Origin of the sequence: Kitasatospora sp. NPDC048545 (assembly GCF_040651155.1) — a bacterium.
Classification (GTDB): Bacteria; Actinomycetota; Actinomycetes; order Streptomycetales; family Streptomycetaceae; genus Kitasatospora.
The window spans coordinates 228,811-284,887 of sequence record NZ_JBEZIQ010000003.1 but is presented as its reverse complement, the minus strand read 5'-3'; the positions used below and the strand labels follow the sequence as shown (position 1 = coordinate 284,887).

50 protein-coding genes and 1 pseudogene (2 of these 51 running past the window's edge) are annotated in these 56,077 nt (G+C 73.7%); 27 read left to right on the top strand and 24 right to left on the bottom strand.

Annotated features, from left to right (window positions below):
* Window positions 1-390, top strand: partial view of a hypothetical protein gene (locus AB0D10_RS04960; protein ID WP_360251361.1) — the 3' portion only. 114 nt of this gene lie to the left of the window's left edge; 390 of the gene's 504 nt are visible here — the last part of the coding sequence; its start codon lies off the left edge, out of view; its stop codon occupies window positions 388-390.
* Between the two features lie 187 nt (window positions 391-577).
* On the opposite strand, the gene AB0D10_RS04955 is transcribed toward AB0D10_RS04960, so the two are convergent.
* From AB0D10_RS04955 to AB0D10_RS04935, 5 genes and pseudogenes are all read right to left on the bottom strand, one after another.
* The gene (locus AB0D10_RS04955; RefSeq protein ID WP_360251358.1) at window positions 578-814 is read right to left on the bottom strand and encodes a helix-turn-helix transcriptional regulator; all 237 of its coding nucleotides are present in this window, start codon (window positions 812-814) and stop codon (window positions 578-580) included.
* 578 nt (window positions 815-1,392) lie between these two features.
* Window positions 1,393-1,698 (bottom strand): annotated as a pseudogene (locus AB0D10_RS04950) (cytosine permease); the annotation flags it as partial.
* A gap of 39 nt (window positions 1,699-1,737) precedes the next feature.
* Window positions 1,738-2,751, bottom strand: coding sequence for a TIGR03842 family LLM class F420-dependent oxidoreductase (locus AB0D10_RS04945; RefSeq protein ID WP_360251355.1), 1,014 nt, complete (start codon window positions 2,749-2,751; stop codon window positions 1,738-1,740).
* A gap of 85 nt (window positions 2,752-2,836) precedes the next feature.
* Complete coding sequence (gene hydA / locus AB0D10_RS04940) at window positions 2,837-4,267, bottom strand: dihydropyrimidinase (RefSeq protein WP_360251352.1); 1,431 nt, start codon at window positions 4,265-4,267, stop codon at window positions 2,837-2,839.
* Window positions 4,268-4,278: 11 nt separating this feature from the next.
* The gene (locus AB0D10_RS04935) at window positions 4,279-5,121 is read right to left on the bottom strand and encodes a nitrilase-related carbon-nitrogen hydrolase (RefSeq protein ID WP_360251349.1); all 843 of its coding nucleotides are present in this window, start codon (window positions 5,119-5,121) and stop codon (window positions 4,279-4,281) included.
* A 426-nt stretch (window positions 5,122-5,547) separates the two neighbouring features.
* On the opposite strand from AB0D10_RS04935, the gene AB0D10_RS04930 reads away from it, so the two are divergent.
* The 10 genes from AB0D10_RS04930 (at window position 5,548) to AB0D10_RS04885 (ending at window position 17,086) form a co-directional block, all read left to right on the top strand.
* Window positions 5,548-8,733 (top strand): hypothetical protein, encoded by a 3,186-nt coding sequence (locus AB0D10_RS04930; RefSeq protein WP_360251346.1) that lies wholly within the window; start codon window positions 5,548-5,550, stop codon window positions 8,731-8,733.
* A gap of 121 nt (window positions 8,734-8,854) precedes the next feature.
* Window positions 8,855-8,932, top strand: coding sequence for a putative leader peptide (locus tag AB0D10_RS04925; RefSeq protein WP_101948289.1), 78 nt, complete (start codon window positions 8,855-8,857; stop codon window positions 8,930-8,932).
* A 190-nt stretch (window positions 8,933-9,122) separates the two neighbouring features.
* The gene (locus AB0D10_RS04920) at window positions 9,123-9,650 is read left to right on the top strand and encodes a cysteine dioxygenase family protein (RefSeq protein WP_360251343.1); all 528 of its coding nucleotides are present in this window, start codon (window positions 9,123-9,125) and stop codon (window positions 9,648-9,650) included.
* A complete protein-coding gene (locus tag AB0D10_RS04915) occupies window positions 9,644-10,030 on the top strand; it encodes a rhodanese-like domain-containing protein (RefSeq protein ID WP_360251340.1) in 387 nt (128 codons plus the stop codon). Before AB0D10_RS04920 ends, AB0D10_RS04915 begins: the two co-directional genes overlap by 7 nt.
* 335 nt (window positions 10,031-10,365) lie before the next feature.
* Window positions 10,366-11,598, top strand: coding sequence for an ATP-binding cassette domain-containing protein (locus AB0D10_RS04910; protein ID WP_360251337.1), 1,233 nt, complete (start codon window positions 10,366-10,368; stop codon window positions 11,596-11,598).
* Entirely contained in the window at window positions 11,588-12,256 is a 669-nt protein-coding gene (locus tag AB0D10_RS04905) for an ABC transporter permease subunit (protein ID WP_360251334.1), read from the top strand. The genes AB0D10_RS04910 and AB0D10_RS04905 overlap by 11 nt, the downstream gene beginning before the upstream one ends.
* Window positions 12,253-12,930 (top strand): ABC transporter permease subunit, encoded by a 678-nt coding sequence (locus AB0D10_RS04900; RefSeq protein WP_360251331.1) that lies wholly within the window; start codon window positions 12,253-12,255, stop codon window positions 12,928-12,930. The genes AB0D10_RS04905 and AB0D10_RS04900 overlap by 4 nt, the downstream gene beginning before the upstream one ends.
* Window positions 12,931-12,969: 39 nt before the next feature.
* Window positions 12,970-13,926 (top strand): ABC transporter substrate-binding protein, encoded by a 957-nt coding sequence (locus AB0D10_RS04895; protein WP_360251328.1) that lies wholly within the window; start codon window positions 12,970-12,972, stop codon window positions 13,924-13,926.
* A 218-nt stretch (window positions 13,927-14,144) separates the two neighbouring features.
* Window positions 14,145-14,723 carry a hypothetical protein gene (locus AB0D10_RS04890; RefSeq protein WP_360251325.1) on the top strand — a complete coding sequence of 193 codons (579 nt, stop codon included), beginning with the start codon at window positions 14,145-14,147 and terminating at the stop codon, window positions 14,721-14,723.
* A gap of 620 nt (window positions 14,724-15,343) precedes the next feature.
* Window positions 15,344-17,086: a glycosyl hydrolase family 18 protein gene (locus AB0D10_RS04885; RefSeq protein ID WP_360251322.1), complete on the top strand. Its 1,743-nt coding sequence runs from the start codon at window positions 15,344-15,346 to the stop codon at window positions 17,084-17,086.
* 125 nt (window positions 17,087-17,211) lie between these two features.
* Here the strand turns inward: AB0D10_RS04885 and AB0D10_RS04880 are convergent, their stop codons facing one another.
* From AB0D10_RS04880 to AB0D10_RS04845, 8 genes are all read right to left on the bottom strand, one after another.
* A complete protein-coding gene (locus AB0D10_RS04880; protein ID WP_360251319.1) occupies window positions 17,212-18,492 on the bottom strand; it encodes a multidrug effflux MFS transporter in 1,281 nt (426 codons plus the stop codon).
* Between the two features lie 274 nt (window positions 18,493-18,766).
* Window positions 18,767-19,249, bottom strand: a complete 483-nt coding sequence (locus AB0D10_RS04875; RefSeq protein WP_360251316.1) for a hypothetical protein — start codon at window positions 19,247-19,249, stop codon at window positions 18,767-18,769.
* A gap of 498 nt (window positions 19,250-19,747) precedes the next feature.
* Window positions 19,748-20,626 carry an alkaline phosphatase family protein gene (locus AB0D10_RS04870; protein WP_360251313.1) on the bottom strand — a complete coding sequence of 293 codons (879 nt, stop codon included), beginning with the start codon at window positions 20,624-20,626 and terminating at the stop codon, window positions 19,748-19,750.
* Window positions 20,627-20,925: 299 nt separating this feature from the next.
* Window positions 20,926-21,696: an ATP-grasp domain-containing protein gene (locus tag AB0D10_RS04865; protein ID WP_360251761.1), complete on the bottom strand. Its 771-nt coding sequence runs from the start codon at window positions 21,694-21,696 to the stop codon at window positions 20,926-20,928.
* Between the two features lie 50 nt (window positions 21,697-21,746).
* On the bottom strand, window positions 21,747-22,121 hold the full coding sequence (locus tag AB0D10_RS04860; protein WP_360251310.1) for an ADP-ribosylation/crystallin J1: 375 nt from the start codon (window positions 22,119-22,121) through the stop codon (window positions 21,747-21,749).
* Window positions 22,122-22,194: 73 nt separating this feature from the next.
* Window positions 22,195-23,382 (bottom strand): acyl-CoA dehydrogenase family protein, encoded by a 1,188-nt coding sequence (locus tag AB0D10_RS04855; protein WP_360251307.1) that lies wholly within the window; start codon window positions 23,380-23,382, stop codon window positions 22,195-22,197.
* 400 nt (window positions 23,383-23,782) lie between these two features.
* On the bottom strand, window positions 23,783-24,094 hold the full coding sequence (locus AB0D10_RS04850) for an AzlD domain-containing protein (RefSeq protein WP_360251304.1): 312 nt from the start codon (window positions 24,092-24,094) through the stop codon (window positions 23,783-23,785).
* Complete coding sequence (locus AB0D10_RS04845) at window positions 24,091-24,849, bottom strand: AzlC family ABC transporter permease (RefSeq protein WP_360251301.1); 759 nt, start codon at window positions 24,847-24,849, stop codon at window positions 24,091-24,093. The genes AB0D10_RS04850 and AB0D10_RS04845 overlap by 4 nt, the downstream gene beginning before the upstream one ends.
* A 210-nt stretch (window positions 24,850-25,059) precedes the next feature.
* Between AB0D10_RS04845 and AB0D10_RS04840 the strand changes: the two genes are divergently transcribed.
* Complete coding sequence (locus tag AB0D10_RS04840; RefSeq protein WP_360251298.1) at window positions 25,060-25,659, top strand: XRE family transcriptional regulator; 600 nt, start codon at window positions 25,060-25,062, stop codon at window positions 25,657-25,659.
* 44 nt (window positions 25,660-25,703) lie between these two features.
* Here the strand turns inward: AB0D10_RS04840 and AB0D10_RS04835 are convergent, their stop codons facing one another.
* On the bottom strand, window positions 25,704-27,725 hold the full coding sequence (locus AB0D10_RS04835; RefSeq protein WP_360251295.1) for a cholesterol oxidase substrate-binding domain-containing protein: 2,022 nt from the start codon (window positions 27,723-27,725) through the stop codon (window positions 25,704-25,706).
* 395 nt (window positions 27,726-28,120) lie between these two features.
* Here AB0D10_RS04835 and AB0D10_RS04830 point away from each other — a divergent pair, with 395 nt between their 5' ends.
* Window positions 28,121-28,897, top strand: coding sequence for a carbon-nitrogen hydrolase family protein (locus AB0D10_RS04830; protein WP_360251292.1), 777 nt, complete (start codon window positions 28,121-28,123; stop codon window positions 28,895-28,897).
* 147 nt (window positions 28,898-29,044) lie between these two features.
* Window positions 29,045-30,451 carry a class II fumarate hydratase gene (locus AB0D10_RS04825; protein WP_360251289.1) on the top strand — a complete coding sequence of 469 codons (1,407 nt, stop codon included), beginning with the start codon at window positions 29,045-29,047 and terminating at the stop codon, window positions 30,449-30,451.
* 153 nt (window positions 30,452-30,604) lie between these two features.
* Here the strand turns inward: AB0D10_RS04825 and AB0D10_RS04820 are convergent, their stop codons facing one another.
* Complete coding sequence (locus AB0D10_RS04820; RefSeq protein ID WP_360251286.1) at window positions 30,605-31,051, bottom strand: SPW repeat protein; 447 nt, start codon at window positions 31,049-31,051, stop codon at window positions 30,605-30,607.
* A gap of 226 nt (window positions 31,052-31,277) precedes the next feature.
* Here AB0D10_RS04820 and AB0D10_RS04815 point away from each other — a divergent pair, with 226 nt between their 5' ends.
* Both AB0D10_RS04815 and AB0D10_RS04810 read left to right on the top strand, forming a co-directional pair.
* The gene (locus tag AB0D10_RS04815) at window positions 31,278-31,832 is read left to right on the top strand and encodes a PadR family transcriptional regulator (protein ID WP_360251283.1); all 555 of its coding nucleotides are present in this window, start codon (window positions 31,278-31,280) and stop codon (window positions 31,830-31,832) included.
* Window positions 31,833-31,874: 42 nt separating this feature from the next.
* A complete protein-coding gene (locus AB0D10_RS04810) occupies window positions 31,875-33,590 on the top strand; it encodes an acyl-CoA dehydrogenase family protein (protein ID WP_360251280.1) in 1,716 nt (571 codons plus the stop codon).
* A 175-nt stretch (window positions 33,591-33,765) separates the two neighbouring features.
* On the opposite strand, the gene AB0D10_RS04805 is transcribed toward AB0D10_RS04810, so the two are convergent.
* Window positions 33,766-34,458 carry a response regulator transcription factor gene (locus AB0D10_RS04805; RefSeq protein WP_360251277.1) on the bottom strand — a complete coding sequence of 231 codons (693 nt, stop codon included), beginning with the start codon at window positions 34,456-34,458 and terminating at the stop codon, window positions 33,766-33,768.
* Window positions 34,459-34,737: 279 nt separating this feature from the next.
* On the opposite strand from AB0D10_RS04805, the gene AB0D10_RS04800 reads away from it, so the two are divergent.
* Window positions 34,738-36,834 carry an ATP-binding protein gene (locus AB0D10_RS04800; protein ID WP_360251274.1) on the top strand — a complete coding sequence of 699 codons (2,097 nt, stop codon included), beginning with the start codon at window positions 34,738-34,740 and terminating at the stop codon, window positions 36,832-36,834.
* Between the two features lie 141 nt (window positions 36,835-36,975).
* Here the strand turns inward: AB0D10_RS04800 and AB0D10_RS04795 are convergent, their stop codons facing one another.
* From AB0D10_RS04795 to AB0D10_RS04780, 4 genes are all read right to left on the bottom strand, one after another.
* Window positions 36,976-37,203: a hypothetical protein gene (locus tag AB0D10_RS04795; protein WP_360251271.1), complete on the bottom strand. Its 228-nt coding sequence runs from the start codon at window positions 37,201-37,203 to the stop codon at window positions 36,976-36,978.
* 53 nt (window positions 37,204-37,256) lie between these two features.
* Window positions 37,257-37,922 (bottom strand): cupin domain-containing protein, encoded by a 666-nt coding sequence (locus AB0D10_RS04790; protein WP_360251268.1) that lies wholly within the window; start codon window positions 37,920-37,922, stop codon window positions 37,257-37,259.
* 82 nt (window positions 37,923-38,004) lie between these two features.
* Window positions 38,005-38,415: a hypothetical protein gene (locus tag AB0D10_RS04785; protein WP_360251265.1), complete on the bottom strand. Its 411-nt coding sequence runs from the start codon at window positions 38,413-38,415 to the stop codon at window positions 38,005-38,007.
* Window positions 38,412-38,810, bottom strand: a complete 399-nt coding sequence (locus AB0D10_RS04780) for a hypothetical protein (protein WP_360251262.1) — start codon at window positions 38,808-38,810, stop codon at window positions 38,412-38,414. The genes AB0D10_RS04785 and AB0D10_RS04780 overlap by 4 nt, the downstream gene beginning before the upstream one ends.
* A 357-nt stretch (window positions 38,811-39,167) precedes the next feature.
* Here AB0D10_RS04780 and AB0D10_RS04775 point away from each other — a divergent pair, with 357 nt between their 5' ends.
* From AB0D10_RS04775 to AB0D10_RS04745, 7 genes are all read left to right on the top strand, one after another.
* Window positions 39,168-40,607 carry a phosphoribosyltransferase family protein gene (locus AB0D10_RS04775; RefSeq protein WP_360251259.1) on the top strand — a complete coding sequence of 480 codons (1,440 nt, stop codon included), beginning with the start codon at window positions 39,168-39,170 and terminating at the stop codon, window positions 40,605-40,607.
* 241 nt (window positions 40,608-40,848) lie between these two features.
* Window positions 40,849-42,063, top strand: coding sequence for a 4-hydroxyphenylpyruvate dioxygenase (gene hppD / locus AB0D10_RS04770; protein WP_360251256.1), 1,215 nt, complete (start codon window positions 40,849-40,851; stop codon window positions 42,061-42,063).
* 42 nt (window positions 42,064-42,105) lie between these two features.
* The gene (locus AB0D10_RS04765; protein ID WP_360251253.1) at window positions 42,106-43,308 is read left to right on the top strand and encodes a cupin domain-containing protein; all 1,203 of its coding nucleotides are present in this window, start codon (window positions 42,106-42,108) and stop codon (window positions 43,306-43,308) included.
* Window positions 43,305-44,249 carry a hypothetical protein gene (locus tag AB0D10_RS04760; RefSeq protein ID WP_360251250.1) on the top strand — a complete coding sequence of 315 codons (945 nt, stop codon included), beginning with the start codon at window positions 43,305-43,307 and terminating at the stop codon, window positions 44,247-44,249. Before AB0D10_RS04765 ends, AB0D10_RS04760 begins: the two co-directional genes overlap by 4 nt.
* Window positions 44,246-45,466, top strand: a complete 1,221-nt coding sequence (fahA, locus tag AB0D10_RS04755) for a fumarylacetoacetase (protein WP_360251247.1) — start codon at window positions 44,246-44,248, stop codon at window positions 45,464-45,466. The genes AB0D10_RS04760 and fahA overlap by 4 nt, the downstream gene beginning before the upstream one ends.
* Before the next feature lie 316 nt (window positions 45,467-45,782).
* Window positions 45,783-46,865 carry an enoyl-CoA hydratase/isomerase family protein gene (locus AB0D10_RS04750; protein WP_360251244.1) on the top strand — a complete coding sequence of 361 codons (1,083 nt, stop codon included), beginning with the start codon at window positions 45,783-45,785 and terminating at the stop codon, window positions 46,863-46,865.
* 186 nt (window positions 46,866-47,051) lie between these two features.
* Complete coding sequence (locus AB0D10_RS04745; protein WP_360251241.1) at window positions 47,052-47,837, top strand: enoyl-CoA hydratase; 786 nt, start codon at window positions 47,052-47,054, stop codon at window positions 47,835-47,837.
* A gap of 124 nt (window positions 47,838-47,961) precedes the next feature.
* Here the strand turns inward: AB0D10_RS04745 and AB0D10_RS04740 are convergent, their stop codons facing one another.
* Window positions 47,962-49,890, bottom strand: a complete 1,929-nt coding sequence (locus AB0D10_RS04740) for an NAD-binding protein (RefSeq protein ID WP_360251238.1) — start codon at window positions 49,888-49,890, stop codon at window positions 47,962-47,964.
* Window positions 49,891-50,042: 152 nt separating this feature from the next.
* On the opposite strand from AB0D10_RS04740, the gene AB0D10_RS04735 reads away from it, so the two are divergent.
* A complete protein-coding gene (locus tag AB0D10_RS04735; protein WP_360251235.1) occupies window positions 50,043-50,642 on the top strand; it encodes an HdeD family acid-resistance protein in 600 nt (199 codons plus the stop codon).
* A gap of 131 nt (window positions 50,643-50,773) precedes the next feature.
* Here the strand turns inward: AB0D10_RS04735 and AB0D10_RS04730 are convergent, their stop codons facing one another.
* Entirely contained in the window at window positions 50,774-51,412 is a 639-nt protein-coding gene (locus tag AB0D10_RS04730; protein WP_360251232.1) for a DUF6461 domain-containing protein, read from the bottom strand.
* 142 nt (window positions 51,413-51,554) lie between these two features.
* Window positions 51,555-53,093 carry a CoA transferase gene (locus tag AB0D10_RS04725; RefSeq protein ID WP_360251229.1) on the bottom strand — a complete coding sequence of 513 codons (1,539 nt, stop codon included), beginning with the start codon at window positions 53,091-53,093 and terminating at the stop codon, window positions 51,555-51,557.
* Window positions 53,094-53,375: 282 nt separating this feature from the next.
* On the opposite strand from AB0D10_RS04725, the gene AB0D10_RS04720 reads away from it, so the two are divergent.
* Window positions 53,376-54,059 (top strand): N-acyl homoserine lactonase family protein, encoded by a 684-nt coding sequence (locus AB0D10_RS04720; protein WP_360251758.1) that lies wholly within the window; start codon window positions 53,376-53,378, stop codon window positions 54,057-54,059.
* 69 nt (window positions 54,060-54,128) lie between these two features.
* On the opposite strand, the gene AB0D10_RS04715 is transcribed toward AB0D10_RS04720, so the two are convergent.
* Window positions 54,129-55,496: a cytochrome P450 gene (locus AB0D10_RS04715; RefSeq protein ID WP_360251226.1), complete on the bottom strand. Its 1,368-nt coding sequence runs from the start codon at window positions 55,494-55,496 to the stop codon at window positions 54,129-54,131.
* Window positions 55,497-55,771: 275 nt separating this feature from the next.
* Here AB0D10_RS04715 and AB0D10_RS04710 point away from each other — a divergent pair, with 275 nt between their 5' ends.
* On the top strand, window positions 55,772-56,077 hold the start of the coding sequence (locus AB0D10_RS04710; protein ID WP_360251223.1) for a hypothetical protein. Its footprint extends 603 nt past the window's final position; the window shows 306 of its 909 coding nt (coding positions 1-306); it begins with the start codon at window positions 55,772-55,774; its stop codon lies off the right edge, out of view.

The following is a 56,077-nucleotide window of genomic DNA, read 5'->3' as shown; positions in this document are numbered from 1 at the left end:
AGCGAGTACGAGCTGCGAGCCATGGGGTGGCTGCTGAACAGCGGGGACACGGCGGACCTGGAGCGCATGATGAACGGGTCGGGGGCCGTCGACTGGCCGCTCGGCCTGCCGGACGGCGACCAGGTCATCGTCCGGGTCTGGCACGGCGACGGCCTGACCCCAGCGCAGAGGACCGGCGCCCGGTACACCGTCGAGCAGCTGCCGGCCGATGATCGGGGTAGGCGGCCGTGGGTGGTCCGGGACGCCGAGACCGGTGGCCTGGTCACCGCCGGCACCAGCGGGGTGCGCCCTCTTGAGTTCGCGATCGAGGAGTGCGCCGATGCTTGGGTCCGCGGTCAGGTCAACTTGGCCGGGTACCGCGTCCTGCCGGGCGGGTCGGTGACCAGGTGAGTGCCGTCGGCGGGACGCCGGTGGAGGCCACGATGACCACCGGTACCTGCGTGGGCTGTGGCGCCCGGGTCTACGGGCGCCTGGTGGCCACGGTGGACGAGCGCCAGGAACTGGTTGACAGTCACGAGGGATGTCCGGGGCGCACGCGGGAGCCGCGTCCGCGCCGGCACTCCCGCTGAAGCACCTGTCAGACGCCGTGGAACAGCTCCGCCAGGGAGAGATCGAGCTCGCGGGCGATCAGCGCGTAGACATCGATGCTGCTGCCGTAGCTGGCCTGCTCGACCCGGTTGATCGTTTTGCGGTCTAAGCCGATCAGGTGGGCGAGCTGTTCCTGGGTGAGTTTGCGCTCGATGCGTAGCTCGCGGACGCGTTGGCCGACGGCGCGGCGCTGGGCTATGGCCCAGGCGGGCAGTTCTGTCGGCACCCTGACATGGCACACCGGGCAAGATCAAAAGTCTGTACCAGGATTGGTACAAACGCCCACTCCTGGACATACTCACCACGCCGATTCGAACACCGGATAACCACTCGGCAACACAGCTAGATGATCAATCTGCATACATGCCAGGTTGGGTACCACGGCCTGATATGGCCGCCAACATTCGAACACCCACGCCAGAACCACAGGAACCACGTGAGCCCGCGAGCCGCCACCCTCTTACCTCCCGGACAGTCGGCCCCCCTCTCCTAGGTCGCCACACCCCGACGCGCGACCCAGCCACCCCACCCTCGCAGGAGAACCGTGAGTACCGCAGTTCCGCCGTCCGACCCAGGCAACCCATCCGCGGCCGTCCAGATGCGGCTCCGACTCGCGAGAGCACAACTGGAGGAAGTCCGGCGTACCGATCTCTCACGGGAGTCGCCGGCCGCCATGATGCTCATGGTCGACCGGCTCGCTGCCACCATCGACGGCCTCGTGGAGTTCCTGGAGGAAGGGCACCCTCACGCTGGTAGGCCGGCCTCGTAGCCGCCTGATGCCACGTTTTGCACTTTGGAAATGCTGCCGGTGAGCAGCATCGGGACGAGCACGATCAGGTTGGCGAGTGCGATGGTCAGCACCGCCTGCTTCCAGTCCATGCCGATCGCGACCAGGCCGGAGGCCAGCGTCCAGGAGGGGATGTTGTGGGCCATGCCGACCCAGAGTGCGAGGAAGTTGTAGGTGGTCCAGGTGCGCCGTGCCACCGGGACCGGTATCAGGTCGTCGCTGGTGAAGCCGTTGGCGGGCAACTCCCCGACGGACGGGTCGAGTTCGACCCGTCCGTCGGGGTGCTGCCACTGTCCGCCGCCGCCGGTCGCGGTGTCGGCCATGGGCAACTCCCGTCTGCTGCAGCTGGGATCGCACGGGGATCACAAGTGCGGGATGACGTCCGTCCCGTAGGCGTCGATGGTGGACTCGATCGCGTCGTGCATCGCGTAGACGGCGAACTGGTGGACGCCGAGCGAGCGGAGTTCCGCCAGCCGGGCGCGCTGCACCTCGGCCGGGCCGATCAGGCAGAAGCGGTCCACGATCTCGTCCGGGACGAAGGCCGTGTCCGGGTTCCCGGCGCGGCCGTGGTGGCTGTAGTCGTAGCCCTGCCGGCCCTTGATGTAGTCGGTGAGCGCCTCCGGCACCAGGTCGGAGTGCTCGCCGTAGTGGGTGACCAGGTCGGCGACGTGGTTGCCGACCATCCCGCCGAACCAGCGGCACTGCTCCCGGGCGTGGGCGAGCGCGGCGGGCGAGTCGTCGGCGGTGACGTAGGCGGGTGCGGCGACGCAGATGGTGACCGAGTCGGGGTCCCGGCCCGCCTCGACGGCGGCGGCCCGCACCGCCTTGACCATGAATTCGGTGAGGTAGGGGTCGGCCAGTTGCAGGATGAACCCGTCCGCCTGCCGGCCGGTCAGGGCCAGCGCCTTCGGGCCGTACGCGCCCATCCAGATCGGCAGCGACGCACCGGGGCCGACCCACGGCAGGTGCATCTCGGTGCCGTCCACCTCGACGGTGCGCCCCTCCGCCAACTCCTTGACGGCGTGCATGGCTTCGGAGAGCCGGGCGAGGGTGGCCGGGCGGCGTCCTGCGACCCGCATGGCGGAGTCGCCGCGGCCGATCCCGCAGACCGTGCGGTTGCCGTACATGTCGTTGAGCGTGGCGAACAGGGAGGCGGTGACCTCCCAGGTGCGGGTCGAGGGGTTGGTGACCATCGGGCCGACCGTCAGCCGCTCGGTCTCGGCGAGGATGCGGCTGTAGATGACGAAGGGCTCCTGCCACAGGACGCAGGAGTCGAAGGTCCAGCCGTGGCTGAACCCGGCGCGTTCGGCACGGATCATCCGGTCGATGAGGGTGCGGGCGGGCGGGTCGGTCTGCAGGACGAGGCCGATGTCCATGGGTGGCTCCAGGAAAGGGGGGACCGCCGCCCGGCCCGCCGGTCGGGCCCGGGCGGCGGCTGGTCGACGAAGGGGACGTGCGGGTTCAGACCAGGTACTGACAGGTGTCGCGGCGCAGGAAGGTGCCGTGTCCGGCCCGGCCGAGCCAGGTGCCGTCGTCCAGCACGACGGTTCCGCGCGAGAGCACGGTGCGCGCCCGGCCGGTGAGCCGGCGGCCCTCGTACGCGGAGTAGTCCACGTTCATGTGGTGGGTCGCGGCGGAGACGGTCTGCACCGCGGTGGGGTCGTAGACGACGAGGTCGGCGTCGGCGCCCGGCGCGATGGTGCCCTTGCGCGGGTGCAGCCCGAACATCCGGGCGGGCGTGGTGCAGGCGATCTCGACCCAGCGGCGCCGGCTGATGTGCCCGTCCACCACGGCCTGGTGGAGCAGGTCCATCCGGTTCTCGACCCCCGGGAGGCCGTTGGGGATCTTCGAGAAGTCGCCGCGCCCGAGCTCCTTCTGCCCGACGAAGCAGAACGGGCAGTGGTCGGTGGAGACCACCTGGAGGTCGTTGGTGCGCAGCCCGCGCCAGAGCGCCTCCTGGTGCTCGCGCGGCCGCAGCGGCGTGCTGCACACGTACTTGGCGCCCTCGAAGCCGTCGGCGCCCTCCTCGGCGAGGTTGTCGGTGGAGAGGAAGAGGTACTGCGGGCAGGTCTCGCCGAAGACGTTGAGGCCGGCGTCGCGTGCCCGGGTGAGCTCGGCGAGGGCGGAGGCGGCGGAGACGTGCACCACGTAGAGCGGGCTGCCGGCGACCTGGGCGAGCTTGATCGCCCGATGGGTGGCCTCGGCCTCCAGCAGTTCGCGGCGGACCTCGCCGTGGTACCGCGGGTCGGTCTTCCCGGCGGCGAGCGCCTGCTCGACCAGGACGTCGATGGCGATGCCGTTCTCGGCGTGCATCATGATCAGCCCGCCGTTGGCGGCGCCGCGCTGCATGGCCCGCAGGATGCGTCCGTCGTCGCTGTAGAAGACGCCGGGGTAGGCCATGAAGAGCTTGAAGGAGGTGGACTCGCCGGAGTCGACGAGGGCGTCCATCTCCTTCAGCACGCCGTCGTTGACGTCGGAGACGATGGTGTGGAAGGCGTAGTCGACGGCGCAGTTGCCGTCGGCCTTGGCGTGCCAGGTGTCCAGGCCCTCGCGCAGCGAGCCGCCGACCGGCTGGACGGCGAAGTCCACGATGGTGGTGGTGCCGCCCCAGGCGGCGGCCCGGGTGCCGGTCTCGAAGGTGTCGGAGGCCGCGGTGCCGCCGAACGGCAGTTCCATGTGGGTGTGGGCGTCGACGCCGCCCGGGACGACGTAGTGGCCGGTGGCGTCGATGACGGTGTCGGCGGTCCAGGCCCCGGCGGCGGAGCTGCCGGTGGTGGCGAGGGCGGCGACGCGCTCGCCCTCGATCAGGACGTCGGCACGGAGTTCGTCGGTGGCCGTGATGACGAGGCCGCCGCGGACGATCGTGCGCTGGTGCGGGTCGCGGGTGGTCATCGCGCTGCTCCTCAGGCCTCGGCCAGCGGTCCGTAGGCGTCGGGGCGGCGGTCGCGGTAGAACGCCCACTGCTGGCGGACCTGTTCGATCAGGCCGAGGTCGAGGTCGCGGACGACCAGTTCCTCCTCCTTGTCGGAGGCGACGTCGCCGACGAACTGGCCGCGCGGGTCCACGAAGTACGAGGTGCCGTAGAAGTCGTTGTCGCCGTACTCCTCGGTGCCGACCCGGTTGATGGCGGCGACGAAGTACTCGTTGGCGACGGCGGCGGCGGGCTGTTCGAGCTGCCACAGGTAGGCGGACAGGCCGCGGCTGGTGGCGGAGGGGTTGTAGACGATCTGCGCGCCGGCCAGGCCCAGGGCGCGCCAGCCCTCGGGGAAGTGGCGGTCGTAGCAGATGTAGACCCCGACCTTGCCGACGGCGGTGTCGAACACCGGCCAGCCGAGGTTGCCGGGCTTGAAGTAGTACTTCTCCCAGAAGCCCTTGACCTGCGGGATGTGGTGCTTGCGGTACTTGCCGAGGTAGCTGCCGTCGGCGTCGATCACGGCGGCGGTGTTGTAGTAGACGCCGGCCTGTTCCTCCTCGTAGACCGGGACGACGACGACCAGCCCGAGTTCGCGGGCGAGGTCCTGCATCCGGCGCACGGTCGGGCCGTCCGGGACGGCCTCGGCCCAGCGGTAGTGCTCGGGCTCCTGGACCTGGCAGAAGTAGGGCGAGTTGAAGACCTCCTGGAATCCGATGATCTTCGCGCCCTGGGCGGCGGCCTCCCGGGCGTACCGCTCGTGGAGCGCGATCATGCTCTCCTGGTCGCCGGTCCAACGGGTCTGGACGAGCGCGGCACGGACGATCTGCGACATGGGTACCTCCGCAACTCCGCGGCCCGGCCGTGCGGTCGGGGCCCGCGGTCCGATGGTTGACGGGGCGGGTCTGACCCGCGGGTCCGCTCGGGGATCCGCGGGGGTCTACGTGCGTAGAAAGCGATCTGTAGACGGTAGGCCGGGCCTTGGTGGCCTGACAATACGTTGGCGGAAACGCGTCTGGGGCGATCCTGTTGCGCGGACACGCGGACGGTCCTGGGTGGGATGAAAGGCTCATCTACCCCGTACGTAGCCTCCTTACTCATTCGAGTGAAACCGGGCACCCGGGGTGCGGATCCGGCCAGCACGGGGTAGGAGCCGCGTCGAGGCCGTCGTGGATCACTGCGGACCGTCAGTCCTCGGTGGTTTCATACGAGTTCGGCGGCCCGGCCACGGGGGATCGGAGCGGCCGCACGGGGGTGACGGATGACAGTGGAGTCGAACTCCGCGGCGGACACGACGCGTGAGGCGCCGGGCACGACGCGCGAGGCAGCCGGGGGCGGCCCGGCGGGGCGGCCGCCCGCCCTGCCCGCCTGGGCCGGTCTGCTGCTGGCCCTCGGCACGCTGCTGCCGGTGGTCCTCGGTGCGGCGCTGTTCCGCCGCCTGGCTCCGAGCGTGCGGGACGTCGCCCTCCAACTGGCCGGGTCCCGTGCGGCCGCCGAGGCCGTGGTCGGCGGCCGCACCGGCGACTACCTGGCCGCGCTGCACGCCGACGGCTGGCTGATCGGCGGGTACGGGATGACCCTGGTGGCCGCCGCGCTGCTCGGCGGGTACGTGCTCGGGGGCGGGTTACGCCGGCCGCCGGCGCTCGCGGTCGGCGGCGCCGGCCTGCTCGCCGCCTGCTGCGACCTCGGCGAGGACGCACTCCTGCGCGACGGGCTCAACGGCCTCTCCACCACGGCGTCCGACGCCCCCTTCGCGGTCGCCACCGCGCTCGCCACCGTCAAGTGGGTGCTGCTCCTGCCCGCCGGGGCGGTCGCGGTGGGCATCGTGGCGGTGACCGCCGCCCGGGCGGTGCGCGGGCTGCTGCCGGCCCGGACCGGCGGCGCCGCGGCCGCCGACGGGGTCCCGGCCGCCGACGGGGGCGCGAGCGAGGGCACCGCCGACCGCCCGGCGCTGATCCCGCCCTGGCCGGTGGCCACCCGGCACGGCGGGCCGGCGCCGCGCCCGCACCTGCCGCCCTCGAAGGCCACACCGGCCCCACCGGCCCCGGCACTCACAGCGGCCCCACCAGCCCCACCGGCCGGACCCGACCGGCACGCCCACTGGCGCGACGCCGCCCGGGTGCCGCCCGGCCGGGAGCCCGCCGAACTCGGCTTCTGTGTCTCGGGCGGCGGGATCCGCTCGGCCTGCGTCACGCTCGGCGCGCTCCAGTCGCTGCGGCCCTGGCTGAAGCGGGCCCGGTACCTCGTCTCCGTCTCGGGCGGCGGCTACACCGTCGGCGCTCTGCAGCTCGCGCTCAGCGACTCCGCGCCCGACAGCCCGGTGCACGCCGTCTCCGGCCTGACGGCCGACACCGTGATGGAGCCCGGTTCCCCGGAGGAGGACCACCTCCGCCGGCACGGCAAGTACCTCGCCGACGGCGCCGGGCAGTGGCTGGTCGCCCTCGGGACGCTGCTGCGCGGCGTGCTGTCCGCGCTCACCCTGCTGCTGGCGGCCGTCCTGACGCTCGGCCTCGCGCTGAGCCGCTTCTACCACTCCGTCCCGCTCACCGACCTGGGCCGGCTGGCGGCGGCCGGCCTGCGCCACCCGGGCGCCGCGCCGGGTGCGTTGGAGTTCCGAGCGCCCGCCCTCGCCGCCGTCGGCGCGCTGCCGGCGGCGGCCGCCGGGTGCTGGCTGCTGTGGCTGCTGGCCTTCCCGTCGCTCGGCTGGCAGGCGGTGCTGCCGCGCGCCCTGCGCCGGCTCAACCTCGCCGCGCTCGGGCTGGCCGGCCTGCTGGCCGTCGGCGTGCTGGCGGTCCCCGGGCTGGCCTGGGGGGCGGTGCGGCTCCAGCAGTCCCTGGCGGCCGGCCCGCAGCGGACCGGTGCCGGTCTCAGCCTGACCGTGGTGCTCAGCTACCTGGCACTGCTGCTCGGCATCCTCTGGCGCGACCGCCGGACGGTCGGCCGGGGCGCCTCCGCCCTCGGCGGGGCGCTGCGCGACACCGGCCGGGCCGGTGGCGGCCTGACCTCCACCCTCACCCAGTACCTGGTGGTGTGGGCGGCCGCGCTGGCACTGACGACGGGCGCGCTGCTGGCCCTCGGCTGGGCGGTCGCCACCGGGTACGCCTGGCCGGCGGCCTTCCAGGTGCTGCTGCCGCTGGTGCTCGGCGCGGTCGGGCTCAACCTCGACCAGACCTGGATGAGCCTGCACCCGTTCTACCGGCTGCGGCTGGCCTCGGCGTTCGCAGTCCGCCGGGCCACCGAGGGCGGCCGGTCCCTGGCCCGCCCGTACGACTTCTTCCGCGAGCGGACCCGGCTCAGCCACTACGGGGCCCGGCACCCGGACTTCCCCCAGGTGATCTTCTCGGCGGCGGCCAACCTGTCCGGCAACTCCCGTACGCCGCCGGGCCGTCGGGCGGTGTCCTTCTCGCTCTCGTTCGACTACGTGGGCGGTCCGGACGTCGGATACGCGCGCACCGACCTGCTGGAGCGGCGCACCCGGCGGCACATCGCCCGGGACCTCACCGTCCAGTCGGCGATGGCCGTCTCCGGGGCCGCGTTCTCCTCCGCGATGGGACGTGAATCCCGGGTCTACCAGGGGCTGTTCGCGGTGACCAACGCGCGCCTCGGCACCTGGCTGCCCAATCCCTCGGTGCTCGGCCCGGACTGGTCCGGCAGCCGGGACTGGCGCCGCCCCGCGCAACCCGCCGTCCGCAGGCTCCCGTACCAACTGCGGGAGCTGACCGGGCGGTTCCCGGCCGACGACCGGTTCCTGCTCACCACCGACGGCGGTCACTACGAGAACCTCGGCCTGGTCGAGCTGCTGCGGCACCGGGTGCGCACGGCGGTCTGCGTCGACTCCAGCGGCGACGCGGGCCACGCCTCCGCCCTCGCCGCCGCGATCACCCTGGCCCGCGAGGAACTGGGCGTGGAGATCACCCTGCACGAGCCGGACCTGCTGATCCCGGGCAGCGCCGCCGAGGAGCAGCCCTCCGGACCGGACGGCCCCGACGACGGGCGGCCGCCGTTGCGGGGGCTCGCCGCGCAGTTGTCCGCCCGACTGTCGGCCCGGGCGGTCATCACCGGCGACATCCGCTACCCGGACCTGGACGGCGACACGCCCGAGGCCGATCGCCGCGGCACCCTGATCGTCCTCAAGGCCGCGCTCACCCCCGACCTGCCCTACGAGCTGCACGCGTACGCGACGGAGAACCGGGCCTTCCCGAACGACGCCACCAGCGACCAGTGGTTCGACCACCGGCAGTTCGACGCCTACCAGACCCTCGGCCGCTACCTCGGCGACCGGGCCGCACCGGTGATCGAGCAGGCCCTGAACACCGGGGCAGCCGTCCCGGCCGCCGTAGCCGGGTCCGCCGCTCCGGTGCCCGGGCAGCCACCCGGCGGTGCCGGGTCTTCGCCGTCCGCCGCCGGCACGGCCCCACCGGCGCCGCGCCGCCCCGCCGAGGGGTAGCCGGCCCGGCCGTCCGCGGTGTCGCGGCGCCACCGGGCGGCGGCGCGGCACCGTGAACGGACACCGGCGGGCCTGCGGACCGGCTTGACTTCCTCCGGTTTGCTCGGGAAGGATCCGGCGCATGGACTCCGGCACCACTCTGGTCTGCCGCCTGCACGTCGATCTGCGACGCCAGGCGAGTTCCATCTGTGCCTGTTGACCTTGATTTCCCCCGCCGGTCCCGCCCTGTGACGTCTGCCAGGGCCCGCGCCGCGCACCCGCACCCGCAGTTCTGACCCCGCCCCGGCGCACCCCGTGCGGCGTGCCGGGCCGCTCCGCCGGCCCGCACCCGCCACCATCCGCCGGACCGGACACCCCTGCCGACGTTCCGCGCACCCGAGGACGCCTTGATGAGTCCGCACACCCGTACGGTCCCCGCCTCCGAGAGCCCGACGCCCGCTCCCCCCGGGGCCGGAGCCCGGGCCCCGCTCACCCCCGGAACCCTCCGGACCATCGTCCGTGACCTGGCCGAGCAGCCCGACCGGTGGATCCACCACGTCCGGCTCGCCACCGAGGAGCGCTGGTACCGGCGCCTGGTGGCCGAGGACGACCACGAGGTGTGGCTGATCAGCTGGCTGCCGGGCCAGTCCACCGGTTTCCACGACCACGGCGGCTCGCGCGGCGCCTTCACGGTCGCCCTCGGCGAGTTGGAGGAGCTGTCCCTCGGCGGCCCGGACCAGGGCCTGCTGATCCGCCGGGTCCCGGCGGGCACCGCCCGGGCCTTCGGCCCCGAGTACGTGCACGACGTGCGCAACACCGCGTCCGGGCCCGCCGTCAGCCTGCACGCCTACTCGCCCCCGCTGAGCTCGATGGCGCACTACGACCTGCGGGCCGGAGGGCTCGTCCGCACCTCGGAGGAAGGACCGGAGCAATGGTGACCACAATCGACGACCTGGTGGAGCGGGCCCGCGAGGGGGTCCACCGCCCGCGCGCCCGGGAGGCCTACCAGGCCCAGCTGGACGGCGCGCTGCTGGTGGACATCCGTCCGGCGGCGCAGCGGGCGGCCGAGGGCGAAATCCCGGGCTCGCTGATCATCGAGCGCAACGTCCTGGAGTGGCGGCTCGACCCGACGGGCAGTCACCGCATCCCCGAGGCCTCGGGCTACGACGTCGAGGTGATCGTGGTCTGCTCGGAGGGCTACGCCTCCAGCCTGGCCGCCGCCTCGCTCCGCGAGCTGGGGTTGCACCGGGCGACCGACCTGGACGGCGGGTTCGTCGGCTGGGCGGCATCCGGCCTGCCGACCCGTCAGGGCGGCTGAACCGAAGCCTTCGACGGGGCCGGGAGGAGAGGCGTCACCGCCGACGGGAGGTGACGCCGACTCGGCCGGGAGGCTCCCATCAGCTCGGCCGCGACCGGTCCGGCGGCACGCGCCCGGCGGTAAATCAGAGACAGGAGATGACGCAGGTCATAGTCTGATCGGAGTTTCCGCCGGTCCGAACCTGGGCAGCCACGCGGGCGGAAGAACGCCCGGGCGGTTGGTACGACAAGCGCCACCACCACCGATCCGCACCACCGTTTGTCGACAAACCACCAACAATCGAACGACCGACACAGGCGCCGCCTCCCCGGGGCGCCCTGACGAGGAAACACCCCGTGATCAGATTCGAGGGCGCCGGAAAGCGCCACCCCGACGGCACAGTCGCCGTCGAGGGCCTGGACCTTGAGGTCCCGACCGGTCGGATAACCGTCCTGGTCGGACCGTCCGGCTGCGGCAAGACCACCCTGCTGCGCATGGTCAACCGGATGGTCGAGCCCACCTCGGGCCGGGTCCTGCTGGACGGCACCGACGTCGCGGAGCGGGAACCAGCCAAGCTGCGCCGCGGCATCGGGTACGTGATCCAGCAGGCCGGGCTGTTCCCGCACCGCAAGGTGATCGACAACATCGCCACCGTCCCCCACCTGCTCGGCTGGGACCGCAAGAAGGCCCGCGCGCGGGCCGCCGAACTGCTCGAACTGGTCGGGCTCGCGCCCGAGACCGCCAAGCGGTACCCGTTCCAGCTGTCCGGCGGCCAGCAGCAACGGGTCGGCGTCGCGCGCGCCCTGGCCGCCGACCCGCCGGTGCTGCTGATGGACGAGCCGTTCAGCGCCGTCGACCCCGTGGTGCGCGCCGGGCTCCAGGAGGAGCTGCTGCGGCTGCAGTCCGAGCTGCGCAAGACGGTGCTGTTCGTCACCCACGACATCGAGGAGGCCGTCCGGCTCGGCGACCAGGTGGTGGTGCTGCGCGAACAGGGCCGGATCGCCCAGCTCGCCGACCCGCACACCCTGCTCACCACCCCCGCCGACGACGGCGTGGCCGCCTTCCTCGGCCGCGACCGCGGCCTGCGCGGCCTCGGACTGCGCCCCGCGAGCACCGTCACGCTGCGCCCGGTCGGCGACGCGCCCAAGGCCGGGCGCGACGCCGGGCTCAAGGCCGTCGCCGAGGCCGGGCTGACGAACGCGATCGACAACGGGGCCCCGGACGGACTCAGGTACGGCGGCTGGGAGTTGGCCCTGGACGACGAGCGCCGCCCGATCGGGTGGATCGACCGCGACGCCGTCACCGCCGAGCTGCACCCGGCCGCCGCCTTCCGGCCGGACACCGACACCCTGCGCACCGCGCTGGACGCCGCCGTCCTCTCCCCCGCCGGAGTCGCGGTCGCCCTGGACGCCGAGGGCCGGGCCACCGGCACCGCGAGCCGCGAGGCCGTCCTCGCCGCGCTCCGGCCCGGAGCAGCCGCGCCCGTCCGGACCGCCGGACCCACCGACGGCGGACCCACCGACGGCGGGCCCACCATGGACGGGCCCTCCGACGGCGCCACCCCGGACGGAGTCCCCGGTGGACGATGAACCGATCGTCCGCTGGTACTGGATCGGGGACCACCTCGGCTACCTCGGCCACCTGCTCGCCGACCACGCCGTGATAGCCCTCGTCCCCGTGCTCGTCGGCCTGCTGCTGGCCGTGCCGCTAGGCCTGGCCTGCGCGCGCTTCCCCCGGCTCTACCAGCCGTTGTCCGCCGTCTTCAACATCGTCTACGCGCTGCCCTCGCTGGCCGTGTTCGTGGTGCTGATCCCGTACACCGGGCTCGCCACCCAGGCGACCGTGATGATCCCGCTCACCTTCTACGCCCTGGCCGTCCTGCTGCCGACCACCGTGGACGGGCTGCGGGCCGTCCCGGACGCCGTCCGGCAGGCCGCCACCGCGATGGGCTACGGGCCGTGGCACCGGCTGACGTCGGTCGAACTGCCCGCGGCCGTCCCGTACCTGATCGCCGGGCTGAGGGTGGCAGCGGTGTCCAGCATCTCGCTGGCGAGCGTCGGCGCGCTGGTCGGGCGCGGCGGGCTCGGGTACCTCTTCATCGACGGCTTCCAGCGCACCTTCCCGACCCCGATCGTGGCCGGCATCGCGCTGATCGCGGCCCTCGCACTGGCCGTGGACCTGCTGCTGGTGGGCGCCCGGCGGGTGCTCGCGCCCTGGGCCGTCCGGGAGAAGGGGGCGGGCTCGTGAACTGGCTGACCTGGCTCGGTGACTTCTTCACCGCCGCGGACCACCGCAGCGGCCCGGACTCGATAGCGCACCGGGTCTCCGAGCACCTGGTGCTCTCCGGCGAGGCCCTGCTGTTCGCCGCGCTGCTCGCCGTCCCGCTCGGGCTGCTGATCGGCTACACCGGGCGCGGCGTCACCGTGGTGACCGCGATGGCCGGCGCCGCCCGCGCCCTGCCAACCCTCGGCCTGGTGACGCTGGCGGTGTTGTTCGCCGGGGTCGGCGACACCGCGGTCCTGATCCCGCTGGTCGCGCTGGCCGCGCCGCCGCTGCTGGTGGCCTCCGTCGAGGGGGTGCGCGGCACCGACCCGGACGTCCGGGACGCCGCGCGCGGCATCGGCCTGACCCACTCCCAGGTGCTGCGGCAGGTCTGCCTGCCCGCGGCCGCGCCGACCCTGCTGGCGGGCTTCCGCACCGCGACCGTCCAGGTGATCGCGACCGCCACGGTGGCCGCCTACGTCGGACTGGGCGGGCTCGGCCGCTACGTCATCGACGGACTGGCGACCCGCAAGTACGCCGTGACCGTCGGCGGGGCGCTGCTGGTGGTGCTGCTCGCGGTCGCCGCCCAGCTGTTCTTCGCCCTGCTCGCCCGGTTCGCGCTCCCGCCCGGGGTGCGCGCCCAGCACCGGGCCCGCTGAACTCCTCTCCCCATCCTCTCCGGAAGGACATCTGTCACCATGTCGACAATGAAGCGAGGCCGGCGTGCGGTCGTCCTCGGCACGCTCGCCGCACTCGCGCTCGGCGCCACCGCCTGCGGCTCCTCCGGCGGCGACCCGCTCAGCGGGGGTTCGAGCGCCCCGACCGCGTCGGGCGGCCCGGGAGGCCCCGCCGCGGGCGGCGGATCCGGGTCGACCGTGGTCGTCGGCTCGGCGAACTTCCCGGAGAACGTCCTGCTCGGCTCGATCTACTCACAGGCCCTCAAGGCCAAGGGCGTCAAGGTCGAGGAGAAGTTCAACATCGGCAGCCGCGAGGTCCTCTACGGGCAGCTGCAGAGCGGCAACCTCACCGTCCTGCCCGAGTACAACGGCGCCCTGCTGGCCTACCTGGACGCCAAGTCCACCGCCGTCAGCACCCAGGACGTCAACGCGGCGCTCGCCACGACGCTGCCCTCCGCGCTGGGGATCCTCGATTCCTCTCCTGCCGAGGACAAGGACTCGCTCAGCGTCTCCCAGGAGACCGCCGACAAGTACAACCTCAAGACCATCTCCGACCTGGCCGCCAAGGCCGGCGAGCTCACCATCGGCGGGCCGCCTGAGTTCAAGTCCCGCCGCGAGCAGCAGTTCAAGGACGTCTACGGGCTGACCTTCAAGGAGTGGAAGCCCACCGCCGACACCACCGCGAACGCGCTCAAGGACGGCGGCGTCCAGGTCGGCAACGTGTTCACCACCGACCCGAAGATCGTCCAGTACAAGCTCGTCGCGCTGGCCGACCCGAAGAACGTCTTCGGTGCGCAGAACATCACCCCGCTGGTCAACAAGTCGGGCGTGGACGCCACGGCGACGGCGGCGCTCAACGCGGTGTCGGCCAAGCTCGACACCGCGGGGCTGACGGCGCTGATGAAGCGCGTCGCGGTGGACAAGGAGGACCCGTCGGCGGTGGCCAAGGACTGGCTGAAGTCCAACGGCCTCGGCTGACGGCTCGTACGGCGGCACGCCGACACGGACGGCGGACGGCGGCCCGGTAGGACTCCTCCCGGGCCGCCGTCCGCCGTTCCGGCTCCCGCTCCGCCGCACCCGGGCCCCCGCTCCCCGGGGCCGCACCCCGACCCCCACGCCGAAGGCCCGCACCGCGCCCTCCGGACGCCCTTCGAGGGACCTTCCCTTCCGCGCCGCGAACATGACAGTCTGGGCGGATGCGCACTCGACTCCTCGCCGCCACCCTCACGGCACTCGCCGCGGTGAGCCTCGCTGCCTGCTCCAGCTCCGGATCGAGCTCGGGCAAGGCCACCACCGCGGCCGGCTCCCCCACCGCCACCGCGGCCCCGACCGCCGCACCGTCCGATGCGGCCCCCTCCGACGCCGCCGCGACACCGTCGGCCCCCGCGCCCGGCACGGCCGCCCCCACGGCCGGCGGCACGACGGGCACGCCCGCTCCCGACGCCGGTACCCCGGGCGCCCCCGCTCCGGCCAAGCCCGCCCCGCCCGCCGACGCCGGCCTGCCCGCCAAGCCGGGCACCGACCTGACCGGCAAGCTGGTCGCGGCGCTGAACGCGATCGACCCGGCGATCGTCGGCGGCAAGCCGGACCAGGCCGTGGACCGGGCCCGCAACCAGTGCCAGTCGATGTTCCAGTTCCCCAAGGACACGGGGAAACTGGTCGAACTGGCCAACCAGCGCTTCACCTCGCCCGACCACCCGCAGGGCTTCGGGCCGGACACCGCCGCCAAGATCAACGACGCGCTGCGCGCCACGCTCTGCCCGGCGCCGCGCTGATCCCGTCCGCGGCCTCCGCGCCGCGACGCCCGAACCGCCCGGTGTCCTGAGCACCGGGCAGCCGTGGCCGCGCCCCGTCCGACGGTGCGCGGCCACGGTTTTCTCTGTGCGCCCGCGACTCCCGTGCCCCCGGCTGCTCCCACGCCCCGGCGGCTCCCGACCCGGCAACTCCCTGCCCCGACAACTCCTCTGTCCCGGCGCACGATCCGCGTTCCGGCGAGTGATCCGCACCCTTCGGCCGCCCGGGCCGTACGCCGGCGAACTGTTGGGTCTCTTGACAGACCAGTGGTCTAGTCCAAACATAAGCATGTCGATCCGACCGGGATGCACTGTGGGGGTGTGACCACCGGCGGCTGAGGCACTGCCCTGCCCTGCTCCGCTCCACCCCCGCCCCGTACGGCCGCGCGCACTCGCACCGCCGCCCGCGTCCACGCGAACCGGTGGGCTGCCGCACGCCCGCACGCCGCCGTCGCCACCGCGATCCGCCCGCTCCCGCGCTCCGCCCGGTCCCGATCGGACCCCGAGCCGGTGCCACCTGGCCGCACCCCACACGGCCGGCTCGGCGCCGGCCCACTCGCAACTCCCCAACGTCCTGCCCCACCAAGTCTGTTGGAGAATCCGTGCGTCTTCGCCGAACAATCCAGGCCGCACTGACGGCCTGCGCCACGCTGGCCGCCTCGGCCGGCCTGGTCGCCACCGGAACGAGTACCGCCCAGGCCGCCACCCCGCTCCCCAGCCGGGTCTTCGCCCCCTACTTCGAGGCCTGGACCGGGCAGAGCCCGGCCCAACTGGCCGCGCAGTCCGGCGCCAAGCACCTGACCATGGCGTTCCTGCAGGCCGCCACCAAGGGCTCGTGCACGCCGTACTGGAACGGCGACTCCTCGATGCCGGTCTCCTCCTCGACCTTCGGCGCCGACATCGCCACCATCCGCGCCAACGGCGGGGACGTGATCCCGTCCTTCGGCGGCTACACCGCCGACAACACCGGCACCGAACTGGCCGACAGCTGCACCGATGTCAACCAGATCGCGGCCGCTTTCGAGAACGTCATCACGACGTACGACATCAGCCGGATCGACCTCGACATCGAGGACAACTCGCTGACCAACACCGCCGGGATCGACCGCCGCAACAAGGCGATCAAGCTCGTGCAGGACTGGGCCACCACCAAGGGGCGCAGCATCCAGTTCTCCTACACCCTGCCGACCACCACCAGCGGGCTCACCGACAGCGGCCTCGCGGTGCTCCGGAACGCGGTCGGCAACAACGCGCGGATCGACGTCGTCAACATGATGACCTTCGACTACTACGACAACGCCACCCACGACATGGCGGCCGACACCCAGACGTCCGCGCAGGGCCTCTACAACCAGCTCGCCAGGCTCTACCCGTCCAAGACCCCCGCCCAGCTGTGGGGTTCGATCGGGATCACCGAGATGATCGGTGTCGACGACTTCGGGCCGGCCGAGACCTTCACCCTGGCCAACGCCACCACCGTCTACAACTGGGCCGTCTCCAAGGGCATCAACACGCTGTCCTTCTGGGCGCTCCAGCGTGACAACGGCGGGTGCCCGGGCACCAAAGGCAACGACAACTGCTCCGGGATCGCCCAGAACACCTGGGACTTCACCCACATCTTCGCGCCGTTCACCAGCGGCTCCACGGTGAGCAACGACTTCTCCGTCTCCGCCAGCCCGAACTCCGCCACGGTCACGGCCGGTTCATCCACCTCGACGACCATCGCGACCGCCGTGACGGCGGGCTCGGCACAGAGCGTCAACCTGTCGGTCAGCGGCGCCCCGGCCGGCGTCACCGCCACCGTCACCCCCGGCAGCGTCATCGCCGGCAACAGCGCCACCCTCAGCATCACCACCACCTCGGCCGCGGCGGCGGGCACCTACCCGCTGACCGTCACCGCCAACGCGCCGTCCGGCACCCACACCGCGACCTACTCGCTGACCGTCACCGGGACCACTTCGACGACCGGCCTGGTCAACGGTGACCTGGAGACCGGCAGCCTGGCCCCGTGGACCTGCCAGAGCGGCGGCGCCGTGGTCTCCACCCCGGCCCACTCCGGCACCCACGCGCTGCAGGCCGCGGCCACCGCGAGCCAGACCGGCGAGTGCTCGCAGACCGTCACGCTGAAGCCCGACACCGGCTACACGCTGAGCGGCTGGGTGCAGGGCAACTACGCCTACGTCGGCGTCAGCGGCGGCGCGACCGCCAGCTCCTGGGCCGACTCCGCCGGCTGGACGAAGCTGTCCATCCCCTTCACCACCGGCGCCTCCGGCACCGTCACCGTGTACCTGCACGGCTGGTACGGCCAGGGCAACGTGTTCGGGGACGACTTCTCGATCGCGTAGCGGGTGACGAGCGACTCGTCACGAGCGGCTCGTGACGAGTGACGGCTGACAGATTTCATCATCTGTCAGCCGTCATCCGTCGTCTGTTCCCCCGTCGGCTGCCGCCGGCCCCTCAGCTCCCGCCCTCAGCCGCCCGCCACCGCCACGGCCGGCCGCGCCGGCCGGCACAGTGCCAGGTACGCCACCGTCGCCAGAACCCCGCAGACCAGGACCACCAGCGCCAGCAGCGCCGCGGAAGGCCGCCCGCCGAGGCTGCTCAGCGGGGCCACCACCGCCCCGACCAGGAAGTTGCCCGTCCCCAGCAGCGCCGACGCCGTGCCCGCGACCTGGGGCTCGACCAGTCCCAGCGCCTGCGCGGCGGTGTTCGGCAGGAGCACCCCGAGGCTGCCCATCATCACGAACAGCGGCGCGCAGAACCCGACCAGCCCGAGGTCCCACACCGCCGTCAGCAGCACCAGCGCCACCCCGGCGGCCACCGCCACCGCCAGGCTGCCCAGCATCAGCGCCCGCGGCGTGAAGCGCGGCGCCAGCACCCGCCCGTTCAGCTGCGTCATCACCACGATCGCGACCGAGTTCAGCCCGAACAGCAGGCTGTAGGTTTGCGGCGAGACCTGGTACGCGTGCTGGAGCACCGTCGACGACCCGCTGATGTACCCGAACAGCGCCCCGAAGGCGAGGGAGCTGGTCAGCGCCAGCCCAAGGAACGGCAGGTCGCGCAGCAGCCGCCCCATCGTCCGCAGGGTCGCGCCCACCCCGCCGCCGTCCCGGGCCTCCGCCGGCAGCGTCTCGCGCAGCGCGCCGAACGCGACCAGGGTGAGCAGCAGGCCGAGCGCGGTGAGCGCGCCGAAGGTGCCGCGCCAGGAGGTGAACCGCAGCAGCTGCGCGCCGACGATCGGGGCGAGGATCGGCGCCAGTCCCGATATCAGGGCGATCGAGGCGAGGAACCGCAGCAGCGCGACGCCCTGGAAGCGGTCCCTGGAGATGGCGCGCGCGATCACCAGTCCGGCGGAGCCCGCCGCGCCCTGGACGAAGCGGGCGGCGATCAGCACCGACAGGTTCGGTGCGAGCGCGCACACCACGCTGGACAGGGTGTAGGCGACGAGTCCCACGAGCAGCGGCGGGCGCCGCCCGAAGCGGTCGCTGAGCGGTCCGAAGAGCAGCTGTCCGACCGCGACCCCGAACATCGAGAAGGTGAGGGTGAGCTGGACGGCGGCCGGCTCGGCGGCCAGGTCGTCGGCGATCGCGGGCAGGCCCGGGAGGTAGAGGTCGGTGGTGAGGGGTCCGAGCGCGGTGAGGCCGCCCAGGACGGCGATCGTGACCCAACCGGTGCCGGCCCGGCCGGTGGCGGGTGTGGTGACGGCAGCGGTCGACGTGTCATCGGCGGGGCCGACGGTCGGGCCGGGCATGGCTCTCCTCACGGACGGGGCGACGAGGGATTCGTTCGCACTCCGTCCTACCGCAGGCCGGGCCGGTTCCGACAGCAGGGGGTGCGTCAGGGTGCGACCGCCACCCGCACGCGCCGACGAACCGTACACGCACGACGGCGGCGCACACCCGCGCGACGGCGGCGCCTACCCGCACGGCAGCGGCCCCCGAGCATGCGGCAGCGGCCCGCCCGCACCTCCCGGTGCCCGACGGGCCGCTCGGCCGTCCGGGGAGCCTGATCCCCGGTCAGCACGCTCAGTGCTTGGCGACGTGCTCGGCGCGCAGCGCCGCCTGTACGGCCGCGCCGTCCTGCCAGGCGTAGAGCTGGTTGCCGTTCAGCGTCACGTTGTAGTGCCCGCAGGTGCCGCTGGCCTTGGCCGCGACGTTCCCGGGGAACCAGCCGGCCTTGAGCGACATCGGCACCGGGTGCGCGGCCTTGCCCGGCTGCCCGGCCGTGCAGCCGACGGGCAGCCGCCCCTCCGGGAGGGTGGCGCGCAGCAGGCGGTCGTCGCCCGTGGTGGACATCAGGTACTGCACGCCGGAGGCGTTGTCGGGCAGCCAGGCCGGGATCGAGTGGCGCTCGGCCTTGGCCTGGGTGCCGGTCGCGTACGAGGCCTGCTCCTGATGGCGCTCGTCGTACCAGTCGGACAGCCGCGGGCCGATTGCCACCACCGCCACGGCCGCGGCCATGCCGGTGCCCGCGACTCCCAGCGCGACCTTGCTCACGATGCCCTTCATGCCCGACTGTCCTCTCCGTGTCGTTGCCGCGTGTCCGCTGCCGGCCGCCCCGCTGTCCGCTGCCGAGCGGCCGTCCCGTTTCCGGTCCGGGCGACGCGCTCCGCCGTCCGGTGCAACCATCGTGGCCCGTGCCGCCCCGGCGGAGCGTCACCACCAAGTCGCGATCTTGGCTCCATCCCACGGGGTACCGTCTCCACCTTCAGGCGTATGCCCTTCGGCAGAGGCTCCGGTTCCCGCGGGCCCGGGGACGCGGCGGCCCGGGACACGGTTCCCGACGGCCCGGGTGCGTGCCGGCCCGGCGCTCAGGTTGGCACGCACGGATCGAGCGGCGCCCGAGCCCCGATCGAGCCTCGCTCAAGCGCGGCCCCAGCGCAGCCGGGCCTGCTGCACCCGGGGCATCGTGGGTCGGCACCGGCGTCAGCCCCCGGGGTCGACTCGATGGCGGCCCGGTTCGCCCCGGCCGCCGTGGCCGGCGTGGTCAGCCGGGTCCCGCGCGGCTCAGACCGTCACGGGCACCGGGCGGGCGACCGGGAAGGGGCGGCCGTCGAGGGTCCAGTGCGGGTCGATCGGGCGCAGCAGGGAGGCGTACACCTGGGCGGCGACGTCCGGGTGGCGGATCTCGCCGGCGGGCGGCCCGGCCGGGATGTCGTGCCCGGCGCAGGCGACCCAGGCGGTCCGCTCCTCGACCGTGCGGCCGCCGTGGCCGCCGGCGTCGACGTGGCCGTGGTCGGTGACGACGATGACCGTCCACTGCTCCTCCGCGTACGAGGCCCGGCCGCGGACGGCGTCCAGGAGCCGGCCCAGACGCTCGTCGGCGGCGCGCATGGAGGCCCGGTACTCGTCGCCGCAGCCGAGGAAGTGCGCGGTCTCGTCGACGGCGCCGAGGTAGACGAAGGAGGCTTCGGGGTCGGCGGTGCCGAGGACGTGGACGGCCTCCCGGGTGACCTCCTCGTCCACGGCCTCCCAGGCCTCGGGGGTGTCCTCGGCCGGGGCGACGTAGGAGAGCCGGCCGGGGGCGCGGAAGAGCGGGCCGCCGGACTCGTTGATCATCAGCGGGTCCCAGCCCGCCGCGACGAAGGTGCGGCGGCGGTCGCCCCGGTTGAGGCGGGTGGCGAAGTCGGGGAAGACGTCGAGCCGGTTGCCTGCCAGGTGGTTGCCCCACACGCCGTGCTTGGCGGGCTCGACACCGGTCACGATGGTGGCCCAGCACGGCCCGGACATGGTCGGCGTGGTGTCCGCCACGGTGACCGGCACCAGGAACCCGGCCTCGCCGACCTCCTGGAGGCGCGGCATCGGCACCTCCGTCAGGTAGTCGTACCGGACGCCGTCGATCCCGACGACGAGCACCCGGGGGCGGGGCCACTGGACTGCGGACATGGCGGGGGTTCCTTTCGGTCGTGCGCACGGTCGGCCGCGCCCGCCGGGGGCACCGCCGACCGCGCCATGCTCCACCGGCCGCCGTACCGGACGGCGTCGCACCGGCGAACGACGGGTGTCCTGCGGGTGTCGGACCGACGTCCGCGTGCCGGTCGGACGGCCCGCGGCCCCCGGGCCGGTCAGGGCGGGGTCCGATCGGGTCAGGGCCGGTCCGTGCCGGTCCGAGTGGCATCGGGTTCGAGCCCGCCGAGGGTCCGGGGCCGCCGAGGGCCCGGGGCCGCCGGGCCGCCGAGCGGGCGTCAGGCCGCCGTCCGGACGAACCGGCGGTCGGCTTCCGCCAGCTCGGCGGCCGGTCCGGCGGCACGCAGCACGACGTCCAGGACCCGCTCCGGGTCGGCGGCGTAGCAGTGCGCGAACCACGGCAGGTTGGCCTCCACCACGGCCCAGTGCTCGGCCGGGTCGTAGGGGTCGGCGATCGGTCCGACGTCCAGCGCGACCGCGCCCGGCAGGGTGTCGCCGACGGCGGCGAGCAGCCGGCGGCCGAAGGCGACGGCCTCGGCGGTCAGCGGTGCCGGGTCGAGCCGGCCGAAGCGGGCGTAGCGGCTGCCGGTGAGCACGTCGCCGTCGCGGACGAACAGCCGGTACTCGGCGGCGAACGTCACCGGTTCACTGACCAGCACGGGTGTGTCCGGGCCGATCCGCTCGCCGGTGCGCGGCAGCCGGGATCCGTCCGGGTAGACGGCGGGCGGCAGCGACTTGTCGGCGGGCGGCTTGACGAACGCCGGGTGGCGCAGCGTCCAGGCCTCGGCGAGGGTGGTCAGTTCGATCCGGCGGCGGGTGAACTCCTCGGGGAGGCGGGCGAGCCAGTCGTCCTCGGGTTCGAGCAGGGCCAGGCCGAGCGGCGCGGCGATCCGGGCGGCGGTGAGCGGCCCGCCGTACCAGTGGACGGGTCGCCCGGCGAGCCGCTCGACCGTGTCCGGGCCGTCGAGGACGGCGGTGGTGAGGCCGCGTCGGGCGGCGGCCTCGGCGAGCAGGACGGTGGTGCTGGTCCGCTGCGCCGAGGTGAGCAGGACGCGGCCGGCCGTCGCCGGCCCGGACGCCCCCGCGGGGACCGGCCCGATCACGGCTGCGGCCGGAACGCGTGGACCACCTCGATGCGGCCGACGAGGTGCCGGTTGAACTCGGCCAGTTCCTCGGCGGGCACCCAGAGCTCCAGGATCGTCCGGCCACCGGCCTGCCGCACGGGGTAGCGGGCGAGGAACCCGGTCTCGACCTCGAAGCGGGTGACGTAGCCGACACCGGATGCCGGCACATTCCAGTCCCGGGCGATCCGGATCGCGTAGTCCTCGTTGAGGACGGGGTAGAAGATCGGCTGGTCGGGCAGGCGGGGCGGCCAGGCACGCCAGTCGGCAGCCTCGACCAGCGCCAGTTCCCGGGGGCCGGTGGGGCGCCAGAGAGTGGTGGCCGGGGGCGGCTGGACGGGCTGGCTGGTCATGGCAGGGGACGGTAGCCAGGCCCCGACGGGTCCGGCCACCGGATTTCTCCTGCTCACCGGGGTGGACGGCCCGTCAGCGGTAGGCGGCCTCGCCGGTGATGGCCTCGCCGAGGACCAGGGTGTGGATCTCGCTGGTTCCCTCGTAGGTGAGCACCGACTCCAGGTTGTTGGCGTGCCGCAGCACCGGGTACTCGGTGGTGATTCCGTTGGCCCCGAGGACGGTCCGGGCGCTGCGGGCGATCTCCAGTGCGGCGCGGACGTTGTTGAGCTTGCCGAAGCTGACGTGCGGCGCGCGTGCCGCGCCCTCCTCCTTGAGCCGGCCGATCCGCAGCGCCACCAGGTAGGCCTTCTCGACTTCCAGCATCATCTCGACCAGCTTCTGCTGGGTCAGCTGGAAGCCGGCGATCGGCCGGTCGAACTGGATCCGGCTCTTGGCGTAGTCCAGGGCGGCGGTGTAGCAGTCGCGGGCGGCGCCGACGGTGCCCCAGAGGATGCCGTAACGGGCCTCGTTGAGGGAGGAGAGCGGTCCGCGCAGGCCGACCACCCCGGGGAGCACGGCGTCGGCGGGGAGGACCACCTCGTCGAAGGCCAGCTCGCTGGTGACGGAGGCGCGCAGGGAGAGCTTGCCGTGCACGTCGGTGGCGGTCAGGCCGCGGGCGCCGCGCTCGACCAGGAAGCCGCGCACGCCCTCCTCGGTCTGCGCCCACACCACGGCGACGTCGGCGATGCTGCCGTTGGTGATCCACATCTTGCTGCCGGAGAGCACCCAGTCCCCGCCCTCGCCACCCTTCCGGACCGCCCGGGTGCGCATGTTGGCCGGGTCCGATCCGAAGTCCGGCTCGGTGAGGCCGAAGCAGCCGATCAGCTCGCCGGCGGCCATGCCGGGCAGCCAGCGCTGCTTCTGCTCCTCGGAGCCGAAGGCGTGGATCGAGCGCATGGCGAGCGAGCCCTGGACCGAGACGAAGCTGCGCAGCCCGGAGTCCGCCGCCTCCAGCTCCATGCAGGCCACGCCGTACGCCACCGCACCGGCGCCCGCGCAGCCGTAGCCGTCGAGGTGCATGCCGAGCACACCGAGGGCGCCGAGCTCGGGGGCGAGTTCGCGGGCCGGGAAGACGCCGCGCTCGAACCAGTCGCCGATGTGCGGGCGGATCCGCTCCTCGGTGAACCGGCGGACGGTGTCGCGGATCAGCCGCTCCTCGTCGGAGAGGAGGTCACCGACGGCGAGCAGGTCGGCCGGGTCGATCCGGGTCGGCTTCGTCATTGAAGCTCCTTGTGGTCTCGGCGGAGTACCGGCGAGTATTCCGCACCCGGCCGGGCGGTGGTGGGCGCGAGCGAGTGAGGAAAGCGACATGGGCGGCTTCGGGGCCGGGGACGGGTACGCCATCGGCCTGCTGACAGCGCAGGAGCTTCCCGGCGCGGCGGGGGAACTCGCCGCCCTGCCGGTGGAGACACCGCGCACGACGGCAGCTCGCTGTGCTTCCTCGCGCCGCCGGACCACGGCGAGGCCACCGCGTGGTGGCGGGCCCTGGGCCCGGACGTCGCGGACGGCCGGCTGCTGCTCCGGACGGTCCGGGCAGGGGCAGACGGGCGGCCGGGACGGTGCAGTTGCGCCCGGCGAGGACGGCGATCGTCCGTCGGCGGCCCCGCTCAGCCCACCCCGCTCAGCCCACCCCGCACAGCCGGAGCACCGCCGTCGTCGCCGCGCCCGCCACGACCACCAGTGGGAACGGCGCCCGGCGCAGGGCCAGCACCCCCGCGACCAGCACGCCCACCGGGCGGGCCCAGCCCGCGAAGCCGTGACCCTGGGTCAACGCCCCGGTCGCGACCAGGGCGACCAGCAGCAGCGCCGCCGCGACCGCCAGCAGGTGCCGCAGCCGCTCCGAGAGGGCGAGTCGGCCACCGAGCAGCGGCCCGGCGAGGCGGAACGCGTACGTCCCGACGGCCAGCAACAGGACGGCGTACAGCGGCATCATCGGACCGCCTCCTTCTCCACCGGCGCCATCCGCTCCGGCGCCTCCACCGACTCCGACCCCACCCCCGGCCCCGACCCCGCCGCCGCCGGCCCTGGCCGCCCGGCGAACAGCAGGCCGACGAGGGCGAGCAGCACCGGCAGCCCGGCCGGAACGAACGGCGTGGCCGCGACCGCCACCGCCGCGCCCACCACCGCCGCCGTACGGGTGCGCCGGTTCGTGAGCGAGGGCAGGACGAGCGCGAGCAGCACCGCGGGGAACGCGGCGTCCAGGCCCAGCGCGTCCGTGTCGCCGATCAGCCCGCCCGCGCCGGCGCCGAGCAGCACCGAGAGGTTCCACACCACGTAGAGGGCGATCCCGCAGAGCCAGAACGCGGCCCTGCGGCGGCGCGGCTCGCCCTGTTGCAGGGCGAACGCCGCGGTCTCGTCGGTGATCAGCTGCGCGCCGAGCACCCGCCGCCACACCGGGCCGTCGAGGACGTCGGCCACGGTGAAGCCGAAGGGCAGCAGCCGGGCATTGAGGACGAGTCCGGTGGCGACCGCCGCGAGCGCGCCGCCGCCGGACAGTACGACGCCGACCGCCGCGAACTGGGAACCGCCGGCGAACACGAGGACGGAGAGCGCGATCGGCACCCAGAGGGGCAGACCGCCGGAGACGCTGATCGCGCCGAAGGAGGCGCCGACAAGGGCGTCGGCCAGGCAGACCAGAGCGATGTCACGAAGGGTGGCACGCTCCAGTGTTCGGAGTAGCGAACGCATGTCCATTAGAGTGAACCCTCTGCGACGGGTTCGTCAAGGCGAACGATAGGACCGCCAGACCGAACGCCCGCTCCGGGGCTCCCCTCAGGTCCGGACGGCCGTGACAGCATGAACGGCACCGGCGCCACCGGAAGCGGCGGAACCGGCCGCAACCCGGCGTCGGCAACCGGTGGGCAGCGCAGGAGCCAGAGGAAAGCGTGAGTGGCGAGCATGAGTGACCAGACCACCCCGGCCACCCCGGCCACCGCCGCCGGCGGCTCCGGAACCGAGCTGATCGGCCAGATCGCCGCGTCCATCCGGCGTGAGCGCGAGCGCAGCGGGCTCTCGATGGCCGAGCTGGCCCGGCGCGCGGGCATCGCCAAGTCGACGCTCTCGCAGCTGGAGTCGGGCGCGGGCAACCCCAGCGTGGAGACGCTCTGGGCACTCGGGGTCGCGCTGAACGTGCCGTTCAGCCGACTGGTCGACCCGCCGCGGCCCGCGGTCAAGGTGATCCGGGCCGGCGAGGGCCCGGTGACCCACTCCGAGCGCGCCGACTACGCCGCGACCGTGCTCTCCTCCTGCCCGCCCAACGCCCGGCGCGACATCTACCGGATCGAGGCGCAGCCGGGCGAGACCAGGGCGTCCGACCCGCACATGCCCGGCACCGTCGAGCACGTGATGATCGGTGCCGGCCGCGCCCTGGTCGGGCCGACCGAGGCACCGGTCGAACTGGGCGCGGGCGACTACGTCAGCTACCCGGGCGACGCCCCGCACGTGTTCCGTGCCCTCGACCCCGACACCCTGGCGGTGATCGTGATGGAACACATCTGACGCCGCTTCTGACGCCCGTCACATCGGCTGATCCCTCGGCGCCGTCACTTCAACAGCCCGTCCAGGAAGGGGTTTCCGAACACCCGGTGCGGGTCGTGCCGGTCCAGGACGGCGACCGCCTCGTCCCAGCCGGGTCCGCCGCCGGCCCGCAGGCTGTCGGGGATGGCCCGGTCGATCAGGTCCCGGTCCGACCAGGCCGCGTCGGCGGTGTAGGCCCAGCCCTTCGACCACTCGACCCGCAGACCCGCCCGGGTACCGTCGAAGGTGCGCAGCAGCCACTGTTCCAGGTCCCGGGCGAAGCGTTCCAGCCCGGGGGTGCCGGGGAAGGCGAGGACGTCGAGCCAGACCGCCGTGTCCCACTCCGGGCGGTCGGCGCGCGGGCGCAGCGCGGACAGCAGTGGGGGCCGGGCACCGGGGACGCCGGAGGACGCGGGGTCGTCCAGGCCGGTGACCCTGATCTCCACCGCGCCGTTCACCGGGTACTCGCCCCGGGCCTGGTGGTCGGCGAGCGACTTCCGGTAGTACGCGGCGAATTCGCTGACCACCCACTGCAGGTCGGCGCGCCGGGTGAGGACCGCGTAGCCGTTGGCGGTGACCCGCAGGGTGCTGGGGCGGACGTACTGCAGCAGGGTGCGCGAGGGCCCCCAGAGGTCCGAGCGCAGGCCGCCCGCGAGCAGGTGGGTCAGCACGTCGCCGGTGAGCAGGCCGCGCAGCAGGTCTCCGGACAGGAGGACGTCCGTGAGGTCACCGGTGAGAGCCACCTTGGCGACCAGGTACTGGAGTTGACCGAACAGCGGGGCCGATCCCCAGGCGCCGGCGACGATTTGACCGGCGAGCCGGGCCACCGGCTCCGGAACGACGTCCGAGAAAGGGTAGTTGTACGGCTGGTCGACGGTGAGGGAACCGAGCGGCTTGGCCGGGGCGACGCTCCAGGTCTTGAGCCAGGGGTAGTCGGTGTAGGCGAACCAGATCGCCTCGGCCCGTCCGTCGCGCTCCACGAACTCGGCGAAGGTCCGCGGGCCACCACCACCACCGAGAACGCCGCCACCGCCGCCGAGGACACCGCCGAGGACGCCGCCCAGCACTCCCCCGAGCAGCCCGCCGCCGTCGTCACCGCCGGAGGCACCCGGGCGGGCGAAGAGTTCGCTCGCCGGGATGTCCAGCCGGCTGACGCAGCGCAGCGGCCGGTCGGCACCGGCGCGCAGGACAACCTCGGTGAGGAAGGCCCGGCCCAGGTGCACCAGGAAGGCTGCACTGTCGGCCTCGGACCGGTCGAAGCTGCGCAGGGTGTAGCGGCCGGTGTCGGGGTCGAGGACGACGGCGGTGAGCCGGACGACCTGGTTGCTCACCGAGCCGTAGCCGTGTCCGTCCGGCCGCACCTCCCCCGCGGCGGGGACGGCGGTGCCGTGGCCGCCGATCGCGAGCACGCCGCCGAGGGTGAGCTCGCCGGGGGCCGGACACGCGGTCAGGCCGAGGCCCCGGCCGGCCAGGTGCGCGAGCAGGGCCTCCATGGTGGCGCCGGTCTGCGCCCGGACGGTGGTGGGGGAGTCGGCGGTGACGGCGGTGAGGTGCCGGCTGGTGTCCACCAGCAGGACGCGGGCGCTCTCCGGGGTTCGGTCGGCGACGGTGAGCGGCGCCCAGGTGTGCCGGTAGCCGCTGGCGCGCAGGCGCCAGCCGTTGGCGTGCGCCCAGTCGGCGAGGGCCGGAACCTCCTCGGGGGTGCGGGGAGCGCACGTCCACAGCTGGTCGGTGCGGATCTCGCCGGACCAGTTCTGGAAGACCCGCTGGTAGAGCTCGGTGCCGGCGGGGAGTCCGGGCGGCGCGGGCGTGGTGGCCCGAGCGCTGTCCGGCCCGACGGCGCCGCGCAGGATCCAGGCCGCGCCGCCGAGCGCGGCCGACGCGCCGAGCAGTTGCCGCCGGGTGAGGCCGCTCCCGGCACCGCTCCCCCGGCGCGGCGCGGCGCCGCCCTCCGTCCCGCCGCCGCCTTCGCCCGCCGCACCGACCGCTCCGCCGTCGGCTCCGCCCCTCGCGTCCGCGCCGTCTGTCGCGTCGTGTCGCCTGGTCATCCGTCCGCCCCCTGTACTGGTCCCCCCGGGGCCTGGTTGCGGCTTCCGGGCCGGGCCGGCGGTCCCCCGGCCCCGGGGAGGAGCGTACGAAGGGCCGCACGGCGGTTTGAGGCGGACCGCCCGGTGTCTCACTCGTTCGAGTGAGTGCGGGCCGGTCGGCCCGTGGGAGTCCCGGGCGTGGGTCAGGCGGCGCTTCCGTCCTCCGGGGCCGGCCGTTGCGAGGCTTCGCGGCGGGCGCATAGGTTGATCTTGACCACCCGAGACCACCCGAGACCCCCCCCCGGAACCCCGCCGGAACCGACCCGGAACCGCTCCGGCCTCGTCCGGCCCCGTCCGGCCTCGTCCGGCCCCGTCCGGCACGCACCCGCTCGAACCCGATCGCCAGGAGTTCCGCCATGCCCTCGTCCGCGCCGCTGACCGTCGCCGTCGCCCAGCCCGTCTGCGTCGCCCCCGGAGAGCCGGAGACCGTGTCCGACAACGTCGAGTTGCACGCCCGGGCCGTCCGGCAGGCCGGGACCCGGCTGGTGGTCTTCCCCGAACTGTCGCTGACCGGCTACGACCTGACCGCGCCTGCCGTCGACCCTGCGGACTCCCGCCTCGCGCCGCTGGTCGCGGCCTGCGCCGAGGCCGGGGCCGTAGCCCTGGTCGGCGCACCGGTCCGGGACGTCGACGGACGCGAGTCCATCGCCACCCTGGCGGTCACCGGCGAGGGCGTCACCGTCGTCTACCGGAAGTCGCGCCTGCACGGAGCCGAGGTCGAACGCTTCACCGCCGGTGAGCAGCCGGTCGTCCTGGAACTGGACGGCCTGCGGCTCGGCCTCGCCGTCTGCGCGGACGCCGCCGATCCGGCCCACGCCGAGGAGGCCGCCGCGCTCGGCATCGACGCGTACGTCGCCTCCACCCTGTACGGGCCCGGTCCCGCACAGGCCGCGCGCCGGGACGGGCACGGCCGGGAGCGCGCGACCGCCCACGGGGTGTGGTGCGTGCTCGCCACCTCCGCCGGGGCCACCGGCGAGTTCCCGGACAGCTCGGGCGGCTCCGGCTTCTGGGCCCCCGGCGGCGCGCTGGTCGCCCAGGCCGGCACCGCGCCCGGCGAGCTGGTCCGCGCCGAGTTGGACCGCGTCGCCCCGGACCGCGCCGCCCCGGACCGCGCCGAGCGGCCCCGACCGTAGGGCCGACACCCGGCCGACCCGGGGACCGGCCGTGGGAACCGTCGGAACCCCACACCCCCGCCGGAAATACCCGGGCCCCGCTCGCGGCTGTCGTGATCGGATGTCCGTTCCGGGCCGGACCGGCCCGTACAGGAGGTGCAGCGCGCGATGGGTGACGAGCAGGCGAAGCCGCAGGAGTACCGGGTCGAGCACGACTCGATGGGTGAGGTCCGGGTGCCGGCCGCCGCGAAGTGGCAGGCGCAGACGCAGCGGGCGGTGGAGAACTTCCCGGTGTCCGGGCAGCGGCTGGAGCGCGCGCACATCGCGGCGCTGGCCCGGATCAAGGCCGCCGCGGCGCGGGTGAACGCCCGCCTCGGCGTCCTGGACGAGGCGACGGCGGAGGCGATCGCGTCGGCGGCCGAGGAGGTCGCGGACGGGCGCTGGGACGCCGAGTTCCCGGTGGACGTGTTCCAGACCGGCTCGGGCACCTCGTCCAACATGAACACCAACGAGGTGATCGCGACCCTGGCCGGGGAGCGGCTGGGCCGCCCGGTCCACCCGAACGACCACGTCAACGCGAGTCAGTCGTCCAACGACGTCTTCCCGTCGTCGATCCACATCGCCGCCACCGCCGCCGTGACGCACGACCTGATCCCGGCCCTGGAGCACCTGGCGGAGGCGCTGGAGCGCAAGGCCGCCGAGTTCGCCCGGGTGGTCAAGTCGGGCCGTACGCACCTGATGGACGCGACCCCGGTCACGCTGGGCCAGGAGTTCGGCGGCTACGCGGCGCAGGTGCGGCACGGGCGGGAGCGCCTGCTGGCGACCCTGCCCCGGGTGGCCGAACTCCCGCTCGGCGGAACGGCCGTGGGCACCGGGATCAACACCCCGCCCGGTTTCCCGGCGGCGGTCATCGCGGAGGTCGCCCGCGTCACCGATCTGCCGCTGACCGAGGCCCGGGACCACTTCGAGGCGCAGGGCGCACGGGACGCCCTGGTCGAGCTGAGCGGTCAACTGCGCACGGTGGCGGTCGGGTTCACGAAGATCGCGAACGACCTGCGGTGGATGGGGTCCGGCCCCCGCACCGGGCTCGGCGAGATCAACCTGCCGGACCTGCAGCCCGGTTCGTCGATCATGCCGGGCAAGGTGAACCCGGTGCTGCCCGAGGTGCTGCTGATGGTCGCCGCGCAGGTGGTCGGCAACGACGCGACCGTGACGCTGGCCGGCGCGAGCGGCAACTTCGAGCTGAACGTGATGCTTCCGGTGATCGCCCGCAACGTGCTGGAGTCGGTACGGCTGCTCGCCAACAGTGCGCGGCTGCTCGCGGACCGGACGGTGGACGGCATCACCGCCAACGTCGAGCGGGCCCGGGAGTACGCGGAGTCCTCGCCGTCGGTGGTGACGCCGCTGAACCGGTACATCGGGTACGAGGAGGCGGCGAAGGTCGCCAAGCAGTCGCTGGCCGAGCGCAAGACGATCCGTCAGGTGGTGCTGGAGCGCGGCTACGTCGAGCAGGGCAAGCTCACCGAGGAGCAGCTGGACGAGGCGCTGGACGTGCTGCGGATGACCCGTCCGTAGCGGCCCGAACACCCCCGGCGCCTCCGGCGCTCCGACGGCTCGGGGACGCCCCGGCAGTTCGGGAAGGCCCGGGACGCCCCGGCCTCCGGACGTGCGCCCGGGGCGCGGTGGGCGGTCGCGCCCTCCGCGCCCCGGGCAGGGCTGCGGGGAAGGTCAGCCCCGGGCTCGGCCGGCCCGGCCGCGCCGCATTGCCGCTCCGTTCGACGTCATGGTGGCCATCGAGATCGCCGCGAGTCCGAGCAGGAACATCACGGCACCGACGATGATGCAGGTGACGATGTTCTTGCCGTGCGCGGCGGAACCGGAGACCGCCCACGGGGAGATGATCGTCCAGGCACCGAGCGCGGTGGCCGCCCAGGCCCTCGCGTGGGTGCGTTCGTAGGCCGAGCCGTAGCCGGCCATCAGCGCCGTGTAGGCCAGACCCACGATCAGGCAGGTCACGGTCAGGGTGCTGAACGCGGTGAAGCCGACGATCCATGGCGATGCTGCCAGGAAGAGGCCGGCCAGGATGGCCAGGGCTTCGATGCCCTGGGCGCGGGGGGTCGAGGTGACCCGCTCGTAGTGTTCGCGCAGTTCGACGATGTCCGGATGGTGCTCCATGCCCGTCGGGATATGGGTTGCCACCGATACCACCTCCTGTGGTCCGGAACGTGGAAGGCCTTCGCCCGTAAAGGCGCGTGCCTCGTACCCATTCTGTCCCTTCTCTAACGTTTTGCACCCAATTGCCGGTAATGATCGATAACCATCCGATCACGCCGGTGACCTGCGTCTCAACGTCGCGGGGTGCCATTGCCTATGCAACTCGTTGCATAGCAGGATGCGGGTCATGGCACTGGAGCACGCGATCCTCGTCTCGCTGCTGGAACAGCCCGGCTCCGGCTACGAGCTGGCCCGGCGCTTCGACCGCTCCATCGGACGCTTCTGGACCGCCACCCACCAGCAGATCTACCGGGTGCTGCGGCGCATGGAAGCGGACGGCTGGGTGGCCGCGCAGGAGGTCACCCAGGACGGGCGCCCGGACAAGAAGGTCTACTCGGCGGCCGACGCCGGACGGGCCGCGCTGTCCGACTGGCTGCGGCAGCCGGTCGAGCCGGAGACCGTCCGGCACGAGCTCGCGGTCAAGATCCGGGCCGCCGCCTTCGACGACCCGGCCGCGCTGATCCCCGAGGTCGAACGCCACCGCGAGGGCCACGCCGCCCTGCTCGCCCGCTACCTGCACGGCGAGCAGCGGGACTTCCCCGACCTCGACGCGCTCGGCACCCGCCAGGAACTGCAGCACGTGGTGCTGCGCGGCGGCATCGAGTTCGAGCGGATGACCCTCGCCTGGCTCGACGACGTGCTCGCCACCCTGCGCCGCCTCGCCGGCGACCGGCCGTCCTGACGGCCCACACCCTCGCCCCTCTCGACACCCAGGAGCCCCGTGATGCTCTTCAACCCGCGCACCTACGACCCCGCACAGTTCGACGAGCCGACCCGCCGGCTGCTGCGCGCGACCGTGGACTGGTTCGAGTCCCGCGGCAAGAAGGCGCTGATCGACACCTACATCGACCGCACCTGGTACGCCGACTTCCTCGAATTCGCCGCGAAGGAAGGCCTGTTCGCGGAGTTCCTGACCCCGTCCGCGGCCGACCCCGACAAGCGCTGGGACACCGCGCGGATCGCCGAGCTGAACGAGATCCTCGGCTTCTACGGCCTCGGCTACTGGTACACCTGGCAGGTCACCATCCTGGGTCTCGGCCCGGTCTGGCAGAGCGAGAACGAGGCCGTCCGGGCCCGCGCCGCCAAGCTCCTGGCGGAGGGCCACGTCATGGCGTTCGGCCTCTCCGAGCGCTCCCACGGCGCCGACATCTACTCCACCGACATGATCCTCACCCCGGACGGCGAGGGCGGCTTCACCGCGACCGGCCCCAAGTACTACATCGGCAACGGCAACGTGGCCGGCCTGGTCTCGGTGTTCGGCCGCCGCTCGGACGTCGAGGGCCCCGAGGGCTACGTCTTCTTCGCCGCCGACAGCCGCCACGAGGCGTACCACCTGGTCAAGAACGTGGTGAACGCCCAGATGTACGTCAGCGAGTTCCGCCTGGAGGACTACCCGGTGCGCGCCGAGGACGTGCTGCACACCGGCCAGGCCGCCTTCGACGCCGCCCTGAACACCGTCAACGTCGGCAAGTTCAACCTCTGCACCGCCTCCGTCGGCATCTGCGAGCACGCGATGTACGAGGCCGTCACGCACGCCCGCAACCGGGTGCTGTACGGCAGGAACGTCACCGACTTCCCGCACGTCAAGCGGGAGTTGACCGACGCGTACGTCCGCCTGGTCGCGATGAAGCTGTTCAGCGCGCGGGCCGTGGACTACTTCCGCACCGCCTCCGCCGAGGACCGCCGGTACCTGCTGTTCAACCCGATGACCAAGATGAAGGTCACCACCGAGGGCGAGAAGGTCATCGACCTCATGTGGGACGTCATCGCGGCCAAGGGCTTCGAGGCGGACACCTACTTCGACAAGGCGGCGAAGGACATTCGCGGCCTGCCGAAGCTGGAGGGAACCGTCCACGTCAACCTGGCGCTGATCCTCAAGTTCATGGGCAACTACCTGTTCGCCCCGGCCGACTACGCCCCGGTGCCGACCCGCCTGGACGCCGCCGACGACGCCTTCCTGTTCCGTCAGGGCCCGGCCCGCGGCCTCGGCGCGATCCGCTTCCACGACTGGCGCGCCGCCTACGACCGCCACGCGCAGCTGCCCAACGTCGCCCGGTTCCGCGAACAGGCCGACAGCTTCTGCGAGTTGCTTCTCAGCCACGCGCCCAGCAAGGAGCAGCAGGCCGACCTGGACTTCCTGCTGGAGATCGGCCAGCTGTTCGCGCTGATCGTCTACGGCCAGCTGGTGCTGGAGCAGGCCGAGTTGACCGGCCTCACGGCGTCCGACGCGGGCGGCGACGTGCTGGACCAGCTCTTCGACGCTCTGGTCCGCGACTTCTCCGCGCACGCCACCGAGCTGCACGGCAAGGCCTCCACCACCGAGGAGCAGGCCGCCTGGGCGCTGGCCAACGTGCGCCGCCCGGTGTCGGACGCGGCACGGGCCGCCCGGGTGTGGGAGCAGGTCGAGGCGCTCTCCGGCGCGTACGAGATGCAGCCGTAACGGGATCGCAGGCCTGAAGGGCCCCGGGGGTGCCGGTCGGCGGACCGGCACCCCCGGTTTCACGTCCGCCGCGACGGCTACGCGCCCCGGGGGCTTCGGGCCCTCAGGCCCCGAGCCGTTACGTCGGTCGTCGGCGAGGCCCCGAGCCGGTGCGTCAGCGCGTCGGCGCGGCGCCTCAGCCGTCCCCGAGGCCCATGTCCCGGGCCCGGGCCACCGCCTCGGCGCGGGTGGCGACGTGCAGCTTCTCGAAGATGTGCGTGATGTGGTTGCGGACGGTCTTCTCCGCGACCACCAGCTCCCGGGCGATCCGCCGGTTGTCCAGCCCGCGCGCGACCAGGTCCAGCACCTCCGCCTCGCGGGCGGTGAGGTCCGGGAACAGCTGCCCCGCCTCGCGCATCCGGGCCCCGGCCAGCAGGGCGGTGATCCGCCCGGCCACCTCGCCGCCGAACACCGCGCCGCCCGCGGCGACCGTCCGGACCGCGTGCAGCACCTCCTCCCGGCCCGCGCCCTTGACCAGGTAGCCGCGCGCGCCCGCCTGGAGCGCGGCGAGCAGGTTGCCGTCGTCGTCCGACATGGTCAGCATCAGCACCGGCGGCGGCGCCTCCCGGGTGGCGAGCCGGCGCACGGCCTCCAGCCCGGAGCCGTCGGGCAGCGAGAGATCCATGATCACCACGTCGGGGCGGTGCCGGTCGACCGCCTCCGGCACATCGGCGACCCGCTCGGCCTCGGCCACCACGAGGACGCCGGCGGCACTCTCCAGCGCCGCCTTGAGACCCTCCCGGAAGAGGGGGTGATCGTCGACGATCAGTACACGGACGGGCGCTGCTGCGACCGGGCCCGAGGGTGCCCCCGACTGTTCTTCATCCACACGGCCGACACTACCAGCGGCGAACCGGCTACTTTCCGTGACATGCTCGGAAGTCGTCCGCGTGGCGGGCGGTGCGGGAACCGATCCGGCACCGGAACCGGGAACCGGGGACAGGATCCGAGACCGCTGCCTCAGGCGCCCGGGACACCGGGCCCTCGAAACTGGAATCCGGTTTGGTCCACGCCGCCGGCCGGCCCGCCGACCGGGAGTCCGCACCGCCGGGGGTCCGTACCCACCGGGGTCCGTCCCGCCGGCCCGGCCTGACTGCGAGGTGGTGCCATGAGCACGCCGACCCCCGCCCGGCGTCGCACGCCGGCCCAACGACAGCTCACCGCCGCGGCAGTCGTCACCGCGGTCTGCCTCGTCGCCGCGACGCTGTGGATCTGCTACGTGCTGGTGCACCTGGGCGATCCGAACGTCCACCAACCGCGTGACGAACTCGCCATCCTGGTCTACGCCCTGCCGACCGCCGGGGCGGGCATGCTGCTGCACGCCCACCGCCCGGGCAGCCCCCTCGGCTGGGTCATGCTGGTCTACGCGCTGACCGACATCGTGGAGTTCACGGCGGCCGCGCCGGTCTGGGTCGAAGTCACCGACCCGGGCATCGTCGGCGCCGTCGCCGTCCTCGACGCGCTCTGCAGATCGGTCAACGTGACGATCTTCTACGTGCTCCCGCTCTGGCTGCCGGACGGCCGGCTGACGACGCGGCGCTGGTGGTGGTACATCGCGGCCGTGGCCGTGTTCGTGGTCCCGGAGATGTCCCAGCGGCTCGCCCTGCCGAAGGCCTTCGGGCGGCCCAACCCGTTCGCCGGCAACGCCCCGGCGCACTACTTCGGCGTCGCCACCGACGCGCTCGGCGGCCACGACCTGCTGGTCAGCGAATGCCTGATCGCGATCGTCACCGTCGTCCTGCTGACCCGCCTGCTGCGTCCGCGCCGCCACAAGGGTGACCCGGAGGAGCTGCGCCGACACCGGCTGCGGGTCGCGGCGATGCTCGGCGCATACCTGCTCTGGGCCGGGATGCAGGACATGTACTCGCGGACCTGGACCGCGCACTACTGGCGCAGCTACTCGCTGTTCGCCGTCGCCGGGCTGGTGTGGGCGCTCGCGGTGGCGTTCCTGGTCGTCCGCGACCACGGCTGGCGGCTCGACCGGGCGGCCCGCAGCGTGCTGATCGGGCTGATGCTGGGCACCGGCGTCACCGCGCTGTTCGTGGTCGCCGCCGCCGTGCTCTCCACCTGGCTGCTGCCCGGGCACGGCGGGGCGGCCCTGCTGCTGATCGCCCTGATGTACGCGCTCGGCGCGGTCCTGCCCCGGGCGGCGCGACGGGTCGTCGCCCTGGTCGACCGGCTGTACTACGGCGAGCGTGCGCAGCCCTACCAGGTGGTGCGCACGCTCGCCGGGCGGTTGCGGCAGGTCGTCGACCCCGCGCGACTGCCGGAGGCGCTGTGCGCGACGGTCGCCGAGGAACTGCGGCTGCCCGGGGTCACCCTCGCCGTCACCACCAGGGCCGGGCGGCGCACCCTGGCCATCGCCGGACGGCTGGACGGGCGCAGCCAGGACTTCGCACTGGTCCACAACGGGCTGCCGATCGGCGACCTGACCGTCGGCCTGCGCGCGGGCGAGGAGCGGCTGGAGGCCAGCGACATCGACATCCTGCGCTCGCTCGCCGACCAGGCCTCGCCGGCCGTGGCCTCGCTGCGGCTCCAGGAGGACCTTCAGGCCAGCCGGGAGCAGATCGTCGCCGCGCGGGAGGAGGAACGGCGGTGGCTGCGGCGGGACATCCACGACGGACTGGGACCGGCGCTGGCCGGACTGCGGCTGCGGGTGGACAACGCCGCCACGTCGGCCGACGACGGGCTCTCGGACACGCTGCGCGGGGTCTCGGACGGCCTGGGGATGACGATCAAGGAGGTCCGCCGGATCACCGACCGGCTCGGGCCTGCGCCGCTCGGCGAGTTCGGACTGGCCCGGGCGGTCCGGCAGTTGGCGGACACCTTCAGCGGGACGGGGCTGACCGTGACGGCGGAGCTGTCGCCCGAGCCGCTGCCGGAGCTGCCGGCGGCGGTGGAGGTCGCGGCGTACCGCATCACGGCGGAGGCGCTCAACAACGTGCTGCGGCACGCCCGGGCCCGGACGGCGCTGGTGACGCTGCGGGTGGACGACGAGGCGCTGACGCTGACGGTGCGGGACGACGGGGTGGGGTACCGGCCGGACGGGGACTCCCCGGTGGACGGCGGCAGCGGGGTGGGGCTGAGGTCGATGGCGGACCGGGCGGCGGAGATCGGCGGGCACTGCTCGGTCCGGTCGCTGCCGTCGGACCGGGGCACACAGGTGCTGGCGGTACTGCCACGCTCGGCGACGACGGACCGGTGACGGGCCCGACGGCGGACCGGGCAGCAGTCGGCAGATGACGGACGACGGACGGCAGGCAGCGAACGGCGAACAGCTGACGGATTTCGGAATCCGTCAGCTGTTCGCCGTTATTCGTCGGCCGGGATCAGCCGTTCGGGTCGGTCAGGCACCGGGGGTCGGCGGCTTCGTGCACGTACCGGTCTGACAGCCGATGCCACCGCCATCCGGAGTCGGGGTCGGGGTCGGGGCCGGTCCTCGCGACAGCGCGTTGCTGCCGCCGGAGGCCGGGGCCGGGGACGAGCAGGCATGGCGCACGGCCGTGGCCGCCGCGATCACGCCCGCGACCACGCCGGCCGCACAGATCGCCGTGGTGAGCGGGTTCGTTGCCATGAGGTGGTACTCCTTGATCTTCCAAGAGACCGATCGAGGTCGATCGCCCGGTCTCAACTCTGCGGACGGACGCGCCCCGAGCGCATGGGCTTGGTGTCCCATTCCGGTCCCGACTCGGCGCCGGGGGCGCCGATCCGGCCCAGCACGACGGTCACCGGTTCGCGCGATCCGGCCCGGAGGCCGTACCGCTCCTTCGCCCTGACGTAGACCAGGTCGCCGGCGCGCACGGGCACCTCGCCGAGTTCGCCGAGGAAGGCCCCGGCCCCGGACAGGACCAGCAGGAAGGCGTCGGCCGCGCGGTCCTCGTACGGCCCGCAGAGGCCGCCGGGGTCGAGGTCCACGACGCCCACGTCGACCTGCCGCCAGGTCTTGGCGGACTCCGGGCCCGAGCGCTGGGCCGGGATGGCCCCCCGGGAGGGGGTGGGACGGACGGTGAGCACGGTGGTCGGCGCTCCCCGGACGGCGGTGAGCCGGCAGCTGCTGCCGGGCCGGTGGTGCATCGCCTCGCCCGGGGAGAGGATCCGGCCGGCCGCGAACAGCCGGCCGGACAGCACCACGGTCACCGACTCGGCCGACTCGTAGGGGAGTTGGTCGACCCGCACGCCGGGCGGCAAGGTCTCGACGGTCAGCCCGGCGCGGACGGCGGGCCGCTGGTCCGGGTCGATCAGCCGCCGGAGGACGGGCGCGGTGCGGGGGACGGCCGCGGGTACGACGATCACGAGAGGTCTCCTCGAACGGGGACTGGCAGGGCCGGTCGGGGACGGACGGGTGGGTCAGGGCCGGTCCCGGCGGGCGGGTGGGTCAGGGCCGGTCCCGGCGGGCGGCACGGCGCCGGGCCAGGGCGGCGCGGGTGCCGGCGGTGTGCCGGGGGACGGCGAGGGTCAGACAGAGCAGTTCGGCGCCGAGAGGCCCGGCTTCGAGCTGCAGCGTGCGGCCCCGACGGGCCAGCAGCAGATCGCCTTCGGAGGCGAGGTGGTCCGGCTCGTCGGTGAGCCGGCCGACCACGGCGGCGCCGCGCAACACGTGCAGGACGGTCTCGGCATCGGGCCGCCCGGTCAGCTCGTGGTGGGCACCGGGGCTCAGCCGCAGGTGGTCGAAGGCCTCGCAGGCGCTGGCGAGCATCGGGCGCCGAGCCAGGGAGCGGATCCGGACGCGTTCGCCGTTCGGGCCGAGGACGACCATGGCGGCGCCGGTGTCGGTGGTGACGATCATGCGGGTTCATCTCCGCTCGAAGGGGTGCGGACGTCGGCGGGGACGGTCAGGACGGCGTGGAAGTACTCCATCCCGGCGGTGCCGGCGGTGAGGACGGTCCGGGTGCCGAGCGGGAGGACCACGGCGGTGCCCTCGACGAGGGGGGTGCCGCGGTCGCGGGGCCCGTCGTCACGGTCGTCCGGCGAGGCGTCGCGCCGCAGTGCGTTCCCGGGAGGTTCGGCGAGTCCGGAGCCGGCGGTGACGTAGAGCGCGTGCTCGACGCCGTCGGCGGCCACCTCGGTGCTGCGGCCCGGTTCGAGCCGTTGCAGGCCGACGCCGCGCAGCGGTCCCGCGAGCATGCGGCCGGGGTCGACGGCGCCGCGTCGGCGCAGGTCGGTGATGACGGTGCCCGGCATGTCGGGCGCTCCTTCCGGTCGCCGGCGGGCCCTGCGGTCCGCCTCTGCGATCCACGGTCCGGCGCCCGCTGTCCCGGCCGCACGGGGGTTGCGTCCCGGCTCGTTCCCTACGTGATCCCGGCCCGTTCCCGACGTGATCCCGGCCCGATCCCGACGTGATCCCGGCCCGCGCCGGGCCCGATCCCAGTCGCTTCCCGGCCCGATCCCACGCGTTGCCCGACCCGGTCCCGACCCGAGCCCGACCCGAGCCCGACCCGGCCCCCGGCCCCCGGCCCGGCCCAGGTCGGCCCTGGCCGACCCCGGGCCCGGGCCCTCCCGGCCCCCGGAACGACGTACGGTGGAACCGGAGGTCGTGTCATGCACGTCACCGGATCCCACTTCACCCATTTCGCCGACCGCACCGACGCCGGCCGGCGGCTGGCCGCACGCCTCGGGGGCCTCGGCGGCCCCGGGACCGTCGTCGTGGCGCTGCCGAGGGGCGGGGTGCCGGTGGCCGCCGAGGTGGCCGTAGCGCTCGGGGCACCGCTGGACATCTGCGTGATCCGCAAGCTCGGCGTGCCGTACCAGCCCGAGCTGGGCATGGGGGCGATCGGCGAGGACGGCGTCCGGGTGCTGAACGAGCAGGTCATCCGGCTCGCCTCGGTCACCGATGACCAACTGGCGGGGGTGGAGCGGCGCGAGCGCGCCGAGCTGGAGCGGCGGGCCCGCCGGTACCGGGGCGACCGCCCGCCCGCGGACGTGCGCGGGCGCACGGTCGTCGTGGTGGACGACGGCATCGCCACCGGGTCCACCGCCCGGGCGGCCTGCCGGATCGTCCGGGCGCGGGGCGCGGCCCGGGTGGTGCTCGCCGTGCCGGTGGCGCCCGTGGACTGGACCGACCGTCTGGAGGAGGTCGCCGACGAGTTGGTCTGCGTCGACACGCCGTCCCCGTTCTTCGCGATCGGCGAGTTCTACGCCGACTTCTCGCAGACCGAGGACGAGGAGGTGCTGCGGCTGCTCGCCGAGGCCCGCGCGCGGGAGCGGGACGGGGCCGGGGACGGGGCCGGGAACGGGATCGATGAGGGCAGGGACCGGGCCGGCGGTGAGGAGGGCGGGGACGAGTCCGGGGACGGGGTCGACCGCGAGCTGGTGCTGCCCGCCGCCGGGGCCGGCCTCGCGGGCCGGCTGACCGTCCCGGCGGGCGCGTGCGGCGTCGTGGTCTTCGCGCACGGCAGCGGCAGCGGGCGGCGGAGTCCGCGCAACCGCCACGTCGCCGACCGGCTGAACCGGGCCGGGCTGGCCACGCTGCTGTTCGACCTGCTCACCGAGGCGGAGGAGTCGGACCGGCGGAACGTGTTCGACGTCGGGCTGCTGGGCTCCCGGCTGACCGCCGTCGCCCGGCGGCTGGGTGCCGGGAACGGCACCGGGGACGCCCCCGTGCCCGAGACCCGGGGCCTGCCGCTCGGCCTGTTCGGCGCCAGCACCGGCGCCGCCGCCGCGCTGCACACCGCTGCCGAACTGGGCCCGGCCGTGCGCGCCGTGGTCTCCAGGGGCGGCCGCCCGGACCTCGCCGGGGCGGAGGCACTGGGCCGGGTCAGCGCGCCGACGCTGCTCGTGGTCGGCTCCCTGGACACCACGGTCCTCGACCTCAACCGGCGGGCCGGAAGCCGGCTGCGCTGCGAGAGTGAACTGGTGGTGGTGCCGCGCGCGACCCACCTGTTCGAGGAGCCCGGAGCCCTCGACGAGGTCGCTGAGCTGGCCCGGAACTGGTTCCTGCGACACCTTGCCGGGCACCGGTCCGACACCCGGAACCCCTGAACGACCCGTGAACACCGATTGCGCAGACTTCGTGCATCACCCCGGATCGGCAGCACATTTTGCGCAGTGTGAGCTGGGAAAATCTGTTCAGCTTGTACACATTGAGCAGTGAAAAACCGACCTGTTGCCCAACCACCCCGACAGGAGCAAGCTCTCCGCAACCGCACCGCCCACCCATCCGCGGTGTGGCCGCGATCCAGCGGAAGCCTCAAAGCCGAGGCCCGAAGTGGAGGAACGACCGATGACCACGCAGTCCCACGCCCTTGAGCTGACCCCCGAGGAGCGCGAGGCCGGTCTTGACGCCGACCAGCTGCGCCGCCTCGTCGGCCTCGTCGAGCACGACGCGGCCGCCGACCCGTTCCCGGTCACGGCCCAGGACGCGGTCGTCTTCGTCGTCGGCAACGCCACCCAGACGGCCCAGTTCTACCAGGTCGTGTTCGGCATGGAGCTGGTCGCCTACTCCGGTCCGGAGACCGGCCGCCGCGACCGCAAGGCGTACGTGCTCCGCTCCGGCTCCTGCCGCTTCGTGATCAAGGGCGGCGTCCAGCCGGGCAGTGCCCTGCTGGACCACCACCGCCGCCACGGCGACGGCGTCGTCGACCTCGCCCTGGAGGTCCCGGACGTCGACAAGTGCATCGAGCACGCCCGCGCGTCCGGCGCCACCGTCCTGGAGGAGCCGAACGACGTCTCGGACGAGAACGGCACCGTGCGCCGCGCGGCCATCGCCACCTACGGCGAGACCCGGCACACCCTGATCGACCGCTCCCGCTACCACGGCCCCTACCTGCCGGGCTACGTCGTCGCCGAGAGCAAGGTGAAGCACCCGGAGGGCTCGCCCAAGCGCCTCTTCCAGGCCCTCGACCACGCCGTCGGCAACGTCGAACTGGGCCGGATGAACGAGTGGGTGTCGTTCTACAACCGCGTCATGGGCTTCGTGAACATGGCCGAGTTCGTCGGCGACGACATCGCCACCGAGTACTCCGCGCTGATGTCCAAGGTCGTCGCCAGCGGCAACCACCGGGTGAAGTTCCCGCTCAACGAGCCGGCCATCGCCAAGAAGAAGTCCCAGATCGACGAGTACCTGGAGTTCTACACCGGCCCCGGCTGCCAGCACATGGCGCTCGCCACCAACGACATCCTCACCACCGTGGACGTGCTGCGTGCGCGCGGCGTGGAGTTCCTCAACACCCCCGACGCGTACTACGACGACCCGGAGCTGCGCGAGCGGATCGGCAAGGTCCGGGTGCCGATCGAGGAGCTGAAGAAGCGCGGCATCCTGGTCGACCGCGACGAGGACGGCTACCTGCTGCAGATCTTCACCAAGCCGATCGGCGACCGCCCGACCGTCTTCTACGAGTTCATCGAGCGCCACGGTTCGCTGGGCTTCGGCAAGGGCAACTTCAAGGCGCTCTTCGAGTCCATCGAGCGCGAGCAGGACCGACGCGGCAACCTGTGAGCGTCGGAGAGCTCTGACGAACGGTCGAGGAGGACCACGGAGATGGCGTACTACCGGCAGCTGGGCAGCATCCCGCCCAAGCGACACACCCAGCACCGCACTCCCGAAGGCGGCCTGTACTACGAGGAGTTGATGGGCGAGGAGGGGTTCTCCTCGGACTCCTCGCTGCTCTACCACCGGGGCATCCCCTCGGCCGTCGTCAACGCGGTGCCGTGGGAGCTCCCGGACCAGTCCACGGTGCCCAACCATCCACTGCTCCCCCGTCACCTCAAGCTGCACGACCTGTTCGCGGGCCAGGAGTGGAAGTCCGCGGACGTCGTGAGCAGCCGTCAGCTGGTCCTCGGCAACGGCGACGTGCGGATCTCGTACGTCGCCGCCGGGGCCCCCAGCGAGCTGTACCGCAACGGACTCGGCGACGAGTGCGTGTACGTGGAGTCCGGCTCGGGCACGGTCGAGACGGTGTTCGGCTCGATCGAGGTCGGCCAGGGCGACTACGTCATCATCCCGCGCGCCACCACCCACCGCTGGGTGCCCGCCGGTGACGAGCCGCTGCGCGCGTACTGCATCGAGGCGAACAGCCACATCACCCCGGTCAAGCGCTACCTCTCCAAGTACGGCCAGCTGCTGGAGCACGCGCCGTACTGCGAGCGGGACTTCCGCGGGCCGGTCGGCCCGCTGGTGGTCGACGCCCCCGGGGACGTCGACGTGCTGGTCAAGCACCGTGGCCCGCACGGGGTCTCGGGCACCCGCTACACCGTGCCGCACCACCCCTTCGACGTGGTCGGCTGGGACGGCTGCCTCTACCCGTACGCCTTCAACATCCGGGACTTCGAGCCGATCACCGGCCGGATCCACCAGCCGCCGCCGGCGCACCAGGTGTTCGAGGGCAACAACTTCGTGATCTGCAACTTCGTCCCGCGCAAGGTGGACTACCACCCGCTGTCGATCCCGGTGCCCTACTACCACGCCAACGTGGACAGCGACGAGGTCATGTTCTACTGCGGCGGCGACTACGCGGCGCGCAAGGGCTCGGGCATCGGCCAGGGGTCGATCTCGCTGCACCCCGGCGGGCACACCCACGGGCCGCAGCCGGGCGCGTACGAGCGCAGCATCGGCGCGGAGTTCTTCGACGAGCTCGCCGTCATGGTGGACACCTTCCGCCCGCTGGAGCTCGGCGAGGGCGGCCGGGCGAGCGAGGACGACAACTACGCCTGGACCTGGGCCGGTCGGGGGCCCGGGCGATGAACGGCCTGCCTCCGGGGGGTGTCATCCCCGAGCTGTTCCACGGGCTCTTCGACGACGCGGCGGTGTTCCCGCCGGGGAACCTGCCGGTCGCCGAGGCGGTGCCCGCGCACCGCGTCCATCGCGCGGCCTGGTACGCCGAGGCGGTCGGCCCGCTTCTCTGCGGGGCGGGCCGGCTGGGCGAGCTGGCCGCGGCGGTGGACGCCGGCCCGGCGGTGACGGCCGCCGCGGGCGGTTCCGCGGAGGCGGGCGGTCCGGCCGGCTCGGGCGGTCCGGCGGGGGCGGGCGTCGCGCCGCTCAGGGTCGGGCTGGTGCTGCCGGGGGGCAGCGCCGAGCTCGCCGGGGCGCTCGCCGCCGCCGCGCCGTTCGGACTGGCCGGCGTCGAACTGGCCACCCGGGACGCCGCCGAGGCGGTCGCCGCACTGGACCGACTGCTGCCGCCGGACGTCCCGGCCGCCGTCGAGCTCCCGCGCGAACTCCTGCGCGGGGACGACCTGGAGGCCGTCCTGGACGTGCTGGTGGACAGCCCGTACCGGGCGAAGTTCCGCACCGGCGGCCTGGTCGCCGAGGCCTTCCCGGACGAGGCGGAGCTGGCCGCCTTCCTGACCGGCTGCGCGCAGCGCGGACTGCCGTACAAGTGCACGGCGGGACTGCACAACGCCGTCCGGCACACCGACCCGGAGACCGGGTTCGAGCACCACGGCTTCCTGAACGTGCTGCTGGCCGCGCAGGAGACCGACCCGGCCGCAGCCGTAGCGGTGCTGGCGGAGCGCGACGGCGAGGCCCTGGCCAAGGCGGTGCACACACTGACCGATCGTCAGGTTACCGTGATCCGCAACTCGTTCACCGCCTTCGGAACCTGCAGCATCGCCGAGCCCCTGGGCGACCTGGCCGCGCTCGGCCTGCTGTCGTCGCCCACTCCACCGCACCAGGAGGACCGTTGACCACCCCCCGCAGCTGGCTCGCCAGCGCCCAGGACTCGCCGTTCGGCGTGCACAACCTGCCGTACGGCGTCTTCACCGCCGCCGACCAGCCCGGTCGGCGGCGGATCGGCGTGCGCGTCGGGGACTTCGTGCTGGACGCCGGGGCGGCCGCCCGCGCGGCCGGCGCGCCCTCGGCACTGCTGGAAGCGGACTCGCTCAACCCGCTGATGGCGGCGGGGCGTCCGGTCTGGACCCGGGTGCGGGCGGACCTCACCGGGTGGCTCACCGACGAGTCCTTCCGCGAGGCGCTGTCGCCGGCGCTGCTGCCGGTGGACGAGGTCGAACTGCACCTGCCGTTCCAGGTCGCCGACTACGTCGACTTCTACGCCTCCGAGCACCACGCCACCAACCTCGGCCGGATCTTCCGCCCCGGCTCGGAGCCGCTCACGCCCAACTGGAAGCACCTGCCGATCGGTTACCACGGACGGGCGGGCACCGTCGTGGTCTCCGGCACGCCGGTGGTGCGGCCGCACGGGCAGCGCAAGGCGCCCGCCGACCCGGCGCCCACCTTCGGACCCTCGCGCCGCCTGGACATCGAGGCCGAGGTCGGCTTCGTCGTCGGCGCGCCCTCGGAGCTGGGCCGGCCTGTCACGCTGGACGACTTCCGCGAGCACGTGTTCGGCGTCTGCCTGCTCAACGACTGGTCGGCGCGCGACATCCAGGCCTGGGAGTACGTGCCGCTCGGCCCGTTCCTCGGCAAGTCCTTCGCGACCTCGATCTCGCCGTGGATCGTCCCGCTGGACGCGCTGCAGCACGCCCGGGTCACGCCGCCGGCGCGCGACGTCGAGCCGCTGGCATACCTGGACGACCGGGGCGGCGAGCCGTGGGGCCTGGACCTGGCGATGGAGGTCCGGCTGAACGGGCACCTGGTCTCCCGCCCGCCGTTCGCCGGGATGTACTGGACGGCGCAGCAGCAGCTGACCCACATGACCGTCAACGGCGCCTCGCTGCGCACCGGCGACCTGTTCGCCTCCGGGACGGTCAGCGGGCCGGAGCCGGAGACCCGGGGTGCGTTGATCGAGCTGACCTGGAACGGCGAGGAGCCGCTGAAGCTCCCGGACGGCACCACCCGCACCTTCCTGGAGGACGGCGACGAGGTCGTCATCACCGCCACCGCGCCCGGGGCGGGCGGCACCGTGGTCGGGTTCGGCGAGGTGACCGGGCGGGTCCGGGGCTGACGACGGGCGCCCATCCCCGACGGATGGCCGGCGGCAAGCGGCGGGTGCCGGATGACGGGTGACAGATAACAGATGACGGATGACAGCTGACAGATTTCATCATCTGTCAGCTGTCATCCGTCTCCCCGGGATCCGACCGCTCCCTCCCTCACCCTCCCGCGCTCCGGCGGCGCTCCCGGGCGCAGCCCCCGTTCCGGCCCGGTGATCACAACTCCGCACCGCCCCCGGTACGGTGGGCGTCGGCAGCGGACAACGGAGGACGGCGGACGTCGCGCGACGGCGGACGGACCTCACGAAGGGGACGGGAGCGGGCCCGATGAGCGCAGAGGTGGCGGAGGTCCAGGCATTCCTGGACGGCGGGGTCGGACGGATCGTGCTGAACCGGCCGCGGGCGCTCAACTCACTGACCCACGGCATGATCACCGCCGTGCGCGCGACCCTGGACGAGTGGGCCACGGACGACCGGGTGCGCGTCGTCGTCCTCACCGGCGCGGGCGAGCGCGGACTCTGCGCGGGGGCCGACATTCGCGCGATGCACGACGACGCCAAGGCCGGCGGTGCCGGCACCCGGGCGTTCTTCCGCGACGAGTACCGGCTGAACGCCCTGATCGCCCGCTACCCGAAGCCGTACGTCGCGGTGATGGACGGCATCACGATGGGCGGCGGCGTCGGCCTGTCCGCCCACGGCGCGGTCCGGATCGTCACCGAGCGCTCCACCGTCGCGATGCCCGAGACCCGGATCGGGCTCGTCCCGGACGTCGGCGGCAGCCGCCTGCTCGCCCACGCCCCGGGCGAGTTGGGCATCCACCTCGGGCTCACCTCGGCCTCGATGGGCCCGGGCGACGCACTGCTGTGCGGGTTCGCGGACCACTTCGTGCCCTCGGCGCGGATCCCGGAGCTCCTCGACGCCCTCGCCCGTGGCACCGACCCGGCCGCGTCGGCCACCGGCCCCACCACCGCCGACGTCGACGCCGTCGTCGCCGCGCACGCCGAGCCCGCGCCGCCCGCCGCCCTGGCCGAGCAGCGCACCTGGATCGACGCCTGCTACGCGGCCGAGACCGCCGAGGAGATCGTCGAGCACCTGCTGAACTCCGGTGTCCCGAAGGCGAAGGAAGCCGTCGAGCTGATCCTCGCCAACTCCCCCACCGCCGTGAAGGCCGCCCTGGCCGCGCTGCGCCGGGCCCGTACGCTCCCCTCCCTGGAGGCCGTGCTCGACCAGGAGTACCGCGTCTCCTGCGCCGCGCTGGACGGCCACGACCTGGTCGAGGGCATCCGCGCCCAGGTCATCGACAAGGACCGCAACCCCCGCTGGGAGCCCGCCGCGCTCGCCGGGGTGACGGCGGTCGACGTCGCCCGCTTCCTCGCCCCGCGCGAGGGCGACGAGCTGGGCCTGGCCTGACACCCCGGGGCGGGCGTTCCACCGCCCGACCGTGCGGCCACGACGCCGGCCCCGGCCCGCCCTCACCGGGCTGGTGACCGGCGTCTCGCATATCAAGACTGGCGCGGACCAGGGCACGTCGTAGATCGTTGGGTGGTCAGGGCGCGCCCACACGGCGCCGAGCAGCGGACATGGGAGTCGACGGCGATGACCGAGACCGAGACCTACGAGACGATCCTGGTCGAGCGCAAGGGCCGGGTGGGGCTGATCACGCTCAACCGGCCCAAGGCGCTGAACGCGCTGAACACCCAGCTGATGAACGAGGTGGTCGCGGCCGCCACCGCCTTCGACCGGGACCCCGAGATCGGCTGTCTGGTGGTCACCGGTTCGGAGAAGGCCTTCGCGGCCGGCGCCGACATCAAGGAGATGCAGGGCAACCGCTTCCCGGACGTCTACCTGGACGACTGGCTGGGCCCGTGGGACCGCTTCGGCGCGCTGCGCAAGCCGGTCGTGGCGGCGGTGGCCGGCTTCGCGCTGGGCGGCGGCTGCGAGCTGGCGATGATGTGCGACATCCTGCTGGCGGCGGACACCGCGAAGTTCGGGCAGCCGGAGATCAAGCTCGGCGTCATCCCCGGCATCGGCGGCTCGCAGCGGCTGACCCGGGCGGTCGGCAAGGCGAAGGCGATGGAGCTGTGCCTGACCGGCCGGATGATGGGCGCCGAGGAGGCCGAGCGGGCCGGCCTGGTCTCCCGCATCGTCCCCGCCGACCAGCTGCTCGCCGAGGCCCTGGCCACCGCCGAGACCGTCGCCGCGATGTCCACCCCCGCGGCGATCATGCTCAAGGAGAGCGTCAACCGCTCGTACGAGACCACCCTCGCCGAGGGCGTCCGCTTCGAACGGCGGCTCTTCCACGCGGCCTTCGCGACCGCGGACCAGAAGGAGGGCATGGCGGCCTTCGCCGAGAAGCGGCCGCCGTCCTTCACCAACAGCTGACGGCCCGCGGCTGACGGATGACGGATGACCGTCGACGGATGACAGCTGACAGATTTCAGATGATGAAATCTGCCAGCTGAAATCTGTCAGCTGTCATCCGTCGCTCACCGGCTGTTCGCCGCGGTCATTCCTCCACCGCCGCCTCTACCGCCGCCTCCACCTCCGCGGCGTCTTCCCCGATGCCTTCCCCGGCCGCGCCCGTGACCGCAGCCGTGACCGCGGCCGCGGCCGCCTCCGCGTCCTCCTCCAGCACCACCGTGTTCAGCCGGGCGAGCCCGCTGCGGGTCGCGGCGACCACGATCCGGTCGCCGGGCGCGAGCTGCCGGGTGCGGTCGGGCAGACCCCACTGCAGCTGCGCGCCGCGGGCGAAGCGGACGGCGATCACCCGGACTCCGCCCGGGTCCTCCAGGTCATGCCGGTTCAGGCCGATCAGCCCGCTGCCGTCCCCCGCCACCAGCTCGGCGATCAGCAGCACGTGCCGGAACACCGACAGCGTCCCGCGCACCTCGCGCCCCATCAGCGCCGCCGCGAAGGCGGGTGCGGCCAGGTAGGACACCGACCGCGAGGCCGCGTTGTCCAGCGTCTTGTAGAAGTGCCCGGCGAAGTCGTCGTCGAACAGCCGCACCACCACCCGGACCTCGGGATTGCCGTGCCGCGCCTCCAGCGCCGCCTCCAGGTTGGTGGCGTCGTCGCCGCTGACGGCGACCAGCGCCCGGCTGTGCTTCAGCCGGGCCCGGCGCAGCTGCTCGTCGAACGGGCCCTCGCCCATCACGACCGGGATCCCGAGCGCCCGGACGGCGGCGACGCCGCGCGCCTGCGGGTCCCGCTCCATGCAGACCACGGGCACGCCCAGGTCGTGCAGTTGGGTCGCGACCCGGGTGCCGACGTTGCCGAGCCCGACGACGATCACGTGGTCCCGGGTGCCCGCTCCCGGGTTGCGCGGCTGGCCGCGCCGTCCGGACCCCAGCACCTCGACCGCGATGGCGGTGGCGACCGGCGCGAAGGTGATCCCGCAGATGGTGATCACCACCTGCGCGACCCGCTGCCAGATCCCGCCGGTGCCCGTCCCGGCGGCGATGTCCGCGAGCTGGTCGGGCTGGGCGGCGCCGGCCAGGTCGAGCAATGAGATGTAGACGGTCCAGCCGAAGTTGCGGTTGAGGTACCAGAGCACGCCGAAGGCCATCAGGACGGCGGCGAGGGCGGTGAGCAGCACCAGCCGCATCCGGGCGCTGGTGAAGAAGCGCATGGTGTCGAGCAGTCGCCAGCGCAACCGCCGCCGCCAGTCGATCGGTTCCCGTGGCTCGATCCGCAGCACCTGCAGCGCGGCGGTGCCGCCCGATTCCTCTTCCCCGGGGGCGGCCGCGGATTCCGGTTCGCGCCGCACGCCTCCCGGGCGGACCGGCCCGTCGTCGCCGAACTCGCTGGCGAGCCGGACGAATTCGGCCGAACCGCCCTGCTGTTCGGGCAGCAGCCGGATCTTGCTGAGATCCTGCCGGTCGATCTGGTCGGCGACCACGCAGACCCGGTCGGAGGTGATGGCGTCATCGAAGGCGATGTGCAGGTACCGCCCGTCGATCTCCACCGAGTTGGGGCGTCCGAGGGCGGCGGCGGCGAACGCCGGGGCCGCCGTGGCCGATCCGGAGAGCGCGGCACCGTTCTTGAGCAGCCGTTCGATGTTCTCGCCGAGGCGCTGGTTGAACATCCGGAACACGATCCGGATGTCCGGGTTGTGGTTCTGGGCGCTGAGCGCGGCGTGGATGTTCTCCTGGTCGCTGCCCTCGACCAGGGCCAGGCCGCGGGCGGTGCCGATGGACACCGCGCGCAGGGCCTCGTCGGTGATGCTGGTGTACTCCACGACCACGGCGACGCCGTCGAGTTGCTCGATCCGCGGCGCGTGGTCGCGGGTCCGGTCGGCGACCAGGACGACGACCGGGACCTCGTAGTGTTCGACGAGTTCCAGGATCAGTCGGTGTGCCAGCGCGTTGCCCCCGCAGACGATGTAGTGCTGGCTGATCGGCTCGACCGGAGGGGTCCCCCACCCTTCAGAAGTCATACCGCCGGATGCTATCGACCGTGGGTGGCCGGAGGATGTCATTCCGGCGACCGGGGCGGATCCCCCGAACGGCCGTATCCGACACGCGCCGCGGCGGCGGGACGGAGACGCTGGGGTTCGACTTCTGCCCCTGCCCGAGGAGTGACGCCACCGTGGTCTCACCGATCATCAACCCCGACGGTTCCCCAGTCCAGGGCCCGCTCGGCATGCTCGCCAAGGCCGCCTGGCAGGTCCTGCTGGTCGCCGGACTCGCCTCGCTCGCCCTCGGGATCGTGGTCTTCTCCTGGCCCGAGGAGACCCTGATGGTGGTGGGCGTGCTGTTCGGCCTCTACCTGCTGGTCATCGGCATCGTGCAACTGGTCGCCGCGTTCGGCACCCACGCCACCACCGCGCTACGGGTGCTGGCCTTCATCAGCGGCGCGATCTGCGTGCTGCTCGGGCTCCTGTGCTTCCGCAGCGCGGCGCAGTCGGTGCTGCTGCTCGCGATCTGGATCGGGATCGGCTGGCTCTTCCGCGGCATCACGCAACTCTTCGCCGCGATCTCCGACCCGCTGATGCCGGCCCGCGGCTGGCAGGCCTTCGCGGGCGTGGCCAACACGCTGGCCGGCGTCCTGCTGATGGTCTGGCCGGTCGGCTCGATCACCGCGCTGGCCGTGCTGGCCGGCTGCTGGCTGGTGATCCTGGGCCTGATCGAGATCGTGACGGCGATCCGGCTGCGCAGCCGCGCCAAGGAGATCCCGTCGGGGGTCTGAGCGGAGCACCTTCGAGCACCGTGCCGGTTCGAGCACCGTGCCGGTTCGAGCACCGTGCCGGTTCGAGCACCGTGCCGCTTCGACCACCGCGCCGCGGAGGCCGCGCCTCCGGCCGGAGCCGCCCGCCGCCGTCACGGACGCGGGGCGTACCCGAGCCGGAAGGTGGCGGCCTCCAGCCGTTCCGCGTCCAGGCGGACCTCGGTCAGCCGCTCGGCCAGCGCGAACGCGGCCTCGGTGTGCAGCCCGTTCCGCTCCCCGGCGAGGTCGAAGCCGCAGGCCGTCAACAGCTCGGGGATGCCGGTGGCGTCGGCGTCCGAGCCGTGCCGCTGGTCGGCGAAGAGCGGCTCGAAGTGGAGCCGGCAGCGCCCGTGCTCCCACCAGTGGAAGCTGTCCTCGGCGTTGACGTTCCGGAAGTGCGAGACCAGCCGGGTGCCGTCGGTGAGCCGGGGGACGACCTCGTGGAGGCCGCCGAGGTAGCCGTACGGCTCGATCGCGAGCGCCCAGCCGTCCAGCTCGGTGACGGCCACGAGCAGCCGGTCGTCGTCCTCGCCGAGCAGGGCCTCGGCGTCCTCGTCCTCCCCGTCGTCGAAGACCTCCCAGGCGGTGACCACCGCGTCCAGCCCGGTGACCTCGCGGCCGGACAGGGCGTCGAAGCGGCGCAGCAGTTCGTCGGCGGAGATCCCCTGGACGTGGGTGAGGCAGTAGGCCTCGCCCAGCACGGGGTAGCGCTGCTCGAACCAGGCGTAGTCGGTGGCGTGTGCGGTGGTCATGCCCCGATGATGCCGGACCTCACCGACACCACCGGTGCCGGGCTGCCGGGGCCCGCCTGCTCGGGACCGGCCCGCGTGCTCGGAACCGGCCCGCGTGCTCGGGACCGGCCCGGTGGGCGGAACCTCCCCCGGGCCGGTGGGTTCAGAGCCAGACCGGCTCGTCCGTCCCCCACCGCCCGGGCGGGCGGGCCCAGTCGACGGGCGCGCCCGCGTAGCCGATCGGCGGCAGGGCGTGCCGCAGCCGCCCGTACGCGGAGTCGGTCTCGACGAGCCACCTCGCCGGGTCGTAGGACTCCTGCGGATCGTTCGGCCCGTGCGGCTCCTGCAGCCCGTGCGGCTCGGATTCCTGCCCCGGGGTCTCCCGGGGGATGCCGTGCAGCAGCCAGGAGGCCGTGCCGGCCAGGGAGAAGCGCAGGTGGCGGCCGCCGGGAGGGCGGGTGCGCTGGTCGGTGAGGGCGCGCAGGACGGCGGCGGCGATGAGGTAGCCGGTGCCGTGGTCGAGGGCCTGGGCGGGCAGCACCCCGGGGCGGCCGTCGGGTGCGGCCTCGTGGGCGGCGATGCCGACACCGGCCTGGACCAGGCTGTCGAAGCCCCGCCGTGCGGCCCACGGGCCGGTCCAGCCCCAGGCGCAGATCTGGGCGACGACCAGGTCGGGCCGGCGGGCGAACAGTGCCTCGGGGGCGAGGCCGTGGGTGTCGAGGGCGCCGGGGCGGTAGCCGGTGACGACGACGTCGGCGGTGGCGAGCAGTTCGTCGAGGACGGCGCGGTCGGCGGGCTCGGCGAGGTCGAGGCGGGTGGAGCGCTTGCCGAAGCCGGTGTCGGCGTGGGCGTCCTCGGCCTCGGGCAGCCGGGGCGAGTCGACGCGCAGGACGTCGGCGCCGAGCAGGGCGAGGGTGCGGGTGGCGACCGGCCCGGCGATCACCCGGGTGAGGTCGAGTACCCGGACCCCGGCGGCGGGCCGGTCCACCGGCGCCGCGCCGAGCGGGCGGGCGCCGGCGCCGTCGGCGGCAGGGGCCGAGCCGACGGCACCGGTGGTGCCGACCTCCAGGTGCTCCACCAGGGGGTGCACGGCCCCGCTCACCGGCGCGACGGCCACCGCGAGCGCCCCGGCCGCGTACGCGCGCTCCTGGACCTGCTCGGCCGGCAGCGCGCCGAGGACCTCCGCGAGCTGCTCGGGCCCGGCGTCCGCGGCGAGGCCGAGGGCGGCCAGCAGCCGGGTGCGGTGGTGCTGATAGTTGGCGTGGGTCCGGACCCAGCCGTCGGCGGTGCGCCAGAAGCCGGAGTACGGGGCGAAGCTGACGGGCGTACGGCCGTCGACCGTCAGGTGCCGCTCGCTGACGAAGGCGGTGGCGACCGCGCCCTGGTCCACCCGGACGTCGGGGACGGCACCGCCGCCACGGAGGGCGGCGAGCTCGGCGGCGGCGAGCGAGCAGACCGCCACGGTCGCCCGGGCAAGGCGCCGCACCGGCAGTCCGGAGGGAAGGACCTCGTCCGGGCCCTGGAAGCGCACCCGTTCCAGCAGGTCCACCGGCCCGCCGAGGGCCGCCCAGGCGTCGGCGGTGGGCCGGTCGGCGACCTGGCCGGTGGCGTGGCCGGCGGCGTGGCCGGCGGGACGGTCGGCGGCTCCGCCCGTGGCGTGCACGGAACGGGTGGGTTCTGCGGGCAGCGGACGATCAGTCATGTCCGGCATTGTGCTCCCCTTCCCGGCCGCCCGCCGTGACGCCCGCCACTGGCGTCGACGGTCCCGCCGGAGCCGCTGCCGGCAGTTCCGCCGGGACCGGTGCCGACATGCCCGACGCGGTCGCGGTCGCGGCCCCGAACGCCGGGGACGCCGCGCTGCCCGAGGCCGTCCGGGGCGACCGACCGGGGCCGCCGGCCGACGGGTAGGGTGCCAACCGGGGGTCGGCGTGGCCGCCCGTGGGGCAGAGCGACGCGCAGCGACCAGGGGGACGACGTGCAGGTGATCCGCCGGCTCGACCTGGGGTACTTCGTCCGGCCGGCCGCCGAGGTGGGCGGCCCGGAGCCGCGGGTGGAGCCGGTGCTCGCGTACCTGGTCCGACGCCCGGAGGGACTGCTGCTCTTCGACACCGGGATCGGCGGCGGCGAACCGGAGACCGAGGCGCACTACCGCCCGGTCCGCCACCCGTTGCCGGAGGCGCTCGCCGCGGCTGGGGTCTCCCTCGCCGACATCGACCTGGTGGTCAACTGCCACCTCCACTTCGACCACTGCGGCGGGAACCCGCTGTTCGCCGGCACGGCCGTCCTGGTCCAGGCGGGCGAGCTGGCCGCCGCCCGGCGCGGCGGCCACACCATCGACGCGCTGGTGGACTTCCCCGGCGCCGACTACCGCGAACTCGACGGCGAGGCGGAGGTCTGGCCCGGCGTCCGGGTGCTGCCCACCCCCGGCCACACCGAGGGCCACCAGTCGTTGCTGGTCGACCGTCCGGGCGGCCCGGTCCTGCTCGCCGGCCAGGCGTACGACTTCGCGTCCGAGTACGGGCAGGCGCTGCTCGCCCGGCAGGCGGCGCGCGAGGGCGTGGCCGCGCCGCTGCCCGGCTACCGGCCCTGGCTCGACCGGGTGGCGGAGCAGGGGCCGCGCCGGGTGCTCTTCGCGCACGACCACGCGGTGTGGGAGCCGGGCGAGTAGCCGCACCGGAGGCCCGGGAACGGGTTCCGGGAGGCCCGGGAACGGGTTCCGGGAGGCCCGGGAACGGGTTCAGAAAGCGAAGCGCAGCGAGCGGACCCGGTGGTCGAAGCTGGACGGGACGAGCTCCGGCTCACCGACCGAACGGGCCTCGGGCAGCCGGGTGAACAACTCACGGAACAGGGCCGTCATCTCCTGCCGGGCCAGGTGCGCGCCGAGGCAGTAGTGCGGGCCCCCGCCGCCGTAGCCGAGGTGGGGGTTGGGCGTGCGGGTGATGTCGAAGGACTCCGGGTCGGGGAAGACCGACTCGTCCCGGTTGGCGGAGCCGTAGAACAACGCGACCTTCTCGCCCGCACGCAGCAACGGACCGCCGGGGCCGCCGAGTTCGTGGTCGACGGCGACGGTCCGGTGGAACTGGATGATCGGCGTGGCGTGACGGACCATCTCGTCCACCGCGCCACCGAGCCGCCCGTCCAGGTCGGTGAGGAGCAGGGCCCGCTGCTCGGGGTGCGCGGTCAGCAGGTGCAGGCCGTGCGCGAGCGCATTGCGGGTGGTCTCGACCCCGGCGACCAGCAGCAGGGTGAAGAAGGCGCCGAGTTCGCGACCGGCGAGCCGGCGGCCGTCCACGTCGGCGGTGACCAGCGCGGAGATCAGGTCCTCGGCCGGCCGGCGGCGGCGCTCCCGGCCGATCCCGGCCACGATGGCCTGCATCCGGGCGAGCGCCCGGAGTCCGCGCCCGGGCGACCGGAGCCGGTGGCGCAACGAGCGGGCCACCCCGATGTCCGCGGACGTGCGGTTCACCAGGTCGAGGATGGCGCGGCGCGGCCGCTCGGGGATGCCCATCATGGTGCAGATCACCTGGAAGGGGAGTTCGGCGGCGACCGCGGTCACGAAGTCCTCCGGCCGCTCCCGCTCGATCCGGTCGACCAGGGCGACGCTGATGCGGCGGACGTCCTCCTCGACCCGGCCGAGCAGCCGCGGGGTGAACGCCCGCGAGACGATCCGGCGCAGCTGGGCGTGGCGGGGGTCGTCCAGGTTGACCATCGAGTCGCCGAACAGCAGCCGGACCCAGCGGGCCGGGGCCGGGGTGGTGACACCGGGACCGCTGAGGAAGACGGCGGACGTGCGGCTGGCCTCGACCACGTCGGCGTGGCGGACCAGGGCGTGGAAGCCCTTGCCGGTGGCGCGGTCGCCGAAGAACACCGGGCCGGGCAGGCGGCGCAGTTCGGCGAAGGCGGCGGCGCGCTCGGGGGCGGGCAGCCGCCAGAAGCGCGGGTCGGCGAGGTCGGTGGTCCCGGTGGTCCCGGCTGATTCTGCAGGCCGGGTCGTGCCGGCGGCTGCGGCGGGAGTGCCCGGGTCGGCCGGGTCAGCCGAATCGGACGGCTCGACCGGCTCGACAAAGTCGGCGAAGGACTCCGTGACTTCCGTCGGGGTCTCCAAGGTCGGACCTCCCTGCTGCTGGACGACACCGCTCCGATACGCACGCAACGTATCCACTCGCGCACATCTAGTGAGCACGCGGTGAGTGCTTGTCAAGCCGCACCGATGGTCGTACGAGCAGCCGTTCGGATCGGCGCACCGGGATCGAGGACGGCCGAGCCGGGCCGGACGAGCTGTCGGCCTGGCCGTCGGGTGAGCGGCCGGGCATGGTCTCACGGGGCGGAACCAGCCAATACCGGAGGGTGCGGCCCGGGCCGAGCGGGGCGGGTGCGACGATGAGTGCCATCGTGATGACCGACCGGATCCGCCTGTTGCGCGCCGTGGTCTTCGCCGCGCTGTGCGTGGCGATGGCTGCCACCGCGCACGTCGCCATGGCCGGATCCGGGGTCTCGCCCACGGTGCTGGCCGGCGCGTTCGGGGCGGTCCTGGGACTGACCTGGCTGCTCGCCGGTGCGCGGCGCGGACTCGGCGTGATCAGCGTCTGGATGGTCGCCGCACAGACCGCACTGCACCAGTTGTTCGAACAGGCCGGGGCGTTCGGCCGCGGTGGCGGCGGTCTCGGCCGGCTCGCCACCACCGAC

Excerpts from the sequence above, each read along its gene's own strand:
- AB0D10_RS04945 (WP_360251355.1), bottom strand. The coding sequence starts at position 2,751 with ATGGACATCGGCCTCGTCCTGCAGACCGACCCGCCCGCCCGCACCCTC.
- hydA (WP_360251352.1), bottom strand. The coding sequence starts at position 4,267 with ATGACCACCCGCGACCCGCACCAGCGCACGATCGTCCGCGGCGGCCTC.
- AB0D10_RS04935 (WP_360251349.1), bottom strand. The coding sequence starts at position 5,121 with ATGTCGCAGATCGTCCGTGCCGCGCTCGTCCAGACCCGTTGGACCGGC.
- AB0D10_RS04930 (WP_360251346.1), top strand. The coding sequence starts at position 5,548 with ATGACAGTGGAGTCGAACTCCGCGGCGGACACGACGCGTGAGGCGCCG.
- AB0D10_RS04925 (WP_101948289.1), top strand. The coding sequence starts at position 8,855 with ATGGACTCCGGCACCACTCTGGTCTGCCGCCTGCACGTCGATCTGCGA.
- AB0D10_RS04920 (WP_360251343.1), top strand. The coding sequence starts at position 9,123 with ATGAGTCCGCACACCCGTACGGTCCCCGCCTCCGAGAGCCCGACGCCC.
- AB0D10_RS04915 (WP_360251340.1), top strand. The coding sequence starts at position 9,644 with ATGGTGACCACAATCGACGACCTGGTGGAGCGGGCCCGCGAGGGGGTC.
- AB0D10_RS04895 (WP_360251328.1), top strand. The coding sequence starts at position 12,970 with ATGTCGACAATGAAGCGAGGCCGGCGTGCGGTCGTCCTCGGCACGCTC.
- AB0D10_RS04890 (WP_360251325.1), top strand. The coding sequence starts at position 14,145 with ATGCGCACTCGACTCCTCGCCGCCACCCTCACGGCACTCGCCGCGGTG.
- AB0D10_RS04880 (WP_360251319.1), bottom strand. The coding sequence starts at position 18,492 with ATGCCCGGCCCGACCGTCGGCCCCGCCGATGACACGTCGACCGCTGCC.
- AB0D10_RS04875 (WP_360251316.1), bottom strand. The coding sequence starts at position 19,249 with ATGAAGGGCATCGTGAGCAAGGTCGCGCTGGGAGTCGCGGGCACCGGC.
- AB0D10_RS04870 (WP_360251313.1), bottom strand. The coding sequence starts at position 20,626 with ATGTCCGCAGTCCAGTGGCCCCGCCCCCGGGTGCTCGTCGTCGGGATC.
- AB0D10_RS04860 (WP_360251310.1), bottom strand. The coding sequence starts at position 22,121 with ATGACCAGCCAGCCCGTCCAGCCGCCCCCGGCCACCACTCTCTGGCGC.
- AB0D10_RS04855 (WP_360251307.1), bottom strand. The coding sequence starts at position 23,382 with ATGACGAAGCCGACCCGGATCGACCCGGCCGACCTGCTCGCCGTCGGT.
- AB0D10_RS04850 (WP_360251304.1), bottom strand. The coding sequence starts at position 24,094 with ATGATGCCGCTGTACGCCGTCCTGTTGCTGGCCGTCGGGACGTACGCG.
- AB0D10_RS04845 (WP_360251301.1), bottom strand. The coding sequence starts at position 24,849 with ATGCGTTCGCTACTCCGAACACTGGAGCGTGCCACCCTTCGTGACATC.
- AB0D10_RS04840 (WP_360251298.1), top strand. The coding sequence starts at position 25,060 with ATGAGTGACCAGACCACCCCGGCCACCCCGGCCACCGCCGCCGGCGGC.
- AB0D10_RS04835 (WP_360251295.1), bottom strand. The coding sequence starts at position 27,725 with ATGACCAGGCGACACGACGCGACAGACGGCGCGGACGCGAGGGGCGGA.
- AB0D10_RS04830 (WP_360251292.1), top strand. The coding sequence starts at position 28,121 with ATGCCCTCGTCCGCGCCGCTGACCGTCGCCGTCGCCCAGCCCGTCTGC.
- AB0D10_RS04825 (WP_360251289.1), top strand. The coding sequence starts at position 29,045 with ATGGGTGACGAGCAGGCGAAGCCGCAGGAGTACCGGGTCGAGCACGAC.
- AB0D10_RS04820 (WP_360251286.1), bottom strand. The coding sequence starts at position 31,051 with ATGGAGCACCATCCGGACATCGTCGAACTGCGCGAACACTACGAGCGG.
- AB0D10_RS04815 (WP_360251283.1), top strand. The coding sequence starts at position 31,278 with ATGGCACTGGAGCACGCGATCCTCGTCTCGCTGCTGGAACAGCCCGGC.
- AB0D10_RS04810 (WP_360251280.1), top strand. The coding sequence starts at position 31,875 with ATGCTCTTCAACCCGCGCACCTACGACCCCGCACAGTTCGACGAGCCG.
- AB0D10_RS04800 (WP_360251274.1), top strand. The coding sequence starts at position 34,738 with ATGAGCACGCCGACCCCCGCCCGGCGTCGCACGCCGGCCCAACGACAG.
- AB0D10_RS04795 (WP_360251271.1), bottom strand. The coding sequence starts at position 37,203 with ATGGCAACGAACCCGCTCACCACGGCGATCTGTGCGGCCGGCGTGGTC.
- AB0D10_RS04785 (WP_360251265.1), bottom strand. The coding sequence starts at position 38,415 with ATGATCGTCACCACCGACACCGGCGCCGCCATGGTCGTCCTCGGCCCG.
- AB0D10_RS04780 (WP_360251262.1), bottom strand. The coding sequence starts at position 38,810 with ATGCCGGGCACCGTCATCACCGACCTGCGCCGACGCGGCGCCGTCGAC.
- AB0D10_RS04775 (WP_360251259.1), top strand. The coding sequence starts at position 39,168 with ATGCACGTCACCGGATCCCACTTCACCCATTTCGCCGACCGCACCGAC.
- hppD (WP_360251256.1), top strand. The coding sequence starts at position 40,849 with ATGACCACGCAGTCCCACGCCCTTGAGCTGACCCCCGAGGAGCGCGAG.
- AB0D10_RS04765 (WP_360251253.1), top strand. The coding sequence starts at position 42,106 with ATGGCGTACTACCGGCAGCTGGGCAGCATCCCGCCCAAGCGACACACC.
- AB0D10_RS04760 (WP_360251250.1), top strand. The coding sequence starts at position 43,305 with ATGAACGGCCTGCCTCCGGGGGGTGTCATCCCCGAGCTGTTCCACGGG.
- AB0D10_RS04750 (WP_360251244.1), top strand. The coding sequence starts at position 45,783 with ATGAGCGCAGAGGTGGCGGAGGTCCAGGCATTCCTGGACGGCGGGGTC.
- AB0D10_RS04745 (WP_360251241.1), top strand. The coding sequence starts at position 47,052 with ATGACCGAGACCGAGACCTACGAGACGATCCTGGTCGAGCGCAAGGGC.
- AB0D10_RS04740 (WP_360251238.1), bottom strand. The coding sequence starts at position 49,890 with ATGACTTCTGAAGGGTGGGGGACCCCTCCGGTCGAGCCGATCAGCCAG.
- AB0D10_RS04730 (WP_360251232.1), bottom strand. The coding sequence starts at position 51,412 with ATGACCACCGCACACGCCACCGACTACGCCTGGTTCGAGCAGCGCTAC.
- AB0D10_RS04725 (WP_360251229.1), bottom strand. The coding sequence starts at position 53,093 with ATGACTGATCGTCCGCTGCCCGCAGAACCCACCCGTTCCGTGCACGCC.